58 protein-coding genes and 3 pseudogenes are annotated in these 55,335 nt (G+C 65.8%); 45 read left to right on the top strand and 16 right to left on the bottom strand.

Features of this window, described 5'->3' with window-relative positions; all coding sequences use genetic code 11:
- Window positions 1-450 precede the first annotated feature (450 nt).
- The 5 genes from LL972_RS04735 to LL972_RS04715 all read left to right on the top strand — a co-directional run bounded on the left by LL972_RS04735 (window position 451) and on the right by LL972_RS04715 (window position 3,282).
- The gene (locus LL972_RS04735) at window positions 451-876 is read left to right on the top strand and encodes an HU family DNA-binding protein (RefSeq protein WP_026064288.1); all 426 of its coding nucleotides are present in this window, start codon (window positions 451-453) and stop codon (window positions 874-876) included.
- A 229-nt stretch (window positions 877-1,105) separates the two neighbouring features.
- On the top strand, window positions 1,106-1,630 hold the full coding sequence (locus LL972_RS04730; RefSeq protein ID WP_228326663.1) for a M23 family metallopeptidase: 525 nt from the start codon (window positions 1,106-1,108) through the stop codon (window positions 1,628-1,630).
- Window positions 1,631-1,722: 92 nt separating this feature from the next.
- Window positions 1,723-2,031: a DUF3861 family protein gene (locus LL972_RS04725; RefSeq protein ID WP_024940752.1), complete on the top strand. Its 309-nt coding sequence runs from the start codon at window positions 1,723-1,725 to the stop codon at window positions 2,029-2,031.
- A gap of 53 nt (window positions 2,032-2,084) precedes the next feature.
- Window positions 2,085-2,630 carry a hypothetical protein gene (locus tag LL972_RS21685; RefSeq protein WP_323134203.1) on the top strand — a complete coding sequence of 182 codons (546 nt, stop codon included), beginning with the start codon at window positions 2,085-2,087 and terminating at the stop codon, window positions 2,628-2,630.
- A gap of 55 nt (window positions 2,631-2,685) precedes the next feature.
- Window positions 2,686-3,282 (top strand): DUF1439 domain-containing protein, encoded by a 597-nt coding sequence (locus LL972_RS04715; protein WP_228326604.1) that lies wholly within the window; start codon window positions 2,686-2,688, stop codon window positions 3,280-3,282.
- A 146-nt stretch (window positions 3,283-3,428) separates the two neighbouring features.
- Here the strand turns inward: LL972_RS04715 and LL972_RS04710 are convergent, their stop codons facing one another.
- Window positions 3,429-3,971 (bottom strand): type 1 glutamine amidotransferase domain-containing protein, encoded by a 543-nt coding sequence (locus LL972_RS04710; RefSeq protein WP_228326603.1) that lies wholly within the window; start codon window positions 3,969-3,971, stop codon window positions 3,429-3,431.
- A gap of 106 nt (window positions 3,972-4,077) precedes the next feature.
- A complete protein-coding gene (locus tag LL972_RS04705) occupies window positions 4,078-4,545 on the bottom strand; it encodes an SET domain-containing protein (RefSeq protein ID WP_228326602.1) in 468 nt (155 codons plus the stop codon).
- Window positions 4,546-4,719: 174 nt separating this feature from the next.
- Here LL972_RS04705 and LL972_RS04700 point away from each other — a divergent pair, with 174 nt between their 5' ends.
- The 15 genes from LL972_RS04700 to LL972_RS04630 all read left to right on the top strand — a co-directional run bounded on the left by LL972_RS04700 (window position 4,720) and on the right by LL972_RS04630 (window position 20,382).
- Window positions 4,720-5,178, top strand: a complete 459-nt coding sequence (locus LL972_RS04700; RefSeq protein ID WP_104535922.1) for an SUF system Fe-S cluster assembly regulator — start codon at window positions 4,720-4,722, stop codon at window positions 5,176-5,178.
- Between the two features lie 16 nt (window positions 5,179-5,194).
- On the top strand, window positions 5,195-6,652 hold the full coding sequence (gene sufB, locus LL972_RS04695; RefSeq protein WP_102584994.1) for a Fe-S cluster assembly protein SufB: 1,458 nt from the start codon (window positions 5,195-5,197) through the stop codon (window positions 6,650-6,652).
- 112 nt (window positions 6,653-6,764) lie between these two features.
- A complete protein-coding gene (gene sufC, locus LL972_RS04690) occupies window positions 6,765-7,529 on the top strand; it encodes a Fe-S cluster assembly ATPase SufC (RefSeq protein WP_024938770.1) in 765 nt (254 codons plus the stop codon).
- Complete coding sequence (gene sufD / locus LL972_RS04685) at window positions 7,529-8,791, top strand: Fe-S cluster assembly protein SufD (protein WP_228326601.1); 1,263 nt, start codon at window positions 7,529-7,531, stop codon at window positions 8,789-8,791. Before sufC ends, sufD begins: the two co-directional genes overlap by 1 nt.
- Complete coding sequence (locus LL972_RS04680) at window positions 8,788-10,032, top strand: cysteine desulfurase (protein WP_228326600.1); 1,245 nt, start codon at window positions 8,788-8,790, stop codon at window positions 10,030-10,032. The genes sufD and LL972_RS04680 overlap by 4 nt, the downstream gene beginning before the upstream one ends.
- A gap of 155 nt (window positions 10,033-10,187) precedes the next feature.
- Window positions 10,188-10,727, top strand: a complete 540-nt coding sequence (locus tag LL972_RS04675) for a GNAT family N-acetyltransferase (protein ID WP_228326599.1) — start codon at window positions 10,188-10,190, stop codon at window positions 10,725-10,727.
- Complete coding sequence (locus LL972_RS04670; RefSeq protein WP_104597613.1) at window positions 10,724-11,053, top strand: non-heme iron oxygenase ferredoxin subunit; 330 nt, start codon at window positions 10,724-10,726, stop codon at window positions 11,051-11,053. The genes LL972_RS04675 and LL972_RS04670 overlap by 4 nt, the downstream gene beginning before the upstream one ends.
- Window positions 11,054-11,623: 570 nt before the next feature.
- Window positions 11,624-13,942: a TonB-dependent receptor gene (locus LL972_RS04665; RefSeq protein WP_228326598.1), complete on the top strand. Its 2,319-nt coding sequence runs from the start codon at window positions 11,624-11,626 to the stop codon at window positions 13,940-13,942.
- A gap of 48 nt (window positions 13,943-13,990) precedes the next feature.
- Window positions 13,991-14,677 carry a Fe2+-dependent dioxygenase gene (locus tag LL972_RS04660; RefSeq protein ID WP_228326597.1) on the top strand — a complete coding sequence of 229 codons (687 nt, stop codon included), beginning with the start codon at window positions 13,991-13,993 and terminating at the stop codon, window positions 14,675-14,677.
- Window positions 14,670-15,428 (top strand): tetratricopeptide repeat protein, encoded by a 759-nt coding sequence (locus LL972_RS04655; protein ID WP_228326596.1) that lies wholly within the window; start codon window positions 14,670-14,672, stop codon window positions 15,426-15,428. Before LL972_RS04660 ends, LL972_RS04655 begins: the two co-directional genes overlap by 8 nt.
- A gap of 7 nt (window positions 15,429-15,435) precedes the next feature.
- Window positions 15,436-16,074 carry a PepSY-associated TM helix domain-containing protein gene (locus LL972_RS04650; protein WP_228326595.1) on the top strand — a complete coding sequence of 213 codons (639 nt, stop codon included), beginning with the start codon at window positions 15,436-15,438 and terminating at the stop codon, window positions 16,072-16,074.
- A gap of 20 nt (window positions 16,075-16,094) precedes the next feature.
- Window positions 16,095-16,610: a DUF2271 domain-containing protein gene (locus LL972_RS04645; RefSeq protein ID WP_228326594.1), complete on the top strand. Its 516-nt coding sequence runs from the start codon at window positions 16,095-16,097 to the stop codon at window positions 16,608-16,610.
- A gap of 175 nt (window positions 16,611-16,785) precedes the next feature.
- Window positions 16,786-17,589, top strand: a complete 804-nt coding sequence (locus LL972_RS04640) for a DUF4198 domain-containing protein (RefSeq protein WP_228326593.1) — start codon at window positions 16,786-16,788, stop codon at window positions 17,587-17,589.
- Window positions 17,590-17,656: 67 nt separating this feature from the next.
- Window positions 17,657-18,631: an FAD:protein FMN transferase gene (locus LL972_RS04635; protein ID WP_228326592.1), complete on the top strand. Its 975-nt coding sequence runs from the start codon at window positions 17,657-17,659 to the stop codon at window positions 18,629-18,631.
- On the top strand, window positions 18,628-20,382 hold the full coding sequence (locus LL972_RS04630; RefSeq protein WP_228326591.1) for a flavodoxin domain-containing protein: 1,755 nt from the start codon (window positions 18,628-18,630) through the stop codon (window positions 20,380-20,382). The genes LL972_RS04635 and LL972_RS04630 overlap by 4 nt, the downstream gene beginning before the upstream one ends.
- A 132-nt stretch (window positions 20,383-20,514) precedes the next feature.
- Here LL972_RS04630 and LL972_RS21755 read toward each other — a convergent pair.
- From LL972_RS21755 to LL972_RS04620, 3 genes and pseudogenes are all read right to left on the bottom strand, one after another.
- A pseudogene (locus LL972_RS21755) lies at window positions 20,515-20,856 on the bottom strand (HutD family protein); the annotation flags it as partial.
- A gap of 266 nt (window positions 20,857-21,122) precedes the next feature.
- Window positions 21,123-21,366: pseudogene (locus LL972_RS21750) on the bottom strand (HutD/Ves family protein); the annotation flags it as partial.
- A gap of 474 nt (window positions 21,367-21,840) precedes the next feature.
- A complete protein-coding gene (locus LL972_RS04620; protein WP_016904771.1) occupies window positions 21,841-22,215 on the bottom strand; it encodes a ComEA family DNA-binding protein in 375 nt (124 codons plus the stop codon).
- Between the two features lie 157 nt (window positions 22,216-22,372).
- On the opposite strand from LL972_RS04620, the gene LL972_RS04615 reads away from it, so the two are divergent.
- From LL972_RS04615 to murU, 4 genes are all read left to right on the top strand, one after another.
- Window positions 22,373-23,866 carry a M20 family metallopeptidase gene (locus LL972_RS04615; RefSeq protein WP_228326589.1) on the top strand — a complete coding sequence of 498 codons (1,494 nt, stop codon included), beginning with the start codon at window positions 22,373-22,375 and terminating at the stop codon, window positions 23,864-23,866.
- A 230-nt stretch (window positions 23,867-24,096) separates the two neighbouring features.
- Window positions 24,097-24,369 (top strand): GlsB/YeaQ/YmgE family stress response membrane protein, encoded by a 273-nt coding sequence (locus LL972_RS04610; protein ID WP_228326588.1) that lies wholly within the window; start codon window positions 24,097-24,099, stop codon window positions 24,367-24,369.
- Between the two features lie 57 nt (window positions 24,370-24,426).
- The gene (locus LL972_RS04605) at window positions 24,427-25,449 is read left to right on the top strand and encodes an aminoglycoside phosphotransferase family protein (protein WP_228326587.1); all 1,023 of its coding nucleotides are present in this window, start codon (window positions 24,427-24,429) and stop codon (window positions 25,447-25,449) included.
- Window positions 25,446-26,156 carry an N-acetylmuramate alpha-1-phosphate uridylyltransferase MurU gene (gene murU / locus LL972_RS04600; RefSeq protein WP_228326586.1) on the top strand — a complete coding sequence of 237 codons (711 nt, stop codon included), beginning with the start codon at window positions 25,446-25,448 and terminating at the stop codon, window positions 26,154-26,156. The genes LL972_RS04605 and murU overlap by 4 nt, the downstream gene beginning before the upstream one ends.
- Before the next feature lie 383 nt (window positions 26,157-26,539).
- Here murU and hda read toward each other — a convergent pair whose 3' ends face one another.
- From hda to LL972_RS04585, 3 genes are read right to left on the bottom strand one after another with little or no spacing between them, the layout of a single operon-like run.
- Window positions 26,540-27,250 (bottom strand): DnaA regulatory inactivator Hda, encoded by a 711-nt coding sequence (hda, locus tag LL972_RS04595; protein ID WP_228326585.1) that lies wholly within the window; start codon window positions 27,248-27,250, stop codon window positions 26,540-26,542.
- On the bottom strand, window positions 27,247-28,413 hold the full coding sequence (locus tag LL972_RS04590; protein WP_228326584.1) for an AI-2E family transporter: 1,167 nt from the start codon (window positions 28,411-28,413) through the stop codon (window positions 27,247-27,249). The genes hda and LL972_RS04590 overlap by 4 nt, the downstream gene beginning before the upstream one ends.
- Window positions 28,410-29,522 carry a DUF2066 domain-containing protein gene (locus LL972_RS04585; RefSeq protein ID WP_228326583.1) on the bottom strand — a complete coding sequence of 371 codons (1,113 nt, stop codon included), beginning with the start codon at window positions 29,520-29,522 and terminating at the stop codon, window positions 28,410-28,412. The genes LL972_RS04590 and LL972_RS04585 overlap by 4 nt, the downstream gene beginning before the upstream one ends.
- Window positions 29,523-29,544: 22 nt before the next feature.
- Between LL972_RS04585 and purM the strand changes: the two genes are divergently transcribed.
- The 5 genes from purM to LL972_RS04560 all read left to right on the top strand — a co-directional run bounded on the left by purM (window position 29,545) and on the right by LL972_RS04560 (window position 33,425).
- A complete protein-coding gene (gene purM / locus LL972_RS04580) occupies window positions 29,545-30,678 on the top strand; it encodes a phosphoribosylformylglycinamidine cyclo-ligase (protein ID WP_228326582.1) in 1,134 nt (377 codons plus the stop codon).
- 14 nt (window positions 30,679-30,692) lie between these two features.
- On the top strand, window positions 30,693-31,151 hold the full coding sequence (locus tag LL972_RS04575) for a hypothetical protein (RefSeq protein WP_228326581.1): 459 nt from the start codon (window positions 30,693-30,695) through the stop codon (window positions 31,149-31,151).
- Window positions 31,152-31,191: 40 nt separating this feature from the next.
- Window positions 31,192-31,845: a phosphoribosylglycinamide formyltransferase gene (purN, locus tag LL972_RS04570; RefSeq protein WP_228326580.1), complete on the top strand. Its 654-nt coding sequence runs from the start codon at window positions 31,192-31,194 to the stop codon at window positions 31,843-31,845.
- Window positions 31,846-31,910: 65 nt separating this feature from the next.
- A complete protein-coding gene (locus tag LL972_RS04565; protein WP_228326579.1) occupies window positions 31,911-32,738 on the top strand; it encodes a DUF3108 domain-containing protein in 828 nt (275 codons plus the stop codon).
- Between the two features lie 3 nt (window positions 32,739-32,741).
- Window positions 32,742-33,425 carry a DUF3108 domain-containing protein gene (locus LL972_RS04560; RefSeq protein WP_228326578.1) on the top strand — a complete coding sequence of 228 codons (684 nt, stop codon included), beginning with the start codon at window positions 32,742-32,744 and terminating at the stop codon, window positions 33,423-33,425.
- Window positions 33,426-33,826: 401 nt separating this feature from the next.
- On the opposite strand, the gene LL972_RS04555 is transcribed toward LL972_RS04560, so the two are convergent.
- The 3 genes from LL972_RS04555 to LL972_RS04545 all read right to left on the bottom strand — a co-directional run bounded on the left by LL972_RS04555 (window position 33,827) and on the right by LL972_RS04545 (window position 35,768).
- Complete coding sequence (locus tag LL972_RS04555; protein WP_046343664.1) at window positions 33,827-34,150, bottom strand: hypothetical protein; 324 nt, start codon at window positions 34,148-34,150, stop codon at window positions 33,827-33,829.
- Complete coding sequence (gene murA / locus LL972_RS04550) at window positions 34,147-35,421, bottom strand: UDP-N-acetylglucosamine 1-carboxyvinyltransferase (protein ID WP_228326577.1); 1,275 nt, start codon at window positions 35,419-35,421, stop codon at window positions 34,147-34,149. The genes LL972_RS04555 and murA overlap by 4 nt, the downstream gene beginning before the upstream one ends.
- Window positions 35,422-35,540: 119 nt before the next feature.
- Window positions 35,541-35,768, bottom strand: a complete 228-nt coding sequence (locus tag LL972_RS04545) for a BolA family protein (protein WP_104543115.1) — start codon at window positions 35,766-35,768, stop codon at window positions 35,541-35,543.
- Window positions 35,769-35,821: 53 nt separating this feature from the next.
- Between LL972_RS04545 and LL972_RS04540 the strand changes: the two genes are divergently transcribed.
- From LL972_RS04540 to LL972_RS04470, 15 genes and pseudogenes are all read left to right on the top strand, one after another.
- On the top strand, window positions 35,822-36,823 hold the full coding sequence (locus tag LL972_RS04540) for a KpsF/GutQ family sugar-phosphate isomerase (RefSeq protein WP_167766387.1): 1,002 nt from the start codon (window positions 35,822-35,824) through the stop codon (window positions 36,821-36,823).
- Between the two features lie 49 nt (window positions 36,824-36,872).
- Window positions 36,873-37,421 (top strand): KdsC family phosphatase, encoded by a 549-nt coding sequence (locus LL972_RS04535; protein WP_024938741.1) that lies wholly within the window; start codon window positions 36,873-36,875, stop codon window positions 37,419-37,421.
- Window positions 37,418-37,993: an LPS export ABC transporter periplasmic protein LptC gene (lptC, locus tag LL972_RS04530; RefSeq protein ID WP_228326576.1), complete on the top strand. Its 576-nt coding sequence runs from the start codon at window positions 37,418-37,420 to the stop codon at window positions 37,991-37,993. The genes LL972_RS04535 and lptC overlap by 4 nt, the downstream gene beginning before the upstream one ends.
- A complete protein-coding gene (lptA, locus tag LL972_RS04525; protein ID WP_102251576.1) occupies window positions 37,971-38,531 on the top strand; it encodes a lipopolysaccharide transport periplasmic protein LptA in 561 nt (186 codons plus the stop codon). Before lptC ends, lptA begins: the two co-directional genes overlap by 23 nt.
- Window positions 38,531-39,250 carry an LPS export ABC transporter ATP-binding protein gene (gene lptB / locus LL972_RS04520; protein ID WP_228326575.1) on the top strand — a complete coding sequence of 240 codons (720 nt, stop codon included), beginning with the start codon at window positions 38,531-38,533 and terminating at the stop codon, window positions 39,248-39,250. Before lptA ends, lptB begins: the two co-directional genes overlap by 1 nt.
- 82 nt (window positions 39,251-39,332) lie before the next feature.
- Window positions 39,333-40,730, top strand: coding sequence for an RNA polymerase factor sigma-54 (locus LL972_RS04515; RefSeq protein WP_429002112.1), 1,398 nt, complete (start codon window positions 39,333-39,335; stop codon window positions 40,728-40,730).
- Window positions 40,731-40,817: 87 nt separating this feature from the next.
- Window positions 40,818-41,135 (top strand): ribosome hibernation-promoting factor, HPF/YfiA family, encoded by a 318-nt coding sequence (gene hpf / locus LL972_RS04510; RefSeq protein ID WP_228326573.1) that lies wholly within the window; start codon window positions 40,818-40,820, stop codon window positions 41,133-41,135.
- A gap of 21 nt (window positions 41,136-41,156) precedes the next feature.
- A complete protein-coding gene (locus LL972_RS04505) occupies window positions 41,157-41,615 on the top strand; it encodes a PTS sugar transporter subunit IIA (RefSeq protein WP_228326572.1) in 459 nt (152 codons plus the stop codon).
- Complete coding sequence (gene hprK / locus LL972_RS04500) at window positions 41,612-42,562, top strand: HPr(Ser) kinase/phosphatase (protein ID WP_016904610.1); 951 nt, start codon at window positions 41,612-41,614, stop codon at window positions 42,560-42,562. The genes LL972_RS04505 and hprK overlap by 4 nt, the downstream gene beginning before the upstream one ends.
- A complete protein-coding gene (rapZ, locus tag LL972_RS04495) occupies window positions 42,559-43,431 on the top strand; it encodes an RNase adapter RapZ (protein ID WP_228326571.1) in 873 nt (290 codons plus the stop codon). The genes hprK and rapZ overlap by 4 nt, the downstream gene beginning before the upstream one ends.
- Window positions 43,432-43,797: 366 nt before the next feature.
- A complete protein-coding gene (locus LL972_RS04490; RefSeq protein WP_016904612.1) occupies window positions 43,798-44,190 on the top strand; it encodes a PTS sugar transporter subunit IIA in 393 nt (130 codons plus the stop codon).
- Window positions 44,183-44,452: an HPr family phosphocarrier protein gene (locus LL972_RS04485; RefSeq protein WP_016904613.1), complete on the top strand. Its 270-nt coding sequence runs from the start codon at window positions 44,183-44,185 to the stop codon at window positions 44,450-44,452. Before LL972_RS04490 ends, LL972_RS04485 begins: the two co-directional genes overlap by 8 nt.
- Before the next feature lie 58 nt (window positions 44,453-44,510).
- A complete protein-coding gene (gene ptsP / locus LL972_RS04480) occupies window positions 44,511-46,241 on the top strand; it encodes a phosphoenolpyruvate--protein phosphotransferase (RefSeq protein WP_228326570.1) in 1,731 nt (576 codons plus the stop codon).
- 143 nt (window positions 46,242-46,384) lie between these two features.
- Entirely contained in the window at window positions 46,385-47,746 is a 1,362-nt protein-coding gene (mgtE, locus tag LL972_RS04475) for a magnesium transporter (protein ID WP_228326569.1), read from the top strand.
- Window positions 47,747-47,853: 107 nt separating this feature from the next.
- A pseudogene (locus LL972_RS04470) lies at window positions 47,854-48,691 on the top strand (prolyl oligopeptidase family serine peptidase).
- A 36-nt stretch (window positions 48,692-48,727) separates the two neighbouring features.
- On the opposite strand, the gene cydB reads toward LL972_RS04470, so the two are convergent.
- The 5 genes from cydB to LL972_RS04445 all read right to left on the bottom strand — a co-directional run bounded on the left by cydB (window position 48,728) and on the right by LL972_RS04445 (window position 55,002).
- A complete protein-coding gene (gene cydB, locus LL972_RS04465) occupies window positions 48,728-49,744 on the bottom strand; it encodes a cytochrome d ubiquinol oxidase subunit II (RefSeq protein WP_228326568.1) in 1,017 nt (338 codons plus the stop codon).
- Window positions 49,744-51,141, bottom strand: coding sequence for a cytochrome ubiquinol oxidase subunit I (locus tag LL972_RS04460; RefSeq protein ID WP_228326567.1), 1,398 nt, complete (start codon window positions 51,139-51,141; stop codon window positions 49,744-49,746). Before LL972_RS04460 ends, cydB begins: the two co-directional genes overlap by 1 nt.
- Before the next feature lie 325 nt (window positions 51,142-51,466).
- Entirely contained in the window at window positions 51,467-52,696 is a 1,230-nt protein-coding gene (locus tag LL972_RS04455; protein ID WP_228326566.1) for a dipeptidase, read from the bottom strand.
- A 397-nt stretch (window positions 52,697-53,093) separates the two neighbouring features.
- Window positions 53,094-54,482, bottom strand: coding sequence for an amino acid permease (locus tag LL972_RS04450; protein WP_228326565.1), 1,389 nt, complete (start codon window positions 54,480-54,482; stop codon window positions 53,094-53,096).
- Between the two features lie 121 nt (window positions 54,483-54,603).
- Window positions 54,604-55,002 carry an ArsR/SmtB family transcription factor gene (locus tag LL972_RS04445; protein WP_228326564.1) on the bottom strand — a complete coding sequence of 133 codons (399 nt, stop codon included), beginning with the start codon at window positions 55,000-55,002 and terminating at the stop codon, window positions 54,604-54,606.
- A gap of 84 nt (window positions 55,003-55,086) precedes the next feature.
- Here LL972_RS04445 and LL972_RS04440 point away from each other — a divergent pair, with 84 nt between their 5' ends.
- Complete coding sequence (locus tag LL972_RS04440) at window positions 55,087-55,332, top strand: SDR family NAD(P)-dependent oxidoreductase (RefSeq protein ID WP_343236541.1); 246 nt, start codon at window positions 55,087-55,089, stop codon at window positions 55,330-55,332.
- The last annotated feature ends 3 nt before the right edge of the window (window positions 55,333-55,335 follow it).

Below are 55,335 nucleotides of genomic sequence, written 5' to 3'. Positions count from 1 at the left end.
GACGGCGCACATGGCAGCAGCGAGGCAAACGCAGCGGATCGTCGGGTCAAAACAAGGCCTCAGGAACACGTACCAACAGCTGGCGACGCCAAACATCTCCTGCATGGCGCAGCCATGCAGCGACGCTTGATGGCGGCAGCGAACGCCACCGCCGGCAGCACACCTTGACCAACGCTCGGCGCCGAGCACGATGCAAAACGCACACATGCCTTCGCGCAAACGATCTGCTGCTATGCGTCAGACACCGCATCAGCGTGCGCATCGCAGCCGCTTCGACAGCACTTTGTGGGAGTTTTTTTGCCACCGGTGAACGAATCCCCGTCAAAAGACGCTTTTTTTCGGTTGTTTCATCGTTTACCTATTGGCGGCGCGCAGCAGTTGCCCTACATTTCGCGTTGCCGACTGGGTCGGCAGACCCAACACCACCAACGATCACGGAACACATAACTCATGGCAAAAACCGCCGCTAAGAAGGCTGCCCCCAAGAAGGCAGTGAAAAAGGTCGCCGCGACCAAGACCGCAAAGCCGGCCAAGGCCGCTGCTGCCAAGTCCGCTGCGCCGAAGCCGATCAAGGAAGCGCTGAGCAAGACCGGCCTGGTCGCGCACATTGCCGAATCCACCCAGCTGGCTCCGAAGGACGTCCGCGCCGTTCTGGCTACGCTGGAATCGGCCGCCCATTCGTCGCTGAGCAAGAAGGGCGCCGGCTCGTTCACCCTGCCGGGCATGCTGAAGCTGACCAGCGTCCATGTGCCGGCCAAGCCGAAGCGCAAGGGCATCAACCCGTTCACCAAGGAAGAGCAGACCTTTGCAGCGAAGCCGGCCAGCTTCAAGGTCAAGGCGCGTCTGCTGAAGAAGTTGAAGGACGCCGCGCTCTAATCGAGCACGCCTCCGGTGTCACGAAGGCGGCCTGCGGGCCGTCTTTTTTTTGCGCGCGTGACCGCCCGCGTCACTCCCCACATACCGCTCATCGCCGCTTGCCTACCCTGCACGCTGATTTGCAACACAGCAGGTGCATGTGACCGATCCGTCGTCTCCTCGCCCATCCACACCGCCGTCATCGGCAAGCCGCAGCCCCGCGCGCCGGGTGCGCCGGCTGCTGGTGTAGATTGCGCTGCTGTGCGCCCTGGGTGTGGGCGCGCGTTGGGCATGGCAGTTGCCGATTGCCGAACAACTGCGTACCAGTTGGGAGCTGTCGCGCATGCCGCCACCCGTGCAGTTATCGGTTCCGGTCGAAGGCGTGCAGGCGCGCCGCATCGCTGACACCTTCGGCGCACCGCGCGGTCGCGACCGACGCCATGCCGGCGTGGATATCTTCGCGCCGCGCGGCACGCCGGTGCTGTCCGCAACACGCGGGGTAGTCAGCGCCATCCGCGATCAAGGCCTGGGCGGCAAGCAGGTCTGGGTGCTTGGGCCGGCGATGGAACGCCATTACTACGCGCACCTGGACGATTGGGCTGCCGGCCTGGCCGTTGGCGATGTCGTCGAGCCCGGCACACCGCTCGGCATGGTCGGCACCACCGGCAACGCGCGCGGCACGCCGCCGCATCTGCACTATGGTGTCTATGGGCGCAACGGTGCGTACGATCCACTGCCGCTGCTGCGCAAACCCGTGCCACAGCCGGCACAGTGAGCATGCTGGAACACTGCGTCATGGCCTGAGCTATCGAGGCCGTTGCTGGCTACGCCTATGGTGGAGTCAGCCCAAGGAACGACGCCCCCTCCATGTCCCGAAAACGCTATCGCATTACGGTCACGCCCATCGAGAGCGATGGCCGCCCCTGCAGCGATCGCTGCACCATCGAATTCGAACAGCGCTCGCGGGCCGACTGGATGCGGCTGCTTGAGGAGCTGCACCTGCGACGCGATCTGAGCAGCGACGAATGTGCGGCGCTGACGGTCGGCTCGCAGCTGCTGGAAGACCTGGCCGCCCGCCCGCGCGCGCAGCCAAGCGATGCACTGGAGGCCTTGCGGCCAAAACTGCAGTTGCTGCTGGAGCGCCTGCAACGCGTGCAACCGGCTGCCGGCACCTGAGACCGTCGTCGCGGCGATCGCTACACTGCGCGCATCGGGGTCGGAGATGTGCCATGCGAGGGTTGGGGATCGTCATGCTGGCAGCGGCAATCGCCGGTTGCAGTTGTTATCGCAGCGCTGACGAAGAAACGGGCAACGCGGCAGCGTCCTCGCAAGTTGCTGCGGCGACGCAAACGCCGGATGCCGCCACCACAGACAACACGCCCGCACGACCCGCAAGCAATGCCACCCCTGACGATGCCGTCACGCGCGCCGACTTCGCCAAAGCAAGCGCAACCGTGCAGCGGTATCTGGGCGCCTTGCCCGGCGCGGCACGCGGCGATGCCGATGCACTGTGGAGCGGCGGTCGCCCTGCGCCGGTGCCGGACGATGCGGCGCTGCGCGGTATCGGCAATATCCAGTCGATTCGTATCAATAACGACGCGCCCATCGCACTGGATCAGGAACAGCCCCCGCGCCGGATCGAAGTGCCGGTGCAACTGATCGTGCGCACCGACACCGGCACCCAACGCCTGGTCGGCGCCTACCGGCTGCAGCCGCGCAGCGGCAGCGACGACTGGGAGATATACTCGGCCACCCTGCACCCGGTATTGCGCTAACCCACGGTTCACCGGCACCGACTAAGGTGATCTCACCTGTTGCCGGAGTCACCCGATGAAACTGCGTTCGCTTGCCGGATCCATGCTTGCCCTCGCTCTGGCGCTACCGACGACCAGCGCATGGGCAACGCCGCAGATCCAGGGACACCAGATCAGCGTACAGGGCAGCGACCTGCAGCAATTCCTGGGTGGCCGCTTCCCGCAGACGCATGATGCGCTGGGCGGCCTGGTCGAGATGACGGTCAGCAATCCGGCGCTGTCGCTGCCGCCGGGCGACCGACTCAAGATGGCATTCGATCTGGCGCTGGCCACTGCCGGCGGCGCGCCCGCACCGGTCGGCAATGTGACCTTGACCAGCGCACTGCGCTACGACACCGCCAAGCAGGGCTTTTACCTGGATCAACCCACCATCGATGATTTCCGCCCGGCCAACGCCGGCGCAAAACTCGACCAAAGCACCCGCCAGCTGCTCAATGCCTGGCTGGCCGATTACGCGCGCAAGGAGCCGATCTATCGCATCGACCCGGCCATCGCGGCGGTGATGGGGAACGTGCAGGTGGAGTCGGTCGGCATCCAGAACGGCCGCGTCGCGGTCAATTTCAACCAGAACATCGAGCAACTGGTGCCGGCAGCCGCACTGTCCGGGAAATAGACCTTCGCGCCGGTCGTAACGCAGCACGGACGTACGCCGTCATACCGTTGCGCCAACTCGTGCAAGCCGTCATTGGATCAAGACAAAGGCCCGGCGCCACCACGCCGGGCCTTTGCTTTCATGCTGTCAACGTTGTAACGAAGCGATCAGGAAACCAGGGCCTTGGCCACTGCAGCGGTGAAGGCCGGGATATCGTCGGGCTTGCGGCTGGTGATCAGCGACCCATCGACGACGACCTCCGCATCCTGCCAGCGTGCGCCGGCATTGCGCAGGTCGGTCTTGACCGAGGACCACGAGGTGACATCGCGGTCGCGCACCAGATCGCTTTCCACCAGCAGCCACGGGCCGTGGCAAATGGCGGCAACGGGCTTGTCGGCACTGGCAAAGGACTGGATGAATGCGATCGCCTTCGCATCGCCGCGTAAGGTGTCAGGGTTGAGCACACCACCGGGCAACACCAGCGCATCGTAGGTATCGACCTTGGCCTGGTCCAGCCGCTGGTCCACCGGCACCGAATCACCCCAGTCGGTCTTGTTCCAGGCGCGAATCTGCGCAGCGTCGCCGGGGGCGACCACATCGACCTTGGCGCCCCAGGATTCGAGCAGGCGCTTGGGCTCAGTCAGTTCGGACTGTTCAAAGCCGTCGGTGGCCAGCACGGCGATGGTCTTGCCGGAGAGCGAATAAGACATGAGGGACTCCTTGCTGAAAAGAAGCCCGCACGCTAGTCGTGCAGCTGTTGCACGTGAGTGAACCGATGTGTGCGCCGCGTCAGTGCGGGCAGCCGCACGCGCATGCTCAGCGCTTGGGCTGCAGCATCGTGCCGGTGCAGTTCTTCGATCCGCAGCGGCATGCCCAGATCTTCTTCAGACGCGGGGTATGCCGCTCGGCCAGCGTGATGCCGTAGTTGTAGGTGAGCTCTTCGCCGGCCTTGATCGCGCGTTTGGCCTCGATGAAGATCTTGTCCTTGCTGCGGTCGTCGCCTTCGGCCTCTTCGATCACCGCTTCGCAATTGGGATTGCAGCTGTGGTTGATCCAGCGCGCGACATTGCCCTCGTAGTTGGCATCCAGCACATAGTAGTCGCTGAGCGTGAACAGGAAGGTATGCCCGCTTTCCACATCGCCGGTGTCATCGGCATCCACTTCCGCGTGCGTGCGCAGACGCCCCTTGTACTGGATGATGCGCTCGCCTTTGCGGAGCGCGGCGAGGGCGAACATGCCATTGCCGTGGATACGTGACTTGCGGGCGGCAACTTTGCGCGACATGAAGGGGTCCAGTGATGGGGCCGCTCATTGTGACTGCAGTGCGACGATGCGCCAAGCACAAGCGCACCGATGACCGCAACGGCTGCTGCTTGCCGGCGGCTGAACCGGGCAGGTGGCCCTGCCCCGGCTAAAAGCGTACAATTTCGGTCCGCTTTAGGATTTATCGCCTTCCTCATGTTGCGCGTTACCAAACTCACCGATTACGCCACCGTCGTGTTGACCGTCCTGGCAGCGCGCTGCGGCCAGGTGCTCAGCGCCAGCGAACTGGCCGAGCAGGCCGGCCTGGAAGCGCCGACCGTGAGCAAGATCCTCAAGCCGCTGTCGCAGGCGGGCCTGGTCGAAGGGCTGCGCGGCGTGCATGGCGGCTACCGCCTGGCGCGCGCGGCCAGCGAGATTACGCTGGTGGAAATCGTCGAGGCGATGGAAGGCCCGCTGGCGATCACCGAATGCAGCCAGGACCACAGCCAGTGCGGCATCGCGCAGACATGCGGGGTGCGCTCCAACTGGCGCCTGATCAACGACGTGGTCGGCGATGCATTGCGTCGCGTCACGCTCGCACAGATGTTGCAGCCCCTCTCTCTCCCTGGCGACGGCCGTCGGCGTTCCATCGCCGCACGCGTCGCGACCACCTGACCCTGTAGGCAGCCCGATGGCCACCGAACTTGCACCCCCGCAGAATGCCGAAATTATCGAACGGTTGGGCCGACGCTATGACGCCGGCTTCATCACCGAGATCGAATCGGACTCGCTCCCGCCTGGCCTGGACGAGGACGTCATCCGTGCCTTGTCGGCCAAGAAGGACGAGCCGCAATGGATGACCGACTGGCGTCTCGAGGCGTATCGGCACTGGCTGAAGATGCCGATGCCGGAATGGGCGAAGTTGAAAGTCTCGCCGATCGATTTCCAGGCGCTGAGCTATTACTCCGCGCCCAAGGGCCCGAAGTACGCCTCGCTGGATGACGTGCCCAAGGAACTGCTCGACACCTACGACAAGCTCGGCGTGCCGCTGCACGAGCGCGCCCGGCTGGCCGGCGTGGCGGTGGATGCGGTCTTCGACTCGGTCTCGGTCGGCACCACGTTCCGCAAGGAACTGGCCGAAAAGGGCGTGATCTTCTGCTCGATGTCCGAGGCCATCAAGGAACATCCGGAGATCGTCAAGCAGTATCTGGGCAGCGTGGTGCCGGTCGGCGACAACTATTTCGCCGCGCTCAACTCGGCGGTGTTCTCCGACGGCAGCTTCGTGTTCATTCCTGCGGGCGTGCGTTGCCCGATGGAACTGAGCACCTATTTCCGCATCAATGCCGGCCACACCGGGCAGTTCGAGCGCACCCTGATCGTGTGCGAGGACAAGGCCTACGTGTCGTATCTGGAAGGCTGCACCGCGCCAATGCGCGATGAAAACCAGCTGCACGCGGCAGTGGTCGAGCTGGTGACGCTGGAAGATGCCGAGATCAAGTATTCGACCGTGCAGAACTGGTACCCGGGTGACGAGGAAGGCCGTGGCGGCATCTACAACTTCGTCACCAAGCGTGCCGAATGCCGTGGCGCGCGCAGCAAGGTTACCTGGACCCAGGTCGAAACCGGCTCGGCGATCACCTGGAAGTATCCGTCCTGCGTGCTGCTCGGCGACGATTCGGTCGGCGAGTTCCACTCGGTGGCGCTGACCCATCACCGTCAGCAGGCCGACACCGGCACCAAGATGATCCACATCGGTAAGCGCACCAAGAGCAAGATCGTCAGCAAGGGCATCAGCGCCGGGCGCGGGCAGAACACCTATCGCGGCCTGGTCAAGGTGGACCGCAATGCCGATGGCGCGCGCAACTACACGCAGTGCGATTCGTTGTTGATCGGCAAGCAGTGCGGCGCGCATACCTTCCCCTATATCGAGGTGAAGAATCCCGGCGCCACCGTCGAGCACGAGGCCACCACCTCCAAGATCAGCGACGACCAGCTGTTCTATTGCCGCGCGCGCGGCATCAGCCAGGAAGACGCGGTGTCGCTGATCGTCGACGGCTTCTGCAAGCAGGTGTTCCGCGAGCTGCCGATGGAGTTCGCAGTGGAAGCCAAGAAGCTGCTGGAAGTCTCGCTGGAAGGCAGCGTCGGCTGACGCCGACGGAATCGGGAGTGGGGAATGGAGAATCGGTATCGGTTCTCTTTCCTGCTCCTTGCCGCGCCAACGTCTCGCATTACCCATTCCCTATTCTCGATTCCCTATTCCCATGCTTACGATTAACAACCTCCACGCCAGCATCGCCGGCAAAGACATCCTCAAGGGCCTGTCGCTGGACATCCAGCCGGGCCAGGTGCACGCCATCATGGGGCCCAACGGCGCCGGCAAATCCACGCTGGGCAACGTGCTGGCCGGGCGCGACGGCTACGAGGTCAGCGCCGGCACCGTGCAGTTCGAAGGCAAGGACCTGCTCGAGCTGCCGCCGGAAGAACGCGCGGCAGCCGGCCTGTTCCTGGCCTTCCAGTACCCGGTGGAAATTCCCGGCGTCAACAACACCTACTTCCTGCGTGCCGCACTCAATGCGCAGCGCAAGGCGCGTGGCGAAGAAGAGCTGGATTCGATGCAGTTCCTCAAGCTGGTGCGGCAGAAGCTGGCCGTGTTGCACCTGAAGGACGAGCTGCTGCATCGCGGCGTCAACGAAGGGTTCTCCGGCGGCGAAAAGAAGCGCAACGAGATCTTCCAGCTGGCCGTGCTCGAGCCCAAGCTCGCCATCCTGGATGAAACCGACTCCGGCCTGGATATCGATGCGCTCAAGAGCGTGGCCGACGGCGTCAACGCACTGCGTTCGCCGGAGCGTTCGTTTCTGGTGATCACCCACTATCAGCGCCTGCTCGACTACATCACCCCGGATGTGGTGCATGTGCTGGCCGAAGGCCGCATCGTGCAGAGCGGCGGCCCGGAACTGGCGCTGGAACTGGAAAAGCACGGCTACCACTTCCTCAAGGACCGCGTGGTGCCCGAGGCGGCTGCCTGATGAGCGCCCTGCTGGAATCCCTCGCCCGCAGCTTCAGTGGCGACGATGCGCGCCGTGTCGAACTCGACGCTGCGCTGCAGGCCGGCCTGCCCGGCCCGCGCGCCGAAGCCTGGAAGTACACCTCGCTGCGGCAGCTGGAGCGGCGTAGCTTCCAGCCCGCGCCGCTGGTGCCGACGTTGATCGACGCCGCGCTGCTGGACGACATTCCGTTGCCGCGGCTGGTGTTCGTCAACGGCCGCCCGTCCGACGCACTGAGCGACCTGTCGACGCTGCCGGACGGCGTGCAGCTGGACACCCTGTCTGCGTCGCTGGCCGCCGGCGACGAGGCGCAGCAGTTGCTCGGCCGCCGTTTCGACGGCAGCGATGAAATCTTTGCGCGCCTCAATGCCGCGCTTGCCGACGAAGGCGTGCTGGTGCGCGTACAGGAAGGCGCGCAGATCGAGGCGCCGCTGCATCTGGTCTTCATCGGCGTGGCCGGCGAGCACGACCTGTCCTGGCATCACCGTCACCTGATCGAACTACGCGCCGGCGCGGCACTGAACGTGGTCGAGCACCACCTGCATGTCGGCGATGCTGCGCATCTGCACAACAGCCTGATGCATGTGCATCTGGCCCAGGATGCGGTGCTCTCGCATGCGCGCGTGCAGGCCGACAGTGCGCACGCAACCTCGCTGCTGCGCACCGATGCCGTGCTGGCGCGCAATGCGCGCTACCAGCGCGTGGATCTGGAACTGGGTGCCAACCTGTCGCGCCACGAACTCAACGTGCGCCTGGAAGGCAATAACGCCCAGCTCACCGCCAATGGCGTGCTGCTCGGCAACGGCCGCCGCCATGTCGATACACGCCTGGGTATCGCGCACATCGCCCGCGACACCAGCTGCGAACTGGTCTGGCGTGGCGTGGGCGCCGATCGCAGCCGGGTGGTCTTCCACGGCGGCATCAACATCCGTCCCGGTGCCGACGGCACCGACGCGCGGCTGTCGAACAAGAACCTGCTGCTGTCGGCCAATGCCGAGATCGACACCCAGCCGGTGCTGGTGATCGATGCGGAGGAAGTGCAGGCCGCGCATGGTGCCACCGTCGGCCAGCTCGATGACAATGCCTTGTTCTATCTGCGCTCGCGCGGCCTGCCGCAGGCCGAGGCGCAGCGCCTGTTGAGCGCCGCGTTCTGCCACGAGCCGCTGCGCATGCTCCCCCCCGCGCTGACTGCGGTGCTGGCGCTGCAGCTGGACCGCGCACTGACCTCGGCAGGCGTGGCATGAACGCGCCCGCCGTCACGCACCTCGCCGCGCCGGACTGGGAGCGCGTGCGCTCGGATTTCCCGTTGTTGATGCGGCAGGTGCATGGCAAGCCGCTGATCTATTTCGACAACGCCAACACCGGGCAGAAGCCGCTGCAGGTCATCGCCGCGACCGACGAGTTCTATCGTCGTCAAAACGCCAATGTGAGCCGCGCGGTGCATGCGCTGGGCACCGAGGCCACCGATGCCTTCGAAGGCGCGCGCAGCAAGCTGGCACGCTTTCTCAACGTGCGCGCCGACGAGCTGGTGCTGTGCAGCGGCACGACCTTTGCGATCAATCTGGTGGCCTATTCCTGGGCGCTGCCGCGCCTGGGCGCTGGCGATGTGATCCTGATTTCGCGCATGGAGCACCACGCCAACATCGTGCCGTGGCAACTGGTGGCGCAACGCACCGGCGCGACCATCCGCGTGGCCGAGATCACCCCGGACGGCGCACTGGATCTGGACGCCTTGCGCAAGGCGATGACGCCGGAAGTCAAGCTGCTGGCGATCACGCATGTGTCCAATGTGCTGGGCACGGTCAATCCGGTGCGCGAGATCTGCCGCGAGGCGCGCAAGCGCGGCATCGTCACCGTGGTGGACGGCTCGCAGGCCGCGCCGCATCGGCGTATCGACGTGGCCGGCATCGGCTGCGATTTCTACGCCATCACCGGCCACAAGATGTGCGGACCCACCGGCACCGGCGCGCTGTGGGCGCGGCGCGAACACCTGCAGGCAATGCCGCCGTTCCTGGGCGGCGGCGAGATGATCAAGGAAGTCAGTTTCGAGGGCACGGTGTTCAACGATGCCCCGCACAAGTTCGAAGCCGGCACGCCCAACATCGCCGGTTTCATCGGCCTGGGCGCGGCAGTTGATTACCTGGAGTCGGTCGGGCTGGCGCACGTGGAAGCGCGCGAAGCCGAGCTGCTGGCGCATTTCACCGAAGAACTGCAGCGCATCGACGGCCTGCGCATCTTCGGCACCACGCCGGACAAGGCCGCTGTTGTGTCGTTCCTGATCGAAGGCGCGCATGCGCACGACCTGGCCACCCTGCTCGACCTGGAAGGCGTCGCAGTCCGCTCGGGCCAGCACTGCGCGCACCCGCTGCTGCAGTACTACGGCGTCGCCGCCACCTGCCGCGCCTCGCTGGCGTTCTACAACACGCACGACGAGATCGAGCGCTTCGTCGCTGCGTTGGTGAAGGTGCGTCGGTTGTTGGGTTGATTGGAATCGGGAATCGGGAATGGAGAATCGACAAGGCGGTTCTCCCGTAGCTCATCAAGCGGCGCAACGCTTTTCCCGATTCCCGATTCCCGATTCCCGATTCCCGATTCCCGATTCCCGATTCCCGATTCCCGATTCCCGATTAAACTGCTCCCATGCAGACCACCACCTTCCGTACCGCCACCGTCGACGATATCGACGCCCTCGTGTCACTGGTGACCTCGGCCTATCGCGGCGATGTCAGCCGGGTGGGCTGGACCACCGAGGCCGACTTTCTCGACGGCGCGCGGATCGATCCTGCGGTGCTGCGCGAGGACCTGTTGCGCGACCGCAGCCTGGTACTGCTGGTCGAACAGGACGGGCGCCTGCTGGCCTGCGCGCATATTGCCGACGACCACGGCGCCGGCTATTTCGGCATGTTTGCGGTGGATCCCTCGCTGCAGGGCAGCGGGCTCGGCAAGACCTTGTTGGCCGAGGCCGAGCGCATCGCTTTCAGCGAGTGGCAGCTGCCGGTGATGCGCATGACGGTGATCGACATCCGTGACGAGCTGATCGCGTTCTACGAGCGACGCGGCTACCGCCGCACCGGCATCACCAAACCGTTCCCGTATGGCGACGCGCGTTTTGGCGTGCCGCTGCGCCAGGACCTGCGCTTCGAGGTGCTGGAAAAACCGCTCGGCGGCGCTGCGCTGTGAGCGACACCTGGACCTTCGTCTGCGCCAGCGAGGCGCTGCTGCCCGGCGAGCTGCAGACCGTCTGGGACGAGGTAACCGATGCCCCGATCGTGATCTTCAACCTCGACGGCGAGCTGTACGCGCTGGAAGACCGCTGCAGCCACGAAGACTATGAATTGTCGCCGGGCACGTTCGACCCGGCAGAAGGCAGCATCGAGTGCCTGCTGCACAGCGCCCGCTTCGACATCCGCGACGGCCGCCCGCTGTGCGCACCGGCCTACACCGCGGTGCCCAAGTTCCCGGTCAAGCGCGAACACGGCGGCATCTGGACCCGCGATGACCGCTGACACCAGCCGGACCCGTGCGTAATACGGCAGCCGTGAGTTGAAGCCACTAAGGGCTCTGACCTGCAGTCCCGGTCCCGTCCGGCATGCACGCCAGGAGGCCGCAGATTCGCGCATCGCATGAGAAGACTCGCTGCCATGTCAGCGAGGTCGACCAGCCTCGATAGCGGCACTTCGGCCCGCTAGCAGGCGCACACCCGCGCATTTCCATGTGCAACCCCGCATTGAGTACCGCAGTGGCCTGACGCCTCAGGCAGCACGATTGCCTGGGTGCGTGGCGCCAGCCGACAAAGATTGCAAAGAAGAATGATTTGCATTTAAGATCTCAGCCCTTCAGGCCTTCTTAACAACTGGCCTGCCCTGCGATCCCATGCGCCCAGCTCTGCTCGACACCTTTTTCCTGACCTTGCCCCGCATGCGCCTGGCCGCGCAGCGCCTGCGCGTGTCCGGAGACTGGTCGGGCCGACTGGCTGCCTCGGGCTAGCGGGCGCGCCTTCTCCGATCCGCCTTCCCATCCCGCATCCGCCGAGCCATCGCCAGGCCGGAGCCTCGCTTTCCTCTTCGAGACGCCTCATGACTCCCAGGATTTCCCCGCTCGCCTCGGCCGTGCTGCTGACGCTGTCCGCTCCTGCCTTCGCCCAGCCTGCCGATGCGCCGGCACCTCCGGGCGCGGTCGATCTGGACGCCATCCGGGTGCAGCAGGAACGTGCGCAAAAGCCGTCCTCGCCCAAGTACACCGAGGTGCTGCGCGACACGCCGCAGACGATCACCGTGGTCACCAAGCAGACCATGGACCAGCAGAACCTGCTGTCGTTGCGCGATGTGCTCAGCACCCTGCCCGGCATCACCTTCGGCGCGGGCGAAGGCGGCGGCGGCTATGGCGACAGCATCAACCTGCGCGGCTTCACCGCCAGCAGCGACATCACCACCGATGGCGTGCGCGACAGCGCCCAGTACAGCCGCAGCGACACCTTCAACCTGGAAGCGGTGGAGCTGATCAACGGCGCCAACTCCGCCATGTCCGGCGCCGGTTCGGTCGGCGGCAACATCAATCTGGTCACCAAGACCGCCGGCCAGGGCGACTTCACCAATGTCGTGGTCGGTGGCGGCAGCGACCGCTATGGCCGGTTGACTGCCGACAGCAATTACGACTTCGAGAACGGCACCGCCGTGCGCCTGAACGCCATGGGCCACACCCAGGATGTGCCGGGGCGCGATGAGGAATTCCGTCATCGCTGGGGCTTTGCGCCGTCGGTGGCATTCGGCCTGGGCTCGGATACCCGCTTCACCCTGAGCTACCTGCACCAGCACGACAACAACCTGCCGCAGTACGGTGTGCCGTTCGCGCTCAGCCCGTTCAACGACGGCCCGCTGCCGGGCGTGGACCCGGAAACCTTCTTCGGTTACCGCAATACCTCGCGTCAGGAAATCGACGTGGACATGCTGACCGGCGTGCTGGAAATGGATTTCGACGACAACATCAAACTGCGCAGCCTGGCGCGCGTGCAGCGCGTCGACCAGACCACCAATGCCACCGCGCCGCAGGGCACCTGGTGCCTGCCCAACGGCACCGACCCGTACACCGGCCGCGCCTGTGTCGGCCAGCCAGCGGCCAGCTGGAACCCCAACAGCGGCCCGCGCGGCCTGGTGCGCGAGACGGAAAACTTCATCGCGCACAGCCAGACCGACCTGACCGCCACCTTGCACACCGGCGCCATCGAGCACCGCGTGGTCGCGGGCGTGGCCTTCAGCAAGGAAGACTTCGAACTCAATAGCGGCACCACCTTCCGCAATGCCGATGGCTCCACCACCGGCATCACCTACCCGGTGCAGTCCTTCGACAATCCGTACAACATCTGGACCGGTCCGCAGAATTATTTCCGCACCGGGCGCAGCAAGGGCAGCCTGACCAATCAGGCGGTGTACCTGTTCGATACGCTGCAGTTCAACGAACAGTGGATGCTCAACCTGGGCGGCCGCTACGAGCACAACGAAGGCGACAGCACCACCTACACCGTCAACGCCGCCGGCAACGTCACCGGTGTGAGCGCGGGCTTCCCGGCCGGCAGCGAAGAGGACCTGTTCTCGTATCGCGCCGGCCTGGTCTTCAAGCCGGCAGAGAACGCCAGCCTGTATCTGTCCTACGCCAACAGCAAGACGCCCTCCAAGGCCTCGGTCAACGGCTCGTGCACGCCGATTGCCACGGCCACCGCCGGCGCCAACTGCAATGTCGAGCCGGAGACGGCGGTCAACATCGAACTGGGCGGCAAGTGGGACGTGCTGGACCAGCGCCTGGCACTGACTGCCGCGCTGTTCCGCAACGAGCGCGAAAACTACAAGGTCAACAGCGGCGACCCGCTGATCCCCGAGCAGGTGCTGGACGGCAAGGCGCGCGTGGACGGCGTCGCGCTTGGCGCCGCCGGTTACCTGACCGAGCGCTGGTCGATCTTCGCCAACTACACCTTCCTGGACAGCGAAGTGCTGCAAAGCGTGTCCAACCGCACCGAGAGCCTCACCGGCGACCCGGTGGCCGGACGCGAGCTGGTGCAGACCCCGCGCAATGCCGGCAACATCTGGACCACCTACACGCTCAACCAGTGGACCTTCGGCTACGGCGTCACCTACCAGGGCGGTTTCTATCCCAACAACGCCTCGGCCGCGGCCTACATCAAGACCGACGACTACTGGGTGCACCGCGCGATGGTCGGCCTGCGTGTCAACGACTGGCTCAGCCTGCAGTTGAACGTCAACAACCTGTTCGACGAGGAGTACTACACCAGCGTGCGCAACAACCTCACCGTCAATGCGGCCGGCACCGTCACCGCCGGCAATGGCTGGGCGCTTCCGGGCGAAGGCCGCTCGGCGGTGTTGAGCGCCACCTTCAGTTTCTGACCCACTGGCACGCCGTCCGCACAACGCGGGCGGCGTGGAGACCACCGCATGTTGCTGTCCATTCCCGATGTTCTCAGTCCCACCCAGCTCGCCGAGCTGCGCGCGCGGCTGGACGCGGCCGACTGGGCGGACGGCCGCATCACCGCCGGCCATCAGTCGGCGCAGGCCAAGGACAACGCGCAGTTGCCCGAAGACGGCGCGGTGGCACGCGAGGCCGGCGCCCTGGTGCTCGAGGCGCTTGCCCGCAACAGCACGTTCTTTTCGGCGGTGTTGCCGCGGCGCATCTATCCGCCGCTGTTCAATCGCTACAGCGGCGGGCAGTCGTTCGGGTATCACGTGGACAACGCGATCCGTTACGACCGCAGTCGCGGCGGCGCAGATCCCGTGCGCACCGACGTCTCCGCCACCTTGTTTCTCAGCGACCCGGACAGCTACGACGGCGGCGAGCTGGTGATCGAAGACACCTACGGCACGCAATCGGTGAAGCTGCCGGCCGGGCACCTGGTGATCTATCCCGGCACCAGCCTGCATCGGGTAATGCCGGTGACCCGCGGCGCGCGTGTGGCCTGTTTCTTCTGGACCCAAAGCATGTTGCGCGACGATGCGCAGCGGCGCCTGCTGTTCGAACTGGATGTGTCCATCCGACGGCTGACCCAGGACACCCCCGGCCATCCGTCGCTGATCCAGCTCACCGGCGTGTACCACAACCTGTTGCGGCAATGGGCCGATGTCTGAGCCCGTACCGGACACCGCGCAGCTGATCGACCTGCTGCGTACCCAACCCGATCGCGCGGTCGCGCTGCTGCGCAAGGCTGCCGAGCGCCAGGATCTGGCGGCGCAACTGCTGCTCGCCCAGCTCCACGCCGAAGGCCGCGGCATCCCCGCCGATCCGGCCATGGCGATGCTGTGGTACGAAGTCGCCGCCAATGCCGGGAATCCGGAAGCAATGAATCAGTTGGGGCGCTGCCACGAACTGGGCTTTGGCACCGCCTGCAACGAGGTGCTGGCGGCGCTGTGGTATCGCCGCGCCGCCGAGCACGGGCTGGATTGGGGCATGTACAACCTCGCGCATCTGTACGGCTCCGGCCGTGGCGTGGCACAGGATCACGCGCAGGCGCTGGCGCTGTACCGCACGGCCGCCGAACGCGGGCACGCCAAATCGATGAACTTCGTGGCGCGCTATCTGGACCAGGGCCTGGCCTGCGCTGCGGATCCGATCGCTGCACGCGGCTGGTATCGCCGCTCTGCCGAAGCAGGCGATTTTCGCGGCCAGGCCAGTTACGCCACCTTGCTCGCGGATGCCGGCGACCTCGATCAGGCCGAGCGCTGGATGCGCCGTGCGATCGCCGGCGGGCATTCCGGCTTTCTGCAACAGCTCACGCCGTTGCTGGCGAGTGCAACGCACCCACGTCTGCGCGCCTTGCTGAGCGAAGTGGCCGCGCGGCAATCGCAGTTGCAGCCGTCGCTGGCAGCGGAAGTGGCCTGAGCGCAGCATGGCCACTTCCAACGACACCATCGCCACCACACAGCAACGCCGCGGTTTCTGGCTGCGCATGCTGCATCAATGGCACTGGATCAGTTCGGCGCTGTGCCTGATCGTCATGCTGCTGTTCACCATCACCGGGCTGACCTTGAACCATGCCGCGCGCATCGAAGCCAGCCCCTCGACCGAACACCGCACGCTCACGCTGCCGCCGGCCCTGCTCAAGTCCCTGGGCAGCCGCGACGACGGCGACGCCCCGCTGCCGCCGCGCGTGGCGCAGTGGCTGGGGCGTGAGCTGGATATCAGCATCGGCACGCGCGCGGGCGAATGGTCGGCCGACGAGGTGTATCTGGCGCTGCCGCGTCCTGGCGGCGATGCCTGGCTGAGCCTGGACCGCAGCACCGGCGCAATCGAGTACGAACGCACCGGACGTGGCGCCATCGCCTATCTCAACGATCTGCACAAGGGCCGTAACGCAGGGCCGGCCTGGGGCTGGTTCATCGACGTGTTCGCCATTGCCTGCCTGGTGTTCTGCATCACCGGGCTGTTCCTGCTGCATCTGCATGCGCACCAGCGCCGCATGACCTGGCCACTGGTCGGCCTGGGTCTGCTGATTCCGTTGCTGCTCGCCCTGCTGTTGATCCACTGACCTTTCTACCGGAGACGATCATGCGCGCCACCCTGACCATCGCCCTGAGCGGCCTGCTCGCCATGCCGGCATACGCGGCCACGCTCGACATCAACGTCGAGATTCCCAAGCTCAACGTCGCCGAATATCACCGCCCGTATGTGGCGATCTGGCTGGAAGGTGCGGACCAGAAGGTCGCCGCCAATCTGGCGGTCTGGTACCAATCCAAGGACACCGCCGAAGGCCACGGCACCAAGTGGCTGCCGGACCTGCGCCAATGGTGGCGCAAGAGCGGCCGCACCCTCGAGGTGCCGGTCGACGGCATCACCGGCCCCACCCGTCCGGCCGGCGCGCATGCGCTGTCGTTCTCCGATACCAAGGGCGCGCTGAAGTCGTTGCCGGCCGGCCAGTACACGCTGGTGGTGGAAGCCGCGCGCGAGGTCGGCGGCCGCGAACTGGTCAAAGTGCCTTTCACTTGGCCTGCAAAGACGCCGCAGAGCGCCAAGGCCAGCGGCAGCAGCGAACTGGGCGCCGTCAGCCTGGTCGCCAAACCGTGACACCTGGCGTCGGCCGGTGGCGCGGGCAGCTTGCGCCCCTGCCCCGCTGGCGCCAGCTGCAGCCGCTTCAGCAGATCGTCTCCCGCTTTTTTTGTCCCACGCATCCAGCCAGCGCAGCGAGGCGCGCTGATCAGACACGTGACCCACCGTCCTTATCGTCCTTCAAGGAGTTGTCATGAAACGTTCGTTCGTCCTGATCGCCATGCTCGCCGCACTGCCGGTCAGCGCACTCGCCCACAAGGCCTGGTTGCTGCCGTCGCAGACCATCATCGCCGGTGAGGCGCCGTGGATCACGGTGGATGCAGCGGTGTCCAACGACCTGTTCTACTTCAACCACGTGCCGCTGCGCCTGGACAACCTGAGCATCACCGCGCCCGATGGCAGTCCGCTCAAGCCGGAAAATCCAGCCACCGGCAAGTACCGCAGCGTGTTCGACCTGCAGCTCACCCAGCCCGGCACCTACAAGCTGAGCATCGTCAACGCCGGCCTGTTCGCCAGCTGGAAGGAAGACGGCAAGCCCAAGCGCTGGCGCGGCGATGAAACCCGCTTCGCCACCGAGGTGCCGAAGAACGCGCAGGACCTGCAGGTCTCGCAGTCCTTCAACCGGGTAGAAACCTTCGTCACCCGTGGTGCGCCGACCACCACCGTGTTCAAGCCCGCCGGCAAGGGCATCGAGTTGATTCCGGTGACCCATCCCAACGATCTGGTCGCCGGCGAAGCGGCCCAGTTCACGCTGCAACTGGATGGCAAGCCGGCGGCGGGGCTGGAGATCGAGATCGTGCGCGGTGGCACCCGCTATCGCGATGCGCAGAACGAGATCAAGCTCAAAACCGATGCCAAGGGCGGCTTCAGCGTGACCTGGCCGGAGCCGGGCATGTACTGGCTGGAGACCACCACCGAAGACACAAAAACTTCGCTGCCACAGGCCAAGCAGCGCCGCCTGGGCTATGTCGCCACGCTAGAAGTGCTGCCGCAATAATCCGCCGGCACGCGGCAGGAGCGCACGTAGCGTGCATCCTGCCGCCCCGTCTTCATAATATCCGTCCATGTCCGCATCGTCTTCCGCTGACCACGCCATTGCCACGCTCGGCGGCCGCAGCATGGGCACCACCTGGAGCGTGAAGCTGGTAGCACCGCGCGGACGCGACCTGCATCCATTGCACGCCTGCATCCAGGCCGCACTGGATCGCGTGGTTGCGCAGATGAGTACCTGGGAGGCCGATTCGGATATCAGCCGTTACAACCGCGCACCGCCAGGCAGCTGGCACCACCTGCCCGACGAATTCCACGCGGTGCTGAGCGCCGCACTGGAGATTGCACAGGCCAGCGATGGCGCCTTCGATCCCACCGTCGGCCCGATGGTCGAGCTATGGGGTTTCGGCGCTGCTGGCGGGCGTCAACGCGTGCCGGCAGCGGAGACGATCGCATTGGCGAGTCTGCGTTGCGGCTGGCAACGCCTGCAGCTGGATGGCAAGCGTGTGCTGCAGCCTGGCGCAGCGGCGCTGGATCTGTCCGGCATCGCCAAGGGCTTCGGTGTGGACTGCGTGCATCGCGCATTGCTGCAGTCGGGGATCGACAGTGCATTGATCGAGGTCGGCGGCGAATTGTTCGGCTACGGACGCAAGCCCGATGCCAGCGCGTGGCGCGTGCTGGTCGAATCCGCCCCCGACGAAGATGCCGGCAGCGCGCTGCCGGCACGGGTGCTGGTGCTGGACGGCCTGGCGGTCGCCACCTCCGGCGATCGCTGGCACCGCTTCGATGCCGGCGGCACACGCTATACGCACACCTTCGACCCACGCACCGGCGCGCCCGTTCCGCATGCCCCCGCAGCGGTCACCGTACTTGCGCCCGATGCGATGCAGGCCGATGCCTGGGCCACCGCGATGACCGTGCTTGGCGTCGATGCCGGTCTTGCCCATGCACGCACTGCAGAGCTGGCCGTGCGATTCCTGGCACGCAAGGACGGCATCCTGCTCGAATCCATGAGCCCGGCATTCGAACGCCACCTGTCCGCGTCATGACCAGCGCCACCTCACGGGTGTGGCTGGGCAATGGGCTGGTTCTGCTGGCGCTTGCCGGCGTCGTCGGCTGGCTGGGCGGCTTGCATGACGGTACATGGTGGAGCGCACCCACGCCGCAGCGCTGGCAACTGGCGGCTCTCGGCCTGGCGCTATATCTGGGCCTGTGCACTGCCGTGCTGCTGCGCGCACGCACGCGCAGTGGCGCACAACGCGCAGACGCCAGCCGCGTATTGATCGTCTGGGCTAGCCAGACCGGATTTGCGCGTGAACTGGCGCAACGCAGCGTTGCCGCGCTGCAATCGGCAGGCGTCGGTGCGCATGCGCTGCCGATCGAGGCCGTCGATCGCGATCAACTCGCACGCGTGCCGCGGCTGCTGTGCATCGTCAGCACCACCGGTGAAGGCGATGCACCCGACCATGCGCAGTCGGCCGAGCGCAGTTGGCTTACCGACGACGCGCAGGATCTGACTGCCGTGCAGTACGCGGTGCTGGCCCTAGGCGACCGTGGTTACGCGCACTTTTGCGCGTTCGGCCGACGCCTCGACGATCGCTTGCAGGCGCGCGGCGCCACGCGCTTGTTCGAGCGCATCGAGGTCGATAACGCTGACCCGAACGCACTGCAGCACTGGCAACGCCGTCTGGCGGAACTGGCGCCCGCACTCGCGACGCAGTCGGACTGGAGCCTGCCGACCTACACCGCCTGGCAGCTACGCGAGCGCATCCGCGTCAATCCCGGCAGCGCAGGTGCGCCGATTTATCGGCTGCGCCTGACGCCATGCGATGGCGCATTGCCGCAGTGGAGCGCAGGCGATATCGCGGAGATTGCACCGCGTAATGCCACGGATGCGGTGGAGTGCTGGCTGCGGCGCAACCACTACGATGGCGCGCAGCACGTCGAAGGCCGCCCCCTGCGCGACTGGCTCGGCGGCGCGCAACTTCCCGTCGATGCCGATGCCGCTCTCTGTATCGATGTGGGTGCCGGTACCGATGCCGACGCCGACGCCGACGCCGACGCCGAAGTCAGAATCGGCCAACGTGCGGGTACGGGTACGGGTACAACGACAACGAGAACTACAGATACAGATACAGATGAAGGCATGAGTTCAACAATGGACGCAGAAGCAGTGGTGCGCCGCCTGGCTGCCCTGCCCCATCGCGACTACTCGCTTGCCTCCATCCCCGAAGAAGGCCACGCCGAACTGCTGGTGCGCGAACACCGTCACGCCGACGGCAGCCTGGGTCTGGGCAGCGGCTGGCTTTGCGTCCATGCACCGATCGGCGCAGCCATCGCGCTGTGCTTGCGCAGCAACCCCGGCTTCCACCCGCCCGCACCCGACCAGCCGATGCTGCTGATCGGCAATGGCACCGGCATTGCCGGTCTGCGCGCGCATCTTCGTGCACGCATCGCAGCCGGCGCGCGTCGCAACTGGCTGCTGTTCGGCGAACGCAATGCCGCGCATGACGCGCTGTATGCCGACGAGCTGCAGCAGTGGCAGCAGGATGGATGGCTCGAACGCCTGGAGCTTGTCTACTCGCGCGATCAACCACAGCCACCGCATTACGTCCAACACGCACTGGCCGCAGCCGCCGACCGCCTGCGTCATTGGGTTGATCAAGGCGCCTGCATCTACGTCTGCGGCAGCCTGCGCGGCATGGCACCGGAGCTTGACCAGACCCTGGATGCCGTTCTCGGTGCCGAGGTCAGACAGGAACTGCTACGCACCGGACGCTATCGCCGCGACGTGTATTGAACCATCGGGTGTAGCGCTGCCAACAGCGATCAACACCGCGACTACGTAGCAGCCAGGCCAGCGCCCCCGTTGCTGCAATCCGCATCATTGATGCCTGCGGTGGCTGCGCGCTCACCGCATAAGTGAAACGCCCTAGACCGGACTCACCCGGATCGCCAGCAACTCGCCGCCGCCATCGAGCACATAGCGGGTGCGCGTGGAGGCACTCAGCCATGCGGTATCGCCGGCAGCCAACGGTGGCAAGCCACTGTCGCGCCCAAAGCTGGCCTGGCCTGCAAGCAGATGAATCGCCCAGGCGCTGCCCGGATCGGCAAAAAACAGCATGGTGCCAACCAGCGGCCGATGCAGCAGTTCGGTCTGCAGCAGATCGCGCCGCCACATCAGATTGAAATCCTGGGTCGGCCCGTCGAGCAGCGTCGCACGTACCGTTTCTTCGCCTGTGAATCGGATGCGCTGGTACGGCGGCAGCAATTCGCAGCTGCGATGACTGCTGCCAGAAGCATCGGTACCGCCATAGGCGCTGGCGTGATTGCCGCCATGGTCAGCGCCACTGCTCTCATTGCCATTGCCACTATCGCTTTCGCTGCCAGTGCCGCCGCCAGTAGCAGTAGCAATGCCAATGGCTGCACCTGTGCCTGTGCCACTGCCGCTGCCGCTGCCGCTGCCGTTGCCGTTGCCGTTGCCGTTGCCGTTGCCGTTGCCGTTGCCGTTGCCGTTGCCGTTGCCGTTGCCGTTGCCGTTGCCAGCATCACCAAACTGCAAGCGCATGCCATTGCCGTGCAACAGCACCAGCTCGCGATCGATGCCAGGGAATGCGGAAAACGCTGCGTCCTGCTCGATCTCGGCGATCGACAGGCGTAGCGACCACGCGTCGGCACCGCCGAGGCGCAGGATCTCGCGCGTCCAGCCCAATTGATTGCGCCACCGTTCGCGCCGGTAGTCGGTGGCCGGAATCACCCGGCTGCTCAGGTCTGTCAGCTGCATTGGCGCATTGTGCCCGAAGCGCTGCGGTGGTCCGTCATTCCCCGGCTCGGCGCACCAGCGCGTAGACCGGGCTCCACTACAGATGCGTACGACACCGGCAGTCAATGCCAACCACGTGCAGGCACCCAGCAATCACCTGCAAGACGCCACTGATCAGACGGACGCCTGCAGTTGAAAAATATACTTGTAGGCAGACGGTCGATCAGCAGAATTGGCGTACCACCAGAAGCAGATCGCTACGAGCGGCCCCCCACTGCGCCACTCATTCCACCGCCGGTCTTTCCCGGAACGGCCACTCGCGCCAGCCATTCCGCCGCGCTGAGCCCCAAAACGAAAAACGCCCGGCTGCACATCCAAGTGCAACACCGGGCGATTCCACGTCCTTGTCGGCTTCCAGCCATCCCCCGGACATCCTGTCCAGTTAGGTTGCGGCCACGCATCCTCGCGTCGAACCGTATCTCGGATCCTTTCCCCTTAACGCCGTCCCACCGGTTTCACCGCCGCCCCCTTGGCAGCCTTCTTGGCGGGAGCCATCGTGGCTCCTACTTCGATCAGGTCTCGATTCCGTTCGACCGTCTTGAGTCCGATGCCCTTGACCAGTGCCAGTTCCTCGGCACTTTTGAAGGGACCGTTTGCCTGACGGTGCTCGACGATTGCCTCGGCTTTTGATCGCCCGACATTCGTCAGCACCTTGTCCAATTCCTCAGCAGACGCGGTGTTGATATCGACCTTGTCGAGTGCATACGCATTCGAGGACAACAGCAACGCCAGTAGCAGGGACTTCAGGGCTACGGTAAATGACTTCATTGCAACGCTCCTTGTGGCTTGGGTGATGGTCCTAGCCAGCATTCCTGCCGGCGGAGCCAGTGTCCCGCGCCACATGCAGCAATCCTATCGCCAACGAACTTTTCACACAGCCGGTGAACTGCGCGCCGCCCTGCAGGGAAATACCTACCCCCAGGCACGGGCGTAGAATGTGCCGTTACGTCACGTATTCGGAGCCTCCATGGACAGTGCCAAGATCGACCAATTCATCAGCGACACCTGGGACCGCGAGATCGTCCCGCAATTGGTCGATTACATCCGCATTCCCAATAAATCGCCGATGTTCGACGCCGATTGGGTCGCGCATGGCTACATGGAGCAGGCGGTTACCCTGATGGAAACATGGGCGCGTGCGCAGGCCATCGACGGCATGCAGGTCGAGGTGGTGCGCCTGGAAGGCCGCACGCCGTTGATCTTTATCGAGATTCCGGCAACCGGCGCCGAATCCGGCGATGACACCGTGCTGCTGTATGGCCATCTTGACAAGCAACCGGAAATGACCGGCTGGGATGCCGACCTCGGCCCGTGGGAGCCGGTGCTGCGCGATGACAAGCTGTACGGCCGCGGTGGCGCCGACGATGGCTACGCGATCTTCGGTTCGCTGGCGGCGGTGCTGGCGCTGCGTACCCAGGGCCTGCCGCATGCGCGCTGCGTGGTGCTGATCGAAGCCTGCGAGGAATCCGGCAGCTACGACCTGCCCGCCTATGTCGACCATCTGGCCGCACGCATCGGCAAGCCATCGCTGGTGGTGTGCCTGGATTCGGGCTGCGGCAACTATGAGCAGCTGTGGTGCACCACCTCGCTGCGCGGCCTGACCGGCGGCAACCTGAGCGTGAAGGTGCTGGAGGAAGGCGTGCATTCGGGCGATGCCTCCGGCGTGGTGCCGTCCAGCTTCCGCTTGCTGCGCCAGTTGCTGTCGCGGATCGAGGACGAAGCCAGCGGCCGCATCCTGCTGGACGGATTGCATGTGGAGGTGCCGGCCGAACGACTCACGCAAGCGAAGGCTGCGGCTGCGACGCTGGATACGGCCATCTTCGACAAATTCCCGATGGTCGAGGGCCTGGTGCCGATGCATGACGACCTCACCGAGCTGGTGTTGAATCGCACCTGGCGCCCGGCGTTGTCGATCACCGGTGTGGACGGCATGCCGCCGCTGGCGTCGGCCGGCAACGTGCTGCGTCCGCAGACCGCGGTGAAGCTGTCACTGCGTCTGCCTCCGACCGCCGACGGCAAGGCCTGTGGCGAACTGCTGAAAGAGGCCTTGCTGCGCGACCCACCGAACGGCGCACAGGTAACCCTGGAACTGGAAAAGGCATCATCGGGCTGGAATGCGCCCGAGATGGCGCCATGGCTGGCAAAAGCCATCGACGACGCCAGCCTGGCGTTCTTCGACAAGCCGGCGATGTACATGGGCGAAGGCGGCTCGATCCCGTTCATGGGCATGCTGGGCGAGAAGTTCCCGGGCGCGCAGTTCATGATCACCGGCGTGCTCGGCCCGCATTCCAATGCGCATGGCCCCAACGAGTTCCTGCACATCCCGATGGGCAAGCGGGTCACGGCCTGCGTGTCCAAGGTGATTGCCGAGCACCACGCCGCCTGCCTGCGCGGCGAGACCAGCGGCTCACCGGTGGCGGCTGACAGCGGCACCCGTCATGGCGGGCATGGCTGCTGCTGAGTTGGCGGTTTAACCGACGCATGCCCTGGGCGTGCATTGGTTGATGGAAGTGCTAGATCGCACTGAGTGAGGGTTCACGCGCAGGTGCGTAGGTGGTTTGGCTGTGTGGTTTTTTACCCATCGCCTTGCTGCGCACCCTCACCCCAACCCCTCTCCCGATGGCAGAGGGGCTTGGAGCTTGCTCGTGGTGAAGTGCTAGTCTGCCGATCCCACTTCCCTCAGTGCCTGCGATGAACACTCTCTTCGGTAGCGACAGCTGGCTTTACATCATTCTGGTCGGCTTCGTGGTCGGGCTGCTGGCCCGTTTCATCACCCCCGGCACGCAGCGACTGGGATGCCTGCTGACCATCGTGCTGGGCATCGCCGGCGCAGTGGTGGCCAGCTGGTTCGGTCGCTACATGGGCTGGTACCACGCCGGCGAACCGGCCGGTTTCCTCGGTGCGTTGCTGGGTGCGATCGCGATCCTGGCACTGCTGCGGCTGTTCAGCGGCAGCAAGCGTTGATCGACCCGGCGTCGCTCTAGATCTGCTGCGCCTCACTTCACTACACAGCATTCACTCATGACGTCATCGTTGCTTCCCGATACCGCGCGCGATGCGCTCCGTCTGCAGTGGGCGCGGCATGCGCTAGATGACCCTGAGATCACGCTGCAACGTGCCTCCGTCGATGCGGGATTTCGCAGTTACTGGCGCACACAAGGACGCGGCATGGATCGCATCCTGATGGATGCGCCACCGGCGCTGGAAAATGTGGCGCCCTGGTTGCGCATGCATGCACTGCTCGGCGAGCACGGCGTGCGGGTGCCACGGGTGCTTGCGCAAGATCTCGAAACGGGGTTCTTGCTATTGGAAGACCTGGGCGTGCCGACCTTGGCGCAGGTACTGACCGACGCCAATGCCGACACGCTGCTGGACGCTGCGATCACTCAATTATTGCTGCTGCAGCGTATTTCGCCGCCCGCCGACAGCGGCGTGTTCGGCGAGGCACTGCTGCAACGCGATGCCGGCCTGTTCGAAGACTGGTTTCTCGGCCGCCACCTGGGCCTGCAGCTGGACTGCAGCTACTCCGAGCAACTGCAGTTGGTGCAGCGTCGTTTGATGGATAACGCACTGGCGCAGCCGCGCGTCTTTACCCATCGCGATTTCATGCCGCGCAATCTGATGCCGGTCGGCGACGGGCCGGCGGTGCTGGATTTCCAGGATTGTGTGATCGGGCCGATCGCCTACGACCCGATCAGCCTGTTCAAGGACACCTCGGTGAGTTGGCCGCTGGCGCGCGTGGATGGCTGGCTGGAGCGCTACCACGCACGTGCGGCAGCGGCCGGACTGCCGGTGCCGCCGCTGCCGCAATTCCTGCGTGATGCGGACTGGATGGGTGTGCAGCGGCATCTGAAGAATCTGGGCATCTTCTCGCGCCTGAGCCATCGCGACGGCAAGCACTGGTATCTGGATAACGTGCCGCGTTTCATTGTCTATCTGGACGAGGTGTTGCCGCGTCATCCCGACCTTGCGCCACTGATCGGCCTGCTGGAAAACCTGGTCAAACCTGCACTGGCGGCACGCTCCGCGCAGGCTGGCGCATGAAGGCACTGATCTTCGCGGCCGGGTTTGGCGAGCGCATGCGTCCGTTGACCGAACACACGCCCAAGCCGCTGCTGTCGGTCGGCGGCACACCGCTGATCGTCTGGCACCTGCGCAAGCTGGCCGCACTGGGCGTGGACGAGGTGGTGATCAATACCTCGTGGTTGGCCGAACAATTTCCGCAGGTACTGGGGGACGGCAGCGCGTTCGGGCTGCGGCTGACGTATTCCTTCGAGGGCGCCACCCCGCTGGAAACCGGCGGCGGCATGCTGCACGCATTGCCGTTGCTGGGCGATGCGCCGTTCCTGCTGGTCAACGGCGATATCTGGACCAATTTCGATTTCGCGCGGCTGTCGGGTGCGCCGGCGGGCCTGGCCCAGCTGGTGCTGGTCGATCAACCCGCCTATGCAGCACGCGCAGACTTTGCGTTGGATGCCGATGGCAAGGTGCGCGCAGATCTGCCCGCGACGCTGACCTACGCCGGCATCGGCATGTATCGACCGGCGCTGCTGCGCGATTGGCAATCGGTCATCGGCCAGCTCCCGGAGCCCACCGGCAGGGCGCCGCGCTTCGCGCTGGCGCCGATCCTGCGCGCGCAGATGGCGGCAGGCCTGATCGATGGCATCCACCATGCCGGACGCTGGACAGATGTCGGCACGCCGCAGCGATTGGCAGAGCTGGATGCGCAGTTGCTGCGCGACGGCGGCTGATCACAACCACGCCGCTGCAACGCCCGGCCGCGCATCGTGCATTGCTCGAACTGCGCACACCAACCATCTCGACGGGCCTTGCATCCAACCCGATGCGCGCCGCTCCTGCTGTTATCCATGCCCACCAACCGTCTCGACGGGTCCTTGCCCGCCTACCGTCGCGGGACCTTACGCGGCATGGATGCCGCGTAAGAGCCTACAAGGACGTACTTGCGGCGTGTCCCGCGATGGTAGGCGGGCAAGGGCCATGCAGCCAAGCCGCAGATCAACCGCTCTGCAAGCTTCAGGCGATGTGCTTCGAATGCCTGGACAACTGCGATAGATGTGCAGATGGGAAGCGCAAAGCAGCCCGTGTCTGCCTAGCGCTGAGCGTGGTAATTCCGTCAGCTGCTCGAAGAGCCGCGATCCTCAAGCACTCGCCGCAGGAACGGCACGGTGATACGGCGCTTGGCAGCCAGCGATTCGCGATCCAGCCGATCCAGCAATGCCACCAGTCCGGCCAGTTCGCGTTCGCTGTGGGTCAGCAGCCAGTCGATTGCTGCTTCGTCCAGTGCCAATCCGCGCCGTTGCGCACGATCACGCAACACCGCTGCGCGCCCGGCGTCGTCGAGCACCGGCAGGCTGATGCGGATGCACTGCGACAGCCGCGAGCGCAGATCCGGCAACACCAAGGCCAGGCCGTCAGGCATCTGCCGCGCGGTGTACAGCAAGGTGGTGCCGGCAGCGCGCGCACGGTTGTGGAAATCGAACAGCGCCACTTCGTCGTCGCGCTGCCCGGCAATGCTTTCCACGCCGTCCAGTGCGACCAGGCTGCGTCCTTCCAGCGCTTCGAGCGCATCGCGCAACCGGCCAATGGCGGCGTGCAGAGGCAGGTACGCCGGGGCGCGCCCGGCCTGCTCGGCGGCGGCGCACAACGACAACGCCAGATGCGTCTTGCCGGTGCCGGCGGGGCCGGCCAGATACAGCCAGTCGCTCACCTGCCCGACCGCCAGCGCCTGCAGCTGCGACAGCAGGCCGTCGGGCGCGGCGATGTAGCTATCGAATCGCTGATCGGGCGGCGCGCGCAACGCCAGTGGCAACTGCGGAACACTCACAACCGGTCTGCGTCCTTGCTTGGGTCGATGATCACGCTGCGCTCGGGCGTGGACTGCAGCACGATGCCGGCGCGCTCGCCTGCGTACAGATCGCTGTGGGTGTACTGCTCATGTGCGTAGCGCAGCAACACGTTGGCCACCGCTGCCACCGGCAGCGCCAGCAGCATGCCGAGGAAGCCGAACAACTGGCCGCCCGCCATCACCGCGAAGATCACCGCGACCGGATGCAGACCGATCTTGTCGCCGACGATACGCGGGGTCAGCACATAGCTTTCCAGCAACTGGCCGACCGTAAACACCACGCCCACGCCGATCAGCAACTTCAGATCCAGACCCTGTGCCTGTACCACGGCCGCCAGCAAGGCGAGCACGATGCCGGTGGTGGCGCCCAGATACGGAATGAAGCTGATGAAGCCGGCAATGATGCCGATCAGCAGGCCCAGATTGAGCCCGATGATGGACAGGCCGGCGGCGTAGATCGCCCCCAGCGCCAGCATCACCAGGAACTGGCCGCGGATGAAGCCACCCAGCACGTCGTTGGATTCCTGTGCGAGCCGGCTCACGGTGCCGATGTAGGCACGCGGAATGACCGCAGCCACACGCTCGACCAGGCGATCCCAGTCGCGCAGGAAGTAGAACGCCAGGATCGGTAGCAACGCCAGGTTGATCACCCAGGTCACCATCGCAAAGCCCGACCGCTGCACGTAGCCGAAGAAGGTCTTGGCGGCGCCGCCGGCCTGCTCCCAGTGGCTGCGGATCCAGTCGATCAGGCGCTCCGGGTCCAGCCAGCCCATCAGCTCCACGCCGGTCTTGGCTTCCAGCCACGGGATCGCGGTACTGATCGCCCAGGCACGCATCTGCGGCAGCGCGTCGATCAAGGTCATGATCTGGCGCTCGATCATCGGCACCAGAATCATCAGTGCCAGCACGAACAGCAGCAGCGCCAGCACGAACACCAGCACCACCGCGATATTGCGCGAGCGGCCGGCGCGCTCGATGCGATCCACCAGCGGGTCACCCAGCCAGGCCAGCAGCAGCGCCAGCACGAACGGCGTCAGGATTGGCGACAGCAGCGAGACCACCCACAACACGCCGACAGTCACCGCCACCCATTTCAGGCGACGCAGGAACAGGGCGATTTCGGCTTCGGGAGTCAAAGTCATTTCAGGCGGTACTCAGCGTGCTCGTTTTCGAGAATGATCGGGCCCTCGGTCGGCACCGAAACGGTTACCAACGGGCTGTTGTCGCCGAGCATACGGTTGAGGCCGGAAATGCCCGTGAGCAATTCCAGATCCACTTCCATGCGGTCGCCATTGGCGCTGACCGGGCGGATGCTGCGCACCACCGAGACGCCCTGCAGCGCGGCGGAGACGCGCAGGTAATCGTCGGCGCTGCTGATGCCGGTGATCACCGCGCGGTAGACCCCGGGCACGCCCGAATCCACGCGCTTGGCGTAGCGCTTGACCAGCGCATCGGCGGCGCCGTCGGCACCGGCAGCCATCGCGCGACGCGCGTCGGCGTCGCTGCTGGTCCAGCTGGACAGCACGTTGCCGTTGTCGACGAAGACCCAGTCGGCGATCCAGCCGGCGTCATTGCGGTAGAGCTTGCCGATCAACTGCATCGGCGGGCTGTACTTGGCCGATGCGCGTGCCACCGCGGCGGTGTCCTTGCGCCAGATTGCGCCGGCCAGCACCTGTTCGGCGGCGGCACCGCCGGGCAGGCCGAGCCGGTAGCCGCGCTCGATCGCCCGGTCCAGCACGCTGCGCGCGGCGTTGGCCTGCGCCACACCGACCAGGCGCGGGCCGCTGCCGTCGTCGATGGCCAGCCACAGCACCGGCTTGGGCCGCGGCAGCGGCCACACCGGCAGCCCCAGTGCGGCGATCAGGCCATCCACGTCCGACTGCCGGAAGCGCGCCACCAGCACGGTGCGGAAGGTCGGCGCCCCGGTGCGCGAGGTGCCCTGGTCCTGACGGTAATCGTAGGTTTCGACATAGCCCGGCGCGCCGCGCAGTGCCTGCGAGACGCCTGGGCGGCTCATCACGCCGCGGTCGCCGGAGACCTTGCCCAGCACCGCGCCGAGCGCGCGCGCCAGCGCTCCGGGGCGATCGGACTCGCTCTGGCTGTTGACCGGCACTTCGGCCTCATAGGCACTTTGCGCCTTGGCGACGTCGCCTTCGGTGCGTAGATCGGCCTGCGCAAAGGCTGGCGCGAGGGGCATGGCGACCACGAGAGCGAGAAAGAAAGCGAGACTGCGGCGCATCGACGGTTCCATGACGTAAGCGTATCCGGGTGAATTGTTGCCCGAATGGGACGCCAGCGCCAACGTGGCTGCTAAAATCGCCGCCTTTACAGCCGAGCCCTCCCCGCCCGTGACCAGCCCAACGCCTTCCAATCCCTCGCCCATGACCTACCGTGAGGCAGGTGTCGACATCGATGCCGGCAATGCATTGGTCGAACGCATCAAGCCGCTGGTCAAGCGCAGCTTCCGGCCGGAGGTGATGGGCGGCCTGGGCGGGTTTGGCGCCTTGTTCGACCTGTCCGGCAAGTACCGGGAGCCGGTGCTGGTGTCCGGCACCGACGGCGTCGGCACCAAGCTCAAGCTGGCGCAGCAGTTGGGCCGGCACGACACCATCGGCATCGACCTGGTCGGCATGTGCGTCAACGACGTGCTGGTGCAGGGCGCCGAGCCCTTGTTCTTCCTGGATTATTTCGCCACCGGCAAGCTGGACGTGGACACCGCCGCGGCGGTGGTTGGCGGCATCGCGCGCGGCTGCGAGCTGTCCGGCTGCGCCCTGATCGGCGGTGAAACCGCCGAGATGCCCGACATGTATCCGCCGGGCGAATACGACCTGGCCGGCTTCACCGTCGGGGCGGTGGAAAAATCGCAGCTGCTGGACGGCGCGCAGGTGCACGCCGGCGACGTGCTGATCGGCATCGCCTCGTCCGGCCCGCATTCCAATGGCTACTCGCTGATCCGCAGGATCTACGAGCGTGCCGGCGCCCCGGCCGAGCTGGTGCTGGACGACGGTGTCAAGCTGATCGACGCGCTGATGGCGCCCACCGCGCTGTACGTCAAGCCGATCCTTGCGCTGCTCAAGTCGCATGGCGACAGCATCCACGCCATGGCCCACATCACCGGCGGCGGGCTGACCGAAAACATCATCCGGGTGATCCCCGACGGCCTGGGCCTGGACATCGACGCCACCGCCTGGACGCTACCGCCGGTATTCGCCTGGCTGCAGCGTGAAGGCGCGGTGGCCGATGCCGAAATGTGGCGCACCTTCAACTGTGGCATCGGCTTCGTGTTGGTCGCCGCGCCCGAACAGGCCGCCGCGCTGGAACAGGCACTGAAGGCACAGTCGCTGGCGCATTGGCGCATCGGCCAGGTGGTGCCGGCGCAGGACGATGAGCGCGTGCGGATCGGTTGACCGAGGAGACCTGCATGGACGCTGCCCCACACGCACTGCCGGCACCGGCCAGCGCTGACGATCTCCAGCACCTGAAACTGCTGTCGATCTTTCACTATGTGCTGGCCGCCATCACCGCCCTGTTTTCGCTTTTCCCGTTGATCCACCTGTTCATGGGCATTGCGATCATTACCGGGCACCTGCCCATGACACACGCCAGCACGGATGCACCATCGATGGATCCGCGATTGTTCGGCTGGTTCTTCGTGGTGTTCGCAGGTGTGTTCATTGTCTGCGGCCTGACGCTGGCAGCGTTCATGGCCTACGCTGGCCGCTGCATTGCCCAGCGCAGACGGCACCTGCTGTGCCTGATCGTGGCCGGCATTTCCTGCTCCTTCATGCCGTTCGGCACCGTCGTCGGCGTGTTTACGCTGGTGGTGCTGCTGCGCCCACAGGTCAAGGCCTTGTTCGCTCCCACCGCTACCGCAGCGTGACGCGCACTGCCTGCCCCATGACTTCAGCGAATCCCACCGAATGAGCCTGCGTCTGGCCGTGCTGGCCTCCGGCCGTGGCAGCAACCTGCAGGCCATCCTCGATGCCATCGCCAGCGGCCGGCTGCCGGCCGAGGTCGTGGGCGTGTTTTCCGATCGCCCACAGGCGCCGGCGCTGCACAAGGTCGATGAGGCACTGCGCTGGAGCGCCAGCCCGCGCGACTTCGCCGACCGTGCCGCCTTCGACGCCGCGCTGGGCGATGCCATCGCCACCGCGCGGCCGGACTGGGTGATCTGCGCCGGCTACATGCGCATCCTCGGCGAGCCGCTGGTGCGTCGCTTTGCCGGGCGCATGCTCAATATCCACCCCTCGCTGCTGCCCAAGTACCGCGGCCTGCACACCCACGCCCGCGCACTGGAAGCCGGCGACGCCGAACATGGCGCCAGCGTGCATCTGGTGGTGCCGGAACTGGATGCCGGCACGGTGATCGCGCAGGCGCGCGTACCGGTGCTGCCCGACGACGGCCCCGAGCAGCTGGCCGCGCGCGTGCTGGCGCGCGAACACCCGCTGCTGCTGGCCACGCTGGACCTGCTGGCCAGCGGGCGTGTGGAGGTGCGTGGCGATGGCGTCCATATCGACGGTCAGTGCCTGTTTACGCCACTGCGACTAGAGTCCGCTGACACCGCACTCGCCTGAATGCGGATACGCCCTCCTCATCCTGTCTCGGACATCCTGGCGGCCCCGTGCCTCCCGCCCAGCGCATGAAACTCCTCCCGATCGCGACCGCGCTGTTGACCACTGCCCTGCTCGCCCCGGCCGGTGCCGGCCGTGCGCAACAGGCGCCTGCCGTGCCTGCGCCAGCAGCCCCTGCTCCAGCTGCGGCGCCGCCAGCGGCGCCGGCCTCTGCAGCTTCCCTGCCTGCCAGCAGCTGGACGCCGCCGCCACTGCAACCCTTCGTGGCCACCTACCAGGCGTTCTACCGTGGCAAGGAAGCCGGCGATGCCACCATGCAGGTCAGCAACGGCGAAGGCAGCCAGTGGCGCATCGACATGTCGGTACGCGGCCGCAAGGGTTTTGCCAGCATTCTCGGACTGAACCTGGAACAGAGCACGGTGTTCCGCGTCGATGGCGACACCTATGTGCCATTGAGCCAGAGCACCGTGCGCAAGGCGATGTTCTTCGGCAAGAAGGTCACCGGCGTCTACAACTGGCAGACCGCCAGCGCCCAGTGGGACGGCGATCTGAAGAAGGAGCGCCGGCAGCCGATACCGCTGCAGCGCGGCGACCAGAGCGCGCTGTCGCTGAACCTGTCGCTGATGCGCGACGCGCAACCCGGACGCAGCCTGAGCTATCGCTACGTCGATGTCGGCAGGGTGCGCAAATACGACTACAAGGTCGCCGATGCCACCGAGGTGGTGCAGGTCGGCGACCTGAGCTACGACGCGTTGCGCGTGTACCGCGTCGACAGCGGCGACAACGAAACCATCCTCTGGATCGCCAACGGGGTTCCCACACCGGTGCGCATCCTGCAACGTGACAAAGGTGAGGATCAGGTCGATCTACGCCTGGTCGAATATCAAGGAGCCTGACCCATGCACACCGCTTCCCGCACCTGTTCGCTGATCGCCGCCGCTGCACTGGCCGTGACCAGCCTGCCCGCGTTCGCCATGCAGCCGTTCCAGGCCGATTATTCGGCCAACTACATGGGCATGCAGGCCAATGGCACCATGACCCTGGCCGCCGCCGGCGCCAATCAGTGGCGCTATACGCTCACCATCCAGAACCAGCTGGCCAACCTGACCCAGAGCACGGTGTTCGAAGAGAGCAACGGTCAACTGCGCCCGGTCAGCAGCAACGACACCTCGTCAATGATGGTCAAGCGCCGCAACGTCACGGCCAACTACGACTGGAAAACCAGCCAGGCCACCTGGGGCGGCGACATCAAGCCGGACCGCCGTGGCCCGGTGAAGTTGCAGCCCGGCGACATGGATGCGCTGCTGATCAACCTGGCGATCACCCGCGACCTGGCCGCCGGCAAGCCACTGAACTACCACATGGTCGACGAAGGCCGCATCAAGCCGATGAGCTACAAGGTGGTCGGCAAGGAAACCATCACCGTCAACGGCAAGCAGGAGCAGGCAACCAAGGTCTCCCGCGTGGACGGCGACAAGGAATTGATTGCCTGGGTGGTCAAGGACCTGCCGGTGCCGGCACGCCTGCTGCAGAAGGAAAAAGGCCAGGACGCGCTGGACCTGACCATCAAGGCCCTGCGCTAAGCCGTAAGCCGGATGTAACTGGCATCTAAGAGCGAGCCAAGGCGCAAGGCTTTAGTGGCCAGTGGGTCGAGGGCGCGGTGCCCTCACCGCTCGCGGGACACGCCGTGAACCCGTCCCTGGGGCTCGGTGGCGGCCTCCATGCCGCCACACGGTCCCGCAATCGGCGAGGACACCGCACCAGAGAGTTAGCCGGTTGTTGTGTTGAAAACATGGACAGCGACCATTGCGACAGGTCCTTGCCCGTTCACCATCGCGGGACCTTACGCGGCATGGATGCCGCGTAAGAGCTTACAGGGATGTACTTGCAGCGTGTCCCGCGATGGTGGGCGGGCAAGGGCCCTGCAACCAAGCCGCAGATCAGCCGCTCTACGACTGATCTATCCGCACCGACCTATCACTCCTCAGGGCTTGGCCGCCGCCTTGTCGTCGCCGCTGGAGAACACCGTGCGGCAGTCCACGCGGATCTGCTCGCCGGTGCTGCGCCAATAGAACAGGTCGCAATGGCGCTTGCCTTCGACGGTCTTCTTGACCGCCACCGCATAGAACGACTGCGCAATCTCGTCGCGGCTGGCGGTGCCGTCGTTGTTCCAGTCCATGTCCTTGAACTCGACGCCCTGGGTGATCGCCATGCCGACCGACCAGGCGTAGGCCAGCCACGCCAGGATCAGCACGATCACGCCGAGCAGGATCTTGCGCCGGGTGGTGAAGCGCCCGCGCAGGATCATGCGATGCGCCGGATGGTCGCGCCCAGCGCCCCCAGCTTCTCTTCGATGTTTTCGTAGCCACGGTCCAGGTGGTAGATGCGATCGATGGTGGTGTCGCCGTCGGCCACCAGGCCGGCCAGGATCAACGACGCCGAGGCGCGCAGATCGGTCGCCATCACCGGCGCGCCGCTGAGACGTTCGGCACCGCGCACGATCGCGGTATGACCCTCGACCTGGATGTCCGCGCCCAGGCGCAGCAGCTCGTTGACGTGCATGAAGCGGTTTTCGAAGATGGTTTCGTTGATCACGCCCACCCCGTCGGCCACGCAGTTGAGCGCCATGAATTGCGCCTGCATGTCGGTGGGAAACGCCGGATACGGCGCGGTGGTCAGGTTGACTGCGCGCGGGCGCTTGCCGTGCATGTCCAGCGTGATGCTGTCGGCGGTGGTGGTGATGGCCGCGCCGGCTTCGGTGAGCTTGTCCAGCACCGCGTCCAGGGTGTCCGGACGGGCGCGGCGCACGGTGACGCTGCCGCCGGTCATCGCCGCGGCGACCAGGAAGGTGCCGGTCTCGATGCGATCGGGCAGCACCGCATGGTGCCCGCCGCCCAGACGCTCCACGCCCTGCACCACGATGCGCGGCGTGCCGGCGCCTTCGATCTGCGCACCGAGTGCGATCAGGCAGTCGGCCAGGTCGGTGACTTCCGGCTCCATCGCCGCGTTTTCCAGCACGGTGGTGCCGTCGGCCAGCACGGCCGCCATCAGCACGTTCTCGGTGCCGGTGACGCTGACCATGTCGAACACATAGCGGCCACCCTTCAGACGCCCATTGCTGGTGGCCTTGATGTAGCCGTTTTCCACGCTGATCTCCGCACCCAGCGCCTGCAGGCCCTTGATGTGCTGGTCGACCGGGCGCGAGCCGATCGCGCAGCCCCCGGGCAGCGACACTTCGGCGGTGCCGTAGCGCGCCAGCAGCGGGCCCAGCACCAGGATCGAGGCGCGCATGGTCCTGACCAGCTCATAGGGCGCGACCTGGTGGGTCACCGAGCGCGGGTCGACCAGGATCGAGCGGCCCTTGGCCAGCGTGCCTTCGTCGATGGTCACCTCGGCGCCCAGCTCGCTGAGCAGCTTCACCGTGGTGATCACGTCATGCAGGTGCGGCACGTTGCTGATCTCCACCGGCGCATCGGCCAGCAGGGTCGCGCACAGGATCGGCAGCACCGCGTTCTTGGCGCCGGAAATATTGACCTCACCGTGCAGCGCTTGGCCGCCGGTCACTACGATTTTTGCCATGGGAGCTTGGGAAATCCGAAAAGGGATGTCGGGGGAATGGGAAGGGTGGCCAGGAGCCGGCCGGGCCGCTGGCAGTCGGGGCGCAGGCGCAGCCCGACCGGCCAGGACCCGACTGACGCTCAGCCTTCGTCGGGCGTCAGCGTCTTGAGCTGCAGCGCGTGGATCGCGCCGCCCATCAGTTCGCCCAGGGTCGCGTAGACCATGCGATGGCGCGCCAACGGGGCCTTGCCGGCGAATGCGGGGCTGATCACGGTCGCCTCGAAGTGCACGCCGTCGTCGCCGTGCACCTCGACGCGGGCTTCGGGCAAGCCGGATTCGATGAGTTTACGGATGGTTTCGGCGTCCACAGGGCGTTTCCTCATAAAATGAGCGCACATTCTACTCTTCACCCGAGTCCCGCATGGCCGTCTCGCACCTGCCCTCCGCCACCGTCAGCGACGCCAGCCTGGTCGCCAGCGGCCAGCGCGTGCTGGAGATCGAGCGCGAGGCGCTGGCCAGCGTGGGTGCGCGGATCGGCAGCGACTTCGCCGCGGCCTGCCGGCTGGTGCTGGCCTCGCGCGGGCGCGTGGTGGCCACCGGCATGGGCAAATCCGGGCATATCGCGCGCAAGATCGCCGCCACCCTGGCCTCCACCGGCACGCCGGCGTTCTTTGTCCATCCGGGCGAAGCCGGGCATGGCGACCTGGGCATGATCACCGAGGCCGACATCGTGCTGGCGCTGTCCTATTCGGGCGAATCGGACGAGGTGCGCATGCTGCTGCCGGTGCTCAAGCGCCAGGGCAACCCGATCATCGCCATGACCGGGCGCCCGAACTCGTCGCTGGCCCAGGCCGCCGACGTGCACCTGGATGTGAGCGTGTCCGCCGAAGCCTGCCCGCTGCATCTGGCGCCCACCTCCAGCACCACCGCCTCGCTGGCGATGGGCGACGCGCTGGCGGTGGCGCTGCTGGACGCACGTGGCTTCACCGCCGACGACTTTGCGCGCTCGCATCCGGCCGGCAGCCTGGGCCGACGCCTGCTGCTGCACATCACCGACGTGATGCACGCCGGTGATGACCTGCCGCGCGTGCGCGAAGACGCCAGCCTGAGCGAGGCGTTGATGGAAATGAGCCGCAAGCGCCTGGGCATGACCGCGGTGGTCGATGGCCAGGACCGCCTGATCGGCCTGTTCACCGACGGCGATCTGCGCCGCGCGCTGGACAGCGACATCGACGTGCGCAGCGCCGGCATTGCGCAGGTGATGACGCGCAATCCCCGCACCATCGGCGCCGACCAGCTGGCCGCCGAGGCCGCGCGGCTGATGGAGGATTACAAGATCAACGGCTTGATCGTGGTCGACGCACAGCAGCGCGCGGTCGGCGCATTGAACATTCACGACCTGTTGCGCGCCAAAGTGGTTTAACAGGTTCAGTTTTCTACCGTTGGAACCCCGTTCTCACCGATCCGTGCCGATGCCCTATTCCCCTTTGCAGCACCTGCCCGCCGATATCACCGACCGCGCCGCGCGTATCCGCCTGGCCTGTTTCGACGTCGACGGCACCCTGACCGACGGCCGCCTGTACTACGACCATGCCGGCAACGAGAGCAAGTCCTTCAATGTGCTCGACGGCCAGGGGCTCAAGCAGCTCGACCATGCCGGCATCCATGTCGCGCTGATCACTGCGCGCGCCAGCCTGTCGGCGGAAAAGCGCGGCCAGGATCTGGGCCTGCACGTGCAGATCGGGGTCAAGAACAAGCGCCTGGCCGTGCTGGCCCTGTGCCAGGAGCACGGCCTGTCGCTGGACCAGGTGCTGTTCATGGGCGACGACCTGCCCGACCTGCCGGCCCTGCTGGCGGTCGGCCTGCCGGTGGCACCGGCCAACGCGCACCCGTGGATCGCCGAGCGCGTGCAGTGGCACACCCGGGCACGTGGCGGCGAAGGTGCCGCACGCGAGGTCTGCGATGTGGTGCTGGCCGCGCAAGGCCAGGTCGAGGGCATCATCGAAAGGTTTTCCGCATGAGCTGGAACTGGCGCACCACCCTGGGCGTGGTGCTATTGGCCGCTGCGGTGATCTCCGGCTGGTCGGCCTGGCAGCAGCGCGCGCGCCCGGTTGCGGCGGCGGTGGACGATTCGCGCGCCGATTACGTGCTGCGCGATTTCGAACTGATTGCGCTGGACAAGGAAACCGGCAAGGAATCGATGACGCTGCGCGCGCCGGAGATGCATCGCAACCGCGCCGATCGCACCTCCGAGGTCACCACCCCGGTGTTCCTGTTGCCCGACAACACCAATCAACCGTGGACGCTGCGCTCCAAGACCGGCTGGATCAGCCCCAAGGGCGATGAGTTGCGCCTGCGCGGCGATGTCGAGGGCGACAGCCCCACCGGCGGCGCGCCCCCGCCGACCACGTTCCGTACCCAGAGCCTGGACGTGTTCCCGCAGCAGAATCTCGCCAAGACCACTGCCCCGGTGAGCATGAGCCGGCCGGGTATCATGCAGAGCGGGGTCGGCTTCGAGGCCGATCTCAAATCACGCCAGTACAAGCTCCTTTCCCAGGTCAAGACCCGTTATGAACCGAATGCTGCCCGCTAAGCTGGCGTTTGCCGCGCTGCTGCTGCCTGCCCTTGCGATGGCCAAGACCAGCGACCGCAATCAGCCGATGGCGATCGACTCCAATGCCAACGACTGCAACATGCTCGACGACAGCGGCAAATGCCGCTTCAGCGGCAATGTGGTGATCACCCAGGGCACGCTGGAAATCCACGCCGACACCGCCGACATCTTCCAGAAGAACGGCCAGACCGACCGCGTCGTGCTGACCGGCAAGCAGGCCACGCTGAAGCAGCAGATGGACGACGGCGCGATGATGAACGGCCAGGCCGACAACATCGAGTACCAGGTCGCCAACGAAGTCATCGTGCTGACCGGCAACTACAAGGTCGACTCGCCCAAGGGCACCAACGCCGGCCAGCGCATGGTCTACAACACCAAGACCGGCAACATGCAGAGCGGCGGTGACGGCAGCCGCGTGCGCACCATCATCCAGCCGAAGACCGCGGCGCCGGCGGCAGCAGCGCCTGCGGCGACGCCGGCCGCCAAGCCCGCGGCCAAGCCGCAGGGGAAGAAGTAATGCTGGTCGCCACCGGTCTGCGCAAGAAGTACAAGCAGCGCGAAGTGGTCAAGGAATTCGGCCTCACGCTCGAGGCCGGCGAGGTGGTCGGCCTGCTCGGCCCCAACGGTGCCGGCAAGACCACCTGCTTCTACATGATCGTGGGCCTGGTCGAAGCCGATGCCGGGCGTATCGAGCTGGACGGCCGCGACCTCACCGCCGAGCCGATGTACGCCCGCGCCAAGCTTGGCGTCGGCTATCTGCCGCAGGAGCCCTCGATCTTCCGCAAGCTCACCGTGGCCGACAACATCCGTCTGGTGCTGGAGCTGCGCGAAGAACTGGATGGTGCCGGCCGCGAGAAGGAACTGGCTTCGCTGCTGGAGGAACTGCAGATCACCCACGTGGCCGACCAGCTGGGCGCCAGCCTGTCCGGCGGCGAGCGGCGGCGGTGCGAGATCGCGCGCGCGCTGGCGGCCAAGCCGCGCATGATGCTGCTCGACGAACCCTTCGCCGGCGTCGATCCGATTTCGGTCGGCGAGATCCAGCGCATCATCATCCACCTCAAGGAACGCGGCATCGGCGTGCTGATCACCGATCACAACGTGCGCGAAACCTTGGGAATCTGCGACCGCGCGTATATTCTCGCCGAGGGGGGCGTGCTGGCGCAGGGGGCACCAGATGCGCTGCTAGCCAATCCCGACGTCCGTCGCGTGTATCTGGGGGAAACTTTCCGCCTTTGAGCGCGTCGCCGCGCCATCGATTTTTCCAGTCAGTGCCCGCATGAAAGCCCGGCTCCAGACATCGCTAGGACAGCAGTTGGTCATGACGCCGCAGTTGCGTCAGGCGATCAAGCTATTGCAGATGTCCACCACCGAGCTGGAACTGGAAATCGCCGAAGCGGTGGAGACCAATCCGCTGCTGGAGTGGGCCGACGAGGCCGCGCATGCGGCCAACGAGCTTCCGGTGGAGGCGTCTTCGGCCGCCTCCACCGACGACACCCCACGCGAAGAACCCGCGCCGGCCGAGCGCGATGACGACTGGTCGCAGGACGAGTTGCAGTGGACCGGCTCGGGCAGCGGCGGCAGCTTCGACGACGACGAGTCCGGCGATGCCGCCGAGCGCGTGGCCGAATCTGAAACACTGGCCGACCACCTGCTGTGGCAGCTGCACCTGTCGCCGCTGTCGCCGCGCGACCGCCAGATCGGCGCGATGCTGATCGATGCGCTGGACGAAGACGGCTACCTGCGCGAACCGCTCTCGGCCATCCTGGAAACGCTGGCGCTCGGTGCGGCGGTGGACGAGGCCGACGTGCTCACCGTGCTGCACCAGATCCAGCGCTTCGACCCGGTCGGCGTGGGTGCGCGCACCCTGGGCGAATGCCTGGCACTGCAGCTGGCCGTGCTCGACCCGGCCACCCCGGGGCGCGAGCTGGCGCTGCAGATCGTCGCCGGCCCGCTGGAGCGCCTGCCGCGCAGCGGCGTGGCCGGCCTGGCGCACGAACTCAAGCGCTCCACCGCCGATGTCGACCAGGCGGTCCAGTTGGTGCGCTCGCTGGACCCGCGTCCGGGCAAGCAGATCGGTGACCTGTCGCAGGACACCTACGTGGTGCCGGACTGCGTGATCTGGCGCCAGCGTGGCGTGTGGCGGGCCTCGCTGGCCGGTCGTGCGCAACCCAAGGTCACCATCCACCGCGGCTACGAGAACCTGATCCGCAGCTGCGGCGAGTCCGACGCCGGCTATCTGCGCGGCCAGCTGCAGGAGGCGCGCTGGCTGCTCAAGAGCCTGGAAGCGCGCGGCGAGACCCTGCTGCGGGTAGTGCGCTGCCTGCTGCAGCATCAGGCCGGGTTCCTGGAATTCGGCGCGCAGGCCTTGCGCCCGTTGACCCTGCGCGAGATCGCCGGCGAGCTCGGCCTGCACGAATCCACCATTTCCCGCGCGATCGCCCGCAAATACGTGCGCACTCCGCGCGGTACCATCGCGCTGCGCTCGTTCTTCGCCTCCGGTATCGACACCGACAGCGGCGGCGAGGCCTCCAGCACCGCCATCCAGGCCATGATCCGGCGCCTGATCGAGGCGGAAAACCCGCGCAAGCCGCTGTCCGACGCCAAGTTGGCCGACCTGCTGAAAACCTCCGGCGTACCAGTGGCGCGGCGCACCGTTGCGAAGTATCGTGAGGCCATGAACATTTCCGCCTCCCACGAACGCGTCCGTATCGCCTGACGTTGCACCCACCGCAACGCCGGCCTGCGCCGGGTTTGCCGGATCACCGGAAAGGTTCATTGGCCCACCGACCAATGGAGGTATCCGATGCGTATCGAGACGTATGGCCACCAGCTTGAAGTGACCCCCGCGCTGCGCGAGTACGTGGCAAGCAAGCTGCAACGACTGCAGCGCCATTTCGACCAGCACTGTGAAGTCCGGGCCCAGCTGGCCGTTCGCAAGCCAGACCATCACGTGGTCGCCACCGTCAACCTTCCCGGTCGCACCCTGCACGCCGATGCCAGCGGCTCCACCATGTATGCGGCCATCGACCTGCTGGTCGACAAGCTCGACCGCCTGGTGCTCAAGCACAAGGAAAAGAAATGTAACCACCATGCACGCGAGGTGCGCGACAATCTCGCATGACGCTTCTCGCTTGATGCCCTCATGCCTTTAACCGATCTGATGGCGGCCGTGCGCACCGTGGTGTCGCCGGCCGCCGATCGCGACACCGTCCTGCATACTGCCGCCGATCTGCTGTCCTGCCGCCAGGCCGGCGCCGACGAGCTCTACGCCAACCTGTGCGAGCGCGAGGCCCTGGGCAGCACCGCCATCGGCCACGGCATCGCCATTCCGCATGGGCGCTGCCCCAATCTCACCGAGCCACGGGGCGCACTGCTGCGGCTGGACACGCCGATGGCCTTCGGTGGCGATGAGCCCGTGGACCTGATCTTCGCGATGGCGGCGCCTGCGCACTACACCCACCAGCATCTGATGCTGCTGTCGGAACTGGCCGAACGGTTTTCCGATGCGGAGTTTCGTCAGCAGCTGCGCGCCGCCCCCAATGCGGACGCCTTGATGGCGCTGCTCACCGACGCACCGCCACCACAGGCCAGCGCCGCATGAATACCAGCATCACCGCACGCGAACTGTTCGACCAGCAGCGCGACAAGCTGGCGCTGCGCTGGGTCGCCGGCCAGAAGGGCGAGCACCGCGAGATCGAGGCCGGCAGCAACAATGCGCGCCGCCCGTCGCTGGCCGGCTACCTCAACGTGATCTATCCCAACAAGGTGCAGATCCTGGGCACCGAAGAGCTGGCCTGGCTGGACTCGCTGGACGCGCGGCAACGCTGGGAAACCATCGAGAAGATCATCCAGGTGCAACCGCTGGCGCTGGCGATCAGCAAGAACCAGTCCTGCCCTGAAGACCTGCGCGCGGCCGCCGACGAATCCAACACGCCGCTGTGGATCTCTCCCAAGCGCGGCCACGAACTGCTCAATCACCTCTCCTACCACCTGGCGCGCACGCTGGCGCCACGGGTCACGCTGCATGGCGTGTTCATGGAGATCTATTCGATCGGCGTGCTGATCACCGGCGAGGCCGGCTCGGGCAAGAGCGAGCTGGCGCTGGAACTGCTCAGCCGTGGCCACCGCCTGGTGGCCGACGACGCACCGGAGTTCACCCAGATCGCGCCCGACGTGCTCGACGGCACCTGCCCGGAACTGCTGCAGGACCTGCTGGAAGTGCGCGGCCTGGGCGTGTTGAACGTGCGCGACATGTTCGGCGACACCGCGGTGAAGAAGAACAAGTACCTGCGCCTGATCGTGCACCTGACCCGCCCGATGACCGAACCCACCCCGTCCGGCTACGAACGCCTGACCGGCGATTCCGGCAGCCGGCATGTGCTGGACCTGGACGTGCCGCTGATCACCCTGCCGGTGATGCCCGGCCGCAACCTGGCGGTGCTGACCGAGGCGGCCACGCGGCTGCATATCCTGCGCACCAAGGGCATCGACCCGGCGGCGATGTTCATCGCCCGCCACAGCAACCTGCTGGAGCGACGTACGCCATGAGTACCGCGCCCTCCACGTTGATGATCGTGAGCGGGCTGTCCGGCTCGGGCAAATCGGTCGCGTTGAAGACCTTCGAGGATCTGGACTACTACTGCTCGGACAATCTGCCGGTCGAACTGCTGCCGGACTTCGTCAAGAGCCGCCTGCGTGGCAACCCGCTCGGCGACCAGCGCCTGGCGGTGGGCATCGATGTACGCAGCCGCAGCGATCTGACCCAGCTGGCGCAATGGCGCCAGGCTGCGCAGGAGTACGGCATCGAGGCGCGGCTGCTGTTTTTCGAGGCCAGCGACGAGGCGCTGATCAAGCGCTATGCAGATACCCGCCGCCGCCACCCGCTGAGCCATCTCGGCCTGGCCTTGCCGGAAGCGATCACCCGCGAGCGGCAGTTGACCGAACCGCTGCGCACGCAGGCCGATGCCATCATCGACACTAGCGCGCTCAACGTGCACCAGCTGCGTCGGCGGGTAGTCACCGAGTTTGCGCTCGGCACCAGCGACCGGCTGTCGCTGCTGTTCGAATCGTTCGCCTACAAGCGCGGCGTGCCGGCCGAGGCCGACTTCGTGTTCGATGCGCGCGTCTTGCCCAATCCGCATTGGGACCCGGAGCTGCGCCCGCTGACCGGCCGCGATGCCGGCGTGCGCGACTATCTGGACAAGGAACCGGACGTGGTGCGCTACAGCGCGCAAATCGTGGACCTGCTCGATACCTGGCTGCCGCGGCTGCGCAATGACACCCGCAGCTACGTCACCATCGCCTTCGGCTGCACCGGCGGCAAGCATCGCTCGGTGTATCTGGCCGAGCGCATGGCGCGGCATGCGCGCGAGCAGGGCTGGCCGGAAGTGGCGACGTTTCATCGCGAGCAGGACTGAAGGGCCGGGAATCGGGAAATGGGAAATGGGAAATGGGAAATGGGAAATGGGAATTGGGAATTGGGGAGTCGGGAGTCGTCAGAGCGGTGTCATGCAGTCTGAAAGAACGCGTGTCATCGGTGCATTTCATCAGCGCGTTTTGATCACGCGTTGCCTTCCCGCCTACTGACTGCAGCGCTCGCTTGTGATGCGGGACGCATCGGGAGACTGGCGAGGTCACGGGTCATTGCCGTGCCGGCGGCAGCGCATGTGTTGCAGGCATCGTGCGCGTCACGGTGCGGCGGTCCTAAACGGCTATTCATTTCGCAACACATCGGTGCCGGCAGACGCTATCGCGCGGTCATGCCGACCTGTTAACGTTTCGGCATGGCCTGTGGCATTCTCCTCATTACTCATCCCGGCATCGGAGCGGCGTTGTTGAACGTGGCGACGGGGCTGTTGCGGCAGTTGCCGCTGAAGACCGAAGCGTTCGACGTACCGCTTGATGCAGACCTGGACGCCTTGCTGCCCCAGGCCTCGTCGGCGATGCGACGGGTCGACAGCGGCGATGGCGTGCTGGTCATGACCGACCTCTACGGCGCCAGCCCCAGCAATCTCGCCAGCCGGTTGGCAAAGCTCGGCACGCCGGTTCGCCGGGTGTCCGCGCTCAGCCTGCCGATGCTGCTGCGGGTGATGAACTACCCAGAACAAGGATTGCAGGAGCTGCCCGCCACCGCGGCGGCAGGCACCCGCAACGGAGCGATCATCGACGATGCTTGAACGCGAACTCATAGTTTCCAACCGACTCGGACTGCATGCGCGGGCAACCGCCAAGCTGGTGCAGACGCTGTCGTCCTATCGCAGCAACGCCACCCTGGCGGCGAAGGGCCGCGAGGTGAATGCCAAGAGCATCATGGGCGTGATGCTGCTGGCCGCAGGCCAAGGCACCAGCGTGGTGGTGCGGCTGGATGGCGAAGACGAAGCGCAGGCCCTGCAGGCGCTGGTGGACCTGTTCGAGCGTCGTTTCGACGAGGACAGCTGAGCATGCGCGGGGTCGGTGCGGGGCTGACCGACTGGGCGCGGCCGCGCCAGGGGCGCACATGAGCCTGCGTCTGCGTGGACACGCCGCCTCGCGCGGCAACGCACTCGGACGCGCGCGCGTGCGCCAGAGCCACACGCTGGAAGTGGCCGAACAACGCGTGCCCGCCAGCCAGGTGGAGACGCAGCTGCAGCGCCTGCATCTGGCGATCGAGGCGGCACGCACCGAGATGCAGCAGCTGCGCGACCGCCTGCATGGCGCGCTTGCGCGCGAAGTCGGCGAATTCCTCGAACTGCATGCGCTGCTGCTCGACGACCCGGAGCTGCTGCAAGGCCTGGACGAGTTGATCCGCACCCACCGCTACAGCGCCGACTACGCCTTGCGCGTGCAGCGCGACCGGCTGGCAGCGGTGTTCGACGGCATGGAGGATGCCTACCTCAAGAGCCGCATGGACGACCTGGATCACGTCATCGGCCGCATCCACGCGTTCCTGCACAAGCGCGCGCCAGACCTCAAAGGCGTGGCCGGCGAGATCCTGGTCTGCGACAACGTCGCACCCTCGGAGCTGGCGCAGTTGCAGGCGCAAGGGGTGGTCGGCATCGTCACCACCGCCGGCAGCGCGTTGTCGCATAGCGCGATCCTGGCGCGCAGCCTGCACCTGCCGCTGGTGGTGGGCGTAAGCGATGCGGTGCAGCGGATCGACGATGGCGATGTATTGATCGTCGATGCCGGTTCCGGCCAGGTGATCGTCGATCCCAAGCCCGAGCACCTGCGCGACTACCGCGAGCGCCTGCGCGCGCTGGCCAAGGAACAGCGCGAGCTGGGCCGGCTGCGCTCCAAGCCCACGCGCACGCGCGACAACGTCGATATCACGCTGCTGGCCAACGCCGAATCGCTGGAGGACGTGGCCAAGGCGCACGCACTCGGCGCCAGCGGCCTTGGCCTGTATCGCACCGAATTCCTGTTCCTGCAGCGCAACGAGCTACCGGACGAAGAGGAACAGTTCCACACCTATCGCGACACCGTGCTGGGCATGAGCGGCCGGCCGGTCACCATCCGCACCCTGGATCTGGGCGCCGACAAGGCCGACCGCACCGGCCTGACCTTGAGCGACGAAGACAACCCGGCGCTGGGGTTGCGCGGCGTGCGGTTGTCGCTGGCGCGGCCTGCGGTGGCGCAGGCGCAGTTGCGCGCGATCCTGCGCGCCTCCGGCTACGGACCGGTGCGCATCCTGGTACCGATGGTCAGCGGCCGCGAGGAAGTCCAGTTGCTGCGTCGGCAGATCAAAAAGCTGGCCGCGCAGTTGCGCGAACAAGGCCACGAGATCGCCGAGCACATTCCGCTCGGCGCGATGATCGAAGTGCCGGCTGCGGCGCTGGCGCTGGACTGCTTTATCGACGATATCGATTTCCTGTCGATCGGCACCAACGATCTGGTGCAGTACCTGCTGGCGGTGGATCGCAACAACGAGGCATTGGGCGAGTTGTATTCGCCGCTGCATCCGGCGGTGCTGCGCCTGATCGCGCAGGTGATCGCCACCGGGCGCGCGTTCGGCAAGCCGGTGGCGGTGTGCGGCGAGATCGCCGGCGACCCGCGCTTCGTGCCGATGTTGCTGGCACTGGGGCTCACCGAGTTCAGCCTGCATCCGGCCACGCTGCTGGAGGTACGCCGTGCGGTGCGCGACATCCACCTGGGCGAGTTGCGCGTGCATGGCGAAAAACTGCTGCGCGCGCGCGACCGCAAGGGCATCGAGAAATGGCTGGCCAACGTCGCGCAGGGCCTGGCGCGCTGAGCGATCGCGTCATCGCGCAGGCGATGTTCCTGCGCGTTGCCCTTCGCACTGTATGTTTCGTCACCATGCGCAAGCGATAATGCCGTGCTGACTCAGCACCGCGTCTTCCATCGGGACGTGTCCACTCTTCCAGGGAGCCGCGCATGGCCGAAGCAGTCCGCCACGACAAGACCGCGCGACAGCTGCGATTGCTGTCCGATGCGCTGGATAGCGGACGCCTGGGCCCGGTACGCCGGCTGGTCAATACACTGGCGCCGGCGGAGATCGGCAACCTGCTGGAGTCGCTGCCGCCCGGCAAACGCGAAGTGGTGTGGGGCCTGGTCGACCCGGAAGACGACGGCGAAGTGCTGCTGCATGTCGGCGATGAAGTGCGCGAAAGCCTGCTGGCCGACATGGACACCGACGAGATCGTCGCCGCAGTCGAAGACCTCGACATCGACGATCTGGCCAACCTGGTCGAAGACCTGCCCGACACCGTCATCGACGAAGTGCTCAAGTCGATGGACCGCGAGAACCGCGAACGGCTCGAGCAGGTGCTGTCGTATCCGGAGGACACTGCCGGCCGCCTGATGAATCCGGACGTGGTGACGGTGCGCGCCGACGTCAATGTCGATGTGGTGCTGCGCTATCTGCGCCTGCGCGGCGAGCTGCCCGACCACACCGATCACCTGTACGTGGTGAGCCGACGCCATCAGTATCTGGGCCGGGTATCGCTGGCCGCGCTGGTCACGCACGAGGACAGCACGCCGGTCAACCGCCTGATCGACGACGAACAACCGGCGATCGATGTGGGCGATGGCTCCGACGAAGTGGCGCGGCGCTTCTCCGACCATGACTGGATCTCCGCGCCGGTGGTGGACGACAACAACATCCTGCTCGGCCGCATCACCATCGACGACGTGGTCGACATCATCCGCGAACAAGCCGAGCACCAAGCCATGAGCGCGGCCGGCCTGGACGAGGACGAGGACATGTTCAGCCCGGCGCGGCGCGCATTCCGCCGCCGCCTGATCTGGCTGGGCATCAACCTGTGCACGGCGTTCCTTGCGTCCAGCGTGGTCAGCCGGTTCGAAGGCACGATCGAGAAGCTGGTGGCGCTGGCAGCGCTGATGCCGATCGTCGCCGGCATGGGCGGCAATGCCGGCACCCAGGTGCTGGCCCTGATGGTCCGCGGCCTGGCGCTGGGCCAGATCGGTTCTTCCAACGTGATGACCTTGCTGAAGAAGGAGCTGACCGTCGCGCTGATCAATGGTGTGGTGCTGGGCGTGGGTCTGGGCCTGATCGTGCTGGCCTGGTTCCAGCAGCCGATTCTGTCGCTGGTGATCGGCACCGCGCTGACCTTGAACATGCTCACCGCCGCATTCGGCGGGGTGCTGGTCCCGGTGACGCTGAAGCGGCTGGGCTTCGATCCGGCATTGGCCGGCGGCGTGATCCTGACCACGCTGACCGACGTGATGGGGTTCCTGAGCTTCCTAGGCCTGGCGACGCTGATCCTGCTGCCGTAGCCGTCGTATCCGGCGCTTGCGCCGAACGTCGTGCCGGGCACACAGCCACAAGGATCGGATGAAGAGTCGGCAGAAATCGCCGCAATGCGACATGCCAGCACACCTGCATGCGGCGATACTGCGGGTCTGTCATCGGTCAGGGGGTGTGCGTGATCCGTCGTTGTCTTGTTCTTGCGATTGTTGCGCTGGTACTGGCCGGCTGTTCCAGCATGGCTGAGCGCCACCACGACGGACGCCGCGGCCATTTCGTCACCCGCACGCTGGAGCTGGAAGGACGGCTCTACCGCTATCAGGTGTTCGTGCCGACCTCCAAGGCGCCGCAACCGCGCCCGATCGTGCTGTTCCTGCATGGCTCGGGCGAGCGCGGCGACAACGGGCGCGACCAGGCCGAAGTGGGTGTTGGCCCCTATCTGAGCGAACACACCGCCGAGTTCCCGGCGCTGGTGGTGCTGCCGCAGGTGCCCGACGACGAGGAGTGGCTGGGCATCAATGCACGCATGGCGATCGCCGCTGGACGCGACCAGTGCCGAGTTCGATGCCGACCCGCAGCGCACCTATCTCACCGGCATTTCGATGGGCGGCTATGGCGCCTGGGAAATCGGCCTGATGCAGCCGCAGCGGTTTGCCGCGATCGTGCCGATCTGCGGTGCGCTCAAGGCACCGCGCGACGAGCGTCGCACGCTCTACGTCAGCCTGGTGGCCAAGGAAGCCGATCCGTATACCGCTGCGGTCACCCAGCTCAGGCACGTGCCGATCTGGATGTTCCATGGCGCCAAGGACGACTCGGTGCCACCGCACGACGACCGCGCGCTGTACCGGGCCGCAAAAGGCATTGGCGCCAACGTGCGCTACAGCGAATATCCAAACGGTAACCACAACGCCTGGGACGCGACCTACGCGGACCCGGCGATGTGGGAGTGGATGTTCAGGCAGCGCCTGCGCTGAGCGGGCAGCTCGCCGCGCGCATGCGTCTTCGCTCGATCAATGGTGGTACCCGGTATCTGCGGTGATCTTGCCGCGGAACACGCGGTACGACCACACCGTATAACCCAGGATCAGCGGCAGCAGCACCACCAGGCCGATCAGCGCGAACAACTGCGAAGACGGCGGCGCGGCGGCCTGCCAGATGGTATAGACCGGCGGCACCAGATACGGCCACATGCCCAGCACCAGGCCGAGAAAGCCGAGCACGAACAGGCCCATCGCCAACAGGAACGGCGGCGTATCCGGCCGCCCCGCGTCGGTGGAACGCCAGAGCGCGAACCCCACCAGGGCGACCAGCACCGGCACAGGCATCAGCCACAGGTAATGCGCATCGCTGAACCAGCGGTCCATCACATGCGACTGCAGCGATGGCAGCCACGCGCTGACCAGGCCGATGAAGATCAACACGCTGATCGTCAATGGCCGGCTCAGCTGGCGCGCAAGCTGTTGCACGTGGCCTTCGGTCTTGAGGATCAGCCAGGTGCTGCCGAGCAGGGCGTAGCCGAACACCAGTGCGGCGCCGGTCAACATCGCGAAGGGACTGAACCAGCCCCAGATGCCGCCGACATAGCGGTCGTTTTCGATCGGCAGGCCCTGCACCAGCGCGCCCAGGATCACGCCCTGCGCAAATGTCGCCAGGATCGAGCCGGCTGCGAAGGCATTGCTCCACAGCCGCCGCGAGCGATGCGCCTTGAAGCGGAACTCGAACGCCACGCCGCGGAATACCAGCGCCATCACCATCAACAACACCGGCAGGTACAGCGCCGACAGGATCACCGCATACGCCTTGGGAAACGCCGCCAGCAGCCCTGCCCCGCCCAGCACCAGCCAGGTCTCGTTGCCGTCCCAGATCGGCGCGGCAGTGTTCATCATCAGGTCCAGCTGCGCCTCGTCCTTGCGGAACCGCGCCAGGATGCCGATGCCGAGCACGAAGCCATCCAGCACCACGTACATCAGCACCCCGAAGCCGATCACCGCGAACCACGCCACTGGCAATACACTGCTCATGTCCATCATGCGGCTCCGTCGATCGGTTCATCGGCCGCCGACAGCGGCCGTGCCGGCGTGTGCTCGCCGTGGTCCAGCTGCGGCGCGTCATGCGGGGTCGGCCCGATCTTGCCGATCTTGACCAGGTACCAGATGCCCCAGCCGAACACGAAGGCATAGCCGAGCACGTACACCGCCAGCGAGATCGCGGTCATCAGCGTCGACTGCGGGCCCACCGCATCGGCAGTGCGCAACAGCCCGTAGACCGCATACGGCTGCCGTCCCATCTCGGTGACGAACCAGCCCGAGACCAGCGCGATGAAGCCACTCGGCAGCATCCAGCGCCAGGCCGCCAGCAGCCAGCGCCACTGCAATAACTTGCCGCGCCACCAGGCGAACGCCGAGACCCAGGCCACCAGCAGCATCAACGAGCCCAGTCCGACCATGATACGGAAGGCGAAGAACACGGGCATCACCGGCGGGCGATCGGCGGCCGGCACCGAGGTCAACGGCGCGATGCTGCCTTCCAGACTGTGGGTCAGGATCAGGCTGCCCAGGCGCGGGATCGCCACCTCGTAATCGTTGCGCTCGGCCTGCGCATTGGGCAGGGCGAACAGCACAAGCGGAAACCCCTGGCCCTGGCCTTCGTCATGCCAGTGCGCTTCCATCGCCGCGATCTTCATCGGCTGGTGCTTGAGCGTGTTCAAGCCATGCATGTCGCCGACGAAGATCTGCAGCGGCACGGTGATCGCCGCGAAGGCCACTGCCAGCTTGAGCATGCGCAACCCGGCCTCGCGATGCACGCCGCGATGCAGATACCACGCCCCCACCGCACCGACCACGAAGCAGGTGGTGATGAACGAGCCCAGCGCCATGTGCGCAAGCCGGTACGGGAACGAGGGATTGAAGATGATCTTCAGCCACGCCACCGGATGCACGATGCCGTCGACCACCTCATAGCCGGCCGGAGTCTGCAGCCAGCTGTTGGACGACAGGATCCAGAACGTGGAAAACAGCGTGCCCAGCGCCACCATGCAGGTTGCCAGGAAATGCAGGCGCTCGGAAATGCGCCCCCAGCCGAACATCATCACGCCCAGGAAACTGGCCTCGAGGAAGAACGCGGTCAGTACTTCGTAGCTCAGCAACGGGCCGATCACGCTGCCGGCGATCCGGCTCAGCTCCGGCCAGTTGGCACCGAACTGGAAGGCCATCACGATGCCGCTGACCACGCCCATGCCGAAGGACACGGCGAAGATCTTCTGCCAGAAGAAATACAGCTCGCGCCACACCGGCAGCCGGGTGCGCAGCCAGCGCCATTCGAGAAATGCCAGCAGGCTGGACAGCCCGATGGTGAATGCGGGAAACAGCACGTGGAATGCGATGACGAATCCGAACTGGATCCGCGATAACAGCAAGGCATCCATGGAGAATCCTCCAGGAGAGATGGGTCAGCATCAGCGCACAGGCTGCAGGTCGATTGCCGAAACAACGGGTCGGTCGATCGCGACGTCTGCGCTACCGGATCATCATAAGGACGGTCGTGCTCGTTCCCGATGCGACACGGCGTCGCATCTGCGGCAAATTGCCGCGCTTGTGCTGCAACGCGATGCTACACCCGGTGTGCAATGCAGCGCGCAGTCCCTGGCCGCATTGCGGACAAGGAATGCACCCGGCGTTCGCACGTGCATGCCGGCACGCGATGGAAGGCCCGCCACGCCGCCCCATCCGGACCCAGGTCGCCGGAAAGCACTATGACCGCACCTGCTCCCAGACCCGCAGGAAATTGCCGCTATATACATCGACGATGCGCTGCACTGGCCAGCCGGCATCCATCATCGCCTGCGTAAGCCTGGGCAGATCTGCGCCGCTGCGCATCCCGGTCGGCAGGCTGGAAATGCCACCATCGAAATCGCTGCCGAAACTCAGGTGCTTCCACGGATCTTCGACGATCCCCATGTCGGCGATCTGTCGGGCGAAGGCTTCGTAGTAGCCAATGACAAACGCGAGATCGGCATCCATGTTCGGCTTGCCATCGGCCAGATACGAATGCTGCAGGAAGTACGGCGCCAGGATGACGCTGATGCAGCCACCAGTCTGAACGATGGCGCGGATTGCCGCCTCGTCCAGAGCCCGGTCGAGATGACGCGACGGCCGCGTCTGCGCACCACGGGTGACGCTGCGCGATGCGGCATGCGAGGCGAAGGCCGGCACGTTGCGACGGATGCAGATGGCGCAGGCGTCGCGTACCCCCTGGCTGGAGGTATGCGACAGATCCACCAGCAGTCCAACGTCGATGCAGCGCTCCACGACATCCCTGCCGAACTCCGAGAGCCCCGCGCCCTCGATCCCGCGCCACGGATTGAGCGGTGCATAGCCGGCCTGGGAGATGTCGGTATGGCTGAAATGATTGAGCGTCACATAGGCGGCGCCGGCCTTGGCAGCGACGTCCAGACGCTGCAGCCGCAGCGCCTGGCTGCGGATCCCGCGGGGCCCAAGCATGTGCGCGCCCTCCAACGACAGGATGGCGCAGCAAAGACCCTCGGCCCGAATCGTGCGCAGCTCGGCGGCGCTGCGTGCCAGCCGCATCCGACCGTTGCTCGCCGCCACCATCTCCTCGACATAGCGCTGATGCTCCACCCAGTGCTTCCAGGGGTCGAGAAAAGGCGCGCCGAAAAGGTTTTCCCACAGCGCGTGGGCGCTGAAACAGGCACCGCCATAACCGCCCGCGAGAAAGTCCGGGCCGCTCACGTGGTACATCAGTGGTTGGTTGCGACCTCTTGGCGAGGTTTTGGACATCAGCCAGAGGATCAGAGAGCGTCGATGCGCTTTCCAGTCGCCCTTCCAGAAATCGAAGCCGCCCACGCGCGACAGATACAGGGAATCCAGATGCGTATCGACTGGATAGGCCAGCGCATGCACTGCCTCCAGTGTGGGCTTGGCAGGCAAGGCGGCAGAGTTCTCGGATGAGACGGCACGCATGCACGAACCCCGGCAGTGACTTCTGACAAAATCAAATACCCAAACGACGCGTTTTATCGTTATTGAATCTCAGGCCGATATTCTCCAGGCGCCCTGACGGGGCGAACAGGTTCGCCCAAATGACGGTAACTGAACTGGATCAGCAGATCCAGAAAGTTGCCGCTCGGCCGGAAAGGAAAACGCAGGACTGCTGGCGTGTTTCTCATTTCGACCGTGTGCAGGGGATCCCTTCCGCCTGTCTCCGCTGCTGGATCAGCATTCGCATGAGGCTCCAGTCAGCCGGCTCTGGCCACTCTGGCAACCCGGGGGCGACGCGGCCAAGCCACGCCGACGCGATGCCGCAAGCCGCGATGGTCACCGCAAACGACGCGCCAGTTCCCCGCTAGAACCTGCATCCTCATGCCCGCGCACGGACACGTCGCGCCACTTCGCTGACCACCGCAATGACGGCAGTCAAACCGACCATCGACAGGAACTGCGCGCGGGTATCCGCCGACGACGCCAGCAATACGAAGATCACCGCCAGGATCGCCAGGGCCAGCAAGGTCAGAAGCGGGTACCCCCGCATGCGGAACGGCAACGCGATGCCGGCGCGGTCGGCACGTGCGCGCAGGATCAGCTGCGACAGCAGCGAGATCGTCCACACCAGCAGGCAGGTGGCGCCGACGATGTTGAGCAGCATCGGCAACACCTTGTTGGGGTACAGCAGTTCCAGTGCTGCGGCGGCAAACCCGAACAGCACGCTGGCGATCACCGCCACCAGCGGCACCTGCTCGCCACTGGTCCTGCCAAGCAACCGCGGCGCTTCACCGCGCTGCGCCAGCGAGAAGATCATCCGCGAGGCGCCATACAGATTGGCGTTGAGCGCCGACAGCAACGCCACCACGGCGACCAGGGTGATGGCAGTGGCCGCGCCGGGGATGCGCGCCACCTCCAGCACCGCAGCGAACGGCGAGCTGAGCGCGGCGCTGGTCCACGGCACCACCGCCACGATCACGCTGATCGAGCCGATGTAGAACACCAGGATGCGCCAGGCCACGGTGCGAATCGTGCGTGCCAGGCTGCGGCCCGGATCGGCGGTTTCCGCAGCGGCCACTGCCACGATTTCGGTGCCACCAAAGGCGAATACCACCACCAGCAACGCCGAACCGATGCCGGCCAATCCCTTCGGTGCGAAACCGCCGTTCCGGGTGAAGTTGGACAACCCCGGCGACACCACGCCGGGCAACCAGCCGGCCAGCAAGGCCACACCGATCAGCAGGAACACCACGATCGCAACGACCTTGAGGATGGCGAACCAGAATTCGAACTCACCGAAATTACGCACGCCCAGCAGATTGATCGCGGTGAAGGTGGCCATGAACACCACCGCCAGCAGCGGCACCGACAACGCCGGCCAGACCGAGGCAAGCAGGCCCGCTGCGCCGACCGCTTCGGCGGCGATCACCACCACGATCTGCAACCACCACAACCAGCCCACTGTTGCGCCGGCGGTCGGCCCCATTGCATCGGCTGCGTACACCGAGAACGCCCCGCTGGCCGGCTTGGAGGCGGCCATTTCGCCCAGCGCGTTCATCACGATGATCACCAGCGCTCCGGCGATCAGGTAGGACACCAGCACTGCCGGCCCCGCCGCGTGGATCCCCACGCCCGAACCCAGAAACAGCCCGGCGCCGATCGCCGTACCCAGGCCCATCATCATCAACTGCCGCGGTTTCAGCGCATGGCGCAACGCAGGTGCGGCGGACGGAGCGTGCTCAGCAACGGGATCGGTCGGAAGCGGCATGGACGGCATCGGAGAGGTGGTAGCGCGACACGATACTGCCTCGCGCACCCATCCGCGCCTCTTGACGGCCACATCAGACTGAACTAATCGCCCCGGCCACCAAGGCGCTCGTCACTGACACCTAGACTTGGGCGGTGTGCGAGTCTGCGGCGTTGTCCGACGCGTAAGCATTGATGATCGCCGCTATCAATCCCGGAAAACGGGCGTTGACCTCTGCAAACCTCGAATGGTTACGCATCTCCACGCCGTGGCGTTCGCTGCGGATCAGGCCGGCCTCACGCAAGACTTTGAAATGATTGGAGAGCGACGATTTCGGAATGACGCGATCGCCGAGCGCCGCGACCGATCCGCATGCCTCGACGTGACCGGCTGTAAGGATTTTGGCAAGGATCGCCGCCCGATTCGGATCCGACAGGGCGTGGAGGATGGCGGCCGGTCGAACATCTTCGATGGATGGGTGTAGTAGCGGTCTCATATTTCTAATATCGCGCAGCGGTTGACCCCGGCTCCAATAGTTCATATTATCCGAACTATTGAACAATGGGGCGGCGCACGGGCCTTTGGTCAATGGCGAAGTCAACACAGTCAATCGAGGATAGCAAACATGAAAAAGCTCGCAGGCAAGGTGGCAGTGGTCACAGGCGCTTCCAAAGGAATCGGTGCCGGCATCGCAAAGGCGTTGGCCGAACAAGGCGCCGCGGTCGTGGTCAATTACGCATCAAGCAAGGCGGGGGCAGATGCGGTAGTCGATGCCATCTCGGCAGCAGGCGGCAAGGCGGTAATCCCCCCACTTCTAGCGGTCGCCAGAAGTGGAGCTAAGTGGCCATCGCCAACTTCATGGCAGGCGTGATGC

It is taken from the genome of Xanthomonas campestris pv. asclepiadis, assembly GCF_020784175.1.
Taxonomy (GTDB): domain Bacteria; phylum Pseudomonadota; class Gammaproteobacteria; order Xanthomonadales; family Xanthomonadaceae; genus Xanthomonas; species Xanthomonas campestris_D.
This window is presented reverse-complemented; position numbering and strand designations above follow the sequence as displayed.

Bases quoted from the DNA above. Each gene is read 5' to 3' on its own strand.
- LL972_RS04575 (WP_228326581.1), top strand. From the start codon at position 30,693: ATGGACGCTGCCCCACACGCACTGCCGGCACCGGCCAGCGCTGACGAT.
- LL972_RS04630 (WP_228326591.1), top strand. From the start codon at position 18,628: ATGACCAGCGCCACCTCACGGGTGTGGCTGGGCAATGGGCTGGTTCTG.
- LL972_RS04665 (WP_228326598.1), top strand. From the start codon at position 11,624: ATGACTCCCAGGATTTCCCCGCTCGCCTCGGCCGTGCTGCTGACGCTG.
- LL972_RS04660 (WP_228326597.1), top strand. From the start codon at position 13,991: ATGTTGCTGTCCATTCCCGATGTTCTCAGTCCCACCCAGCTCGCCGAG.
- LL972_RS04705 (WP_228326602.1), bottom strand. From the start codon at position 4,545: ATGTCGCGCAAAGTTGCCGCCCGCAAGTCACGTATCCACGGCAATGGC.
- LL972_RS04445 (WP_228326564.1), bottom strand. From the start codon at position 55,002: ATGAACTATTGGAGCCGGGGTCAACCGCTGCGCGATATTAGAAATATG.
- LL972_RS21685 (WP_323134203.1), top strand. From the start codon at position 2,085: ATGCGAGGGTTGGGGATCGTCATGCTGGCAGCGGCAATCGCCGGTTGC.
- LL972_RS04710 (WP_228326603.1), bottom strand. From the start codon at position 3,971: ATGTCTTATTCGCTCTCCGGCAAGACCATCGCCGTGCTGGCCACCGAC.
- LL972_RS04440 (WP_343236541.1), top strand. From the start codon at position 55,087: ATGAAAAAGCTCGCAGGCAAGGTGGCAGTGGTCACAGGCGCTTCCAAA.
- murU (WP_228326586.1), top strand. From the start codon at position 25,446: ATGAAGGCACTGATCTTCGCGGCCGGGTTTGGCGAGCGCATGCGTCCG.
- cydB (WP_228326568.1), bottom strand. From the start codon at position 49,744: ATGGACATGAGCAGTGTATTGCCAGTGGCGTGGTTCGCGGTGATCGGC.
- LL972_RS04540 (WP_167766387.1), top strand. From the start codon at position 35,822: ATGGCCGTCTCGCACCTGCCCTCCGCCACCGTCAGCGACGCCAGCCTG.
- LL972_RS04590 (WP_228326584.1), bottom strand. From the start codon at position 28,413: ATGACTTTGACTCCCGAAGCCGAAATCGCCCTGTTCCTGCGTCGCCTG.
- LL972_RS04535 (WP_024938741.1), top strand. From the start codon at position 36,873: ATGCCCTATTCCCCTTTGCAGCACCTGCCCGCCGATATCACCGACCGC.
- lptB (WP_228326575.1), top strand. From the start codon at position 38,531: ATGCTGGTCGCCACCGGTCTGCGCAAGAAGTACAAGCAGCGCGAAGTG.
- murA (WP_228326577.1), bottom strand. From the start codon at position 35,421: ATGGCAAAAATCGTAGTGACCGGCGGCCAAGCGCTGCACGGTGAGGTC.
- lptC (WP_228326576.1), top strand. From the start codon at position 37,418: ATGAGCTGGAACTGGCGCACCACCCTGGGCGTGGTGCTATTGGCCGCT.
- LL972_RS04585 (WP_228326583.1), bottom strand. From the start codon at position 29,522: ATGGAACCGTCGATGCGCCGCAGTCTCGCTTTCTTTCTCGCTCTCGTG.
- sufC (WP_024938770.1), top strand. From the start codon at position 6,765: ATGCTTACGATTAACAACCTCCACGCCAGCATCGCCGGCAAAGACATC.
- LL972_RS04515 (WP_429002112.1), top strand. From the start codon at position 39,333: ATGACGCCGCAGTTGCGTCAGGCGATCAAGCTATTGCAGATGTCCACC.
- LL972_RS04715 (WP_228326604.1), top strand. From the start codon at position 2,686: ATGAAACTGCGTTCGCTTGCCGGATCCATGCTTGCCCTCGCTCTGGCG.
- LL972_RS04635 (WP_228326592.1), top strand. From the start codon at position 17,657: ATGTCCGCATCGTCTTCCGCTGACCACGCCATTGCCACGCTCGGCGGC.
- LL972_RS04455 (WP_228326566.1), bottom strand. From the start codon at position 52,696: ATGCGTGCCGTCTCATCCGAGAACTCTGCCGCCTTGCCTGCCAAGCCC.
- LL972_RS04605 (WP_228326587.1), top strand. From the start codon at position 24,427: ATGACGTCATCGTTGCTTCCCGATACCGCGCGCGATGCGCTCCGTCTG.
- LL972_RS04555 (WP_046343664.1), bottom strand. From the start codon at position 34,150: ATGATCCTGCGCGGGCGCTTCACCACCCGGCGCAAGATCCTGCTCGGC.
- LL972_RS04700 (WP_104535922.1), top strand. From the start codon at position 4,720: ATGTTGCGCGTTACCAAACTCACCGATTACGCCACCGTCGTGTTGACC.
- sufD (WP_228326601.1), top strand. From the start codon at position 7,529: ATGAGCGCCCTGCTGGAATCCCTCGCCCGCAGCTTCAGTGGCGACGAT.
- LL972_RS04450 (WP_228326565.1), bottom strand. From the start codon at position 54,482: ATGCCGCTTCCGACCGATCCCGTTGCTGAGCACGCTCCGTCCGCCGCA.
- sufB (WP_102584994.1), top strand. From the start codon at position 5,195: ATGGCCACCGAACTTGCACCCCCGCAGAATGCCGAAATTATCGAACGG.
- LL972_RS04655 (WP_228326596.1), top strand. From the start codon at position 14,670: ATGTCTGAGCCCGTACCGGACACCGCGCAGCTGATCGACCTGCTGCGT.
- lptA (WP_102251576.1), top strand. From the start codon at position 37,971: ATGAACCGAATGCTGCCCGCTAAGCTGGCGTTTGCCGCGCTGCTGCTG.
- LL972_RS04675 (WP_228326599.1), top strand. From the start codon at position 10,188: ATGCAGACCACCACCTTCCGTACCGCCACCGTCGACGATATCGACGCC.
- hpf (WP_228326573.1), top strand. From the start codon at position 40,818: ATGCGTATCGAGACGTATGGCCACCAGCTTGAAGTGACCCCCGCGCTG.
- LL972_RS04565 (WP_228326579.1), top strand. From the start codon at position 31,911: ATGAAACTCCTCCCGATCGCGACCGCGCTGTTGACCACTGCCCTGCTC.
- LL972_RS04490 (WP_016904612.1), top strand. From the start codon at position 43,798: ATGGCCTGTGGCATTCTCCTCATTACTCATCCCGGCATCGGAGCGGCG.
- LL972_RS04615 (WP_228326589.1), top strand. From the start codon at position 22,373: ATGGACAGTGCCAAGATCGACCAATTCATCAGCGACACCTGGGACCGC.
- LL972_RS04640 (WP_228326593.1), top strand. From the start codon at position 16,786: ATGAAACGTTCGTTCGTCCTGATCGCCATGCTCGCCGCACTGCCGGTC.
- LL972_RS04560 (WP_228326578.1), top strand. From the start codon at position 32,742: ATGCACACCGCTTCCCGCACCTGTTCGCTGATCGCCGCCGCTGCACTG.
- LL972_RS04505 (WP_228326572.1), top strand. From the start codon at position 41,157: ATGCCTTTAACCGATCTGATGGCGGCCGTGCGCACCGTGGTGTCGCCG.
- LL972_RS04650 (WP_228326595.1), top strand. From the start codon at position 15,436: ATGGCCACTTCCAACGACACCATCGCCACCACACAGCAACGCCGCGGT.
- LL972_RS04460 (WP_228326567.1), bottom strand. From the start codon at position 51,141: ATGGATGCCTTGCTGTTATCGCGGATCCAGTTCGGATTCGTCATCGCA.
- LL972_RS04645 (WP_228326594.1), top strand. From the start codon at position 16,095: ATGCGCGCCACCCTGACCATCGCCCTGAGCGGCCTGCTCGCCATGCCG.
- mgtE (WP_228326569.1), top strand. From the start codon at position 46,385: ATGGCCGAAGCAGTCCGCCACGACAAGACCGCGCGACAGCTGCGATTG.
- LL972_RS04735 (WP_026064288.1), top strand. From the start codon at position 451: ATGGCAAAAACCGCCGCTAAGAAGGCTGCCCCCAAGAAGGCAGTGAAA.
- LL972_RS04485 (WP_016904613.1), top strand. From the start codon at position 44,183: ATGCTTGAACGCGAACTCATAGTTTCCAACCGACTCGGACTGCATGCG.
- hprK (WP_016904610.1), top strand. From the start codon at position 41,612: ATGAATACCAGCATCACCGCACGCGAACTGTTCGACCAGCAGCGCGAC.
- LL972_RS04620 (WP_016904771.1), bottom strand. From the start codon at position 22,215: ATGCTGGCTAGGACCATCACCCAAGCCACAAGGAGCGTTGCAATGAAG.
- LL972_RS04725 (WP_024940752.1), top strand. From the start codon at position 1,723: ATGTCCCGAAAACGCTATCGCATTACGGTCACGCCCATCGAGAGCGAT.
- LL972_RS04610 (WP_228326588.1), top strand. From the start codon at position 24,097: ATGAACACTCTCTTCGGTAGCGACAGCTGGCTTTACATCATTCTGGTC.
- LL972_RS04680 (WP_228326600.1), top strand. From the start codon at position 8,788: ATGAACGCGCCCGCCGTCACGCACCTCGCCGCGCCGGACTGGGAGCGC.
- rapZ (WP_228326571.1), top strand. From the start codon at position 42,559: ATGAGTACCGCGCCCTCCACGTTGATGATCGTGAGCGGGCTGTCCGGC.
- ptsP (WP_228326570.1), top strand. From the start codon at position 44,511: ATGAGCCTGCGTCTGCGTGGACACGCCGCCTCGCGCGGCAACGCACTC.
- purN (WP_228326580.1), top strand. From the start codon at position 31,192: ATGAGCCTGCGTCTGGCCGTGCTGGCCTCCGGCCGTGGCAGCAACCTG.